The organism is Stenotrophomonas sp. STEN033, from assembly GCF_056856655.1.
Window position 1 is genome coordinate 1 of record NZ_JBXFWM010000038.1, and the last position, 40,578, is coordinate 40,578.

Below are 40,578 nucleotides of genomic sequence, written 5' to 3' on the forward strand. Positions count from 1 at the left end.
CACCGATCTCTCCCACTTCCCGTAGCCACGCCGCCGCTCCTCCCCCAGCCCTCCCCGCGGCACCCCCGGGCCCCCCCCCGCCCCCCCACTACGCATCAGCAGCTTCGCGGCTTGCGCCGCTCCTGCAAAACCCGGCAACACCGCTCAATGCTCGATGTGCTCCGGCAGCACATGCCCGCAGCGGTTGCAGTAGTGCGCCTTGAACTCGTGGCCCTCATGCCCGCAGACCGTGCAGCCGCGGTTGTCGCGACGGTTCTCGCGCAGCATGTTGCCGGCCAGTTCGGCGGTGTAGATGCCGGTGGGCACGGCCAGGATGCTGTAGCCGATGAGGATCAGCACCGAGGTGATGAAACGCCCCAGGGTGGTGTGCGGCACGATGTCGCCAAAACCCACCGTGGCCATGGTCACCACCGCCCAGTACATGCTGGCGGGGATGTTGCTGAAGCCGTATTGCGGGCCTTCGATCACATACATCAGCGCGCCGGCGATGATGGCGATGGTGACCACCATCGACAGGAACAGCAGGATCTTGCGACGGCTGCGCCAGAGGGCCGCCATCAGCACGCCGCTTTCCTCGATGTAGCGGGTCAGCTTCAGGATGCGGAACACCCGCAGCAGGCGCAGCACGCGCACCACCAGCAGGCTCTGTGCGCCGGGCACGAAGAAGGAAATGTACGAGGGCAGGATCGCCAGCAGGTCGATGATGCCCCAGATGCTGAACGCATAGCGCAGCGGTCGTCGTACCACCAGCAGGCGCAGCACGTATTCGGCGGTGAACAGCAGGGTGAAGCCCCACTCGACCACGTAGAACCAGCTGGCCCAGGCAATGTGGATGCGCTGGACGCTGTCCACCATCACCACCAGCACGCTGGCGAGGATGGCCCAGACCAGCAGCAGGTCGAAGCGACGCGAGGGTGGGGTATCGGTGCGGTGGATGATGTCGAACCAACGGCGGCGCCAGCCGCTGTCGCTGGCCGGGTTCAATTGGGGGGCAGAGAACAGTCGCATGCGCCCATTGTGCCGCAGGCCCGTGGAATGGAGGACAATGGAACATTCACACCCACTGATCTGGAACGCCATGACCGCTGTCGTCGAGCCGCTGTTGTCCCTGTCCAATTACTACCTGCCGGTCTACCGCCCGCGCCAGCTGGTGCTGGAGCGAGGCCAGGGCGCGCGACTGTGGGATACGCAGGGTCGCGAGTTCATCGACCTGGCCGCCGGCATCGCGGTGTGCAGCCTGGGCCACAACAACCCGGACCTGAAGGCTGCCCTGTTCGAGCAGGCCGACAAGCTTTGGCACACCAGCAACATGTTCTACAGCGAACCGCCGCTGCATCTGGCACAGGAGCTGGTGGACGCCTCGCGCTTCGCCAAACGCGTGTTCCTGTGCAATTCCGGCGCCGAAGCCAATGAAGTGGCCATCAAGCTGGTGCGCAAGTGGGCCAGCGCGCAGGGCCGTGGCCCGGAGAAACGTTTCATTGTCACCTTCCGCGGCAGCTTCCATGGCCGCACCCTGGCCACGGTCACCGCGACCGCCCAGCCGAAGTACCAGGAAGGCTACGAGCCGCTGCCCGGTGGCTTCCGCTATGTCGATTTCAACGATGTCGCCCAGCTTGAACAAGCGATGGCCGGTGGCGATGTGGCCGCGGTGATGTTCGAGCCGGTGCAGGGCGAGGGCGGGGTGATGCCGGCCAGTGCCGAGTTCATGCGCCGCGCCCGCGAGCTGTGCGACCAGCACGATGCGTTGATGGTACTGGATGAAATCCAGGTCGGCATGGGCCGTACCGGCGAGCTGTTCGCGCACTGGAACTGGGGTGTGACCCCGGACATCGTCACCCTGGCCAAGGCGCTGGGCGGCGGGTTCCCGATCGGCGCAATGCTGGCCGGCCCCAAGGTCGCCGACATCATGGGCGTTGGCGCGCACGGCAGCACCTTCGGCGGCAACCCGCTGGCGGCGGCGGTTGCTCGCGTGGCGTTGCGCAAGCTGTCGTCCGACGAGATCAAGGCCAACGTCGTGCGCCAGTCGGCCGCACTGAAAGCCGGTCTGGAAGCCATCGGCGAAGAGTTCGGGGTGTTCGAGCAGGTGCGTGGCATGGGCCTGATGCTGGGTGCGGTGCTCAAGCCCGACTACGTCGCCGACATCGGCATGCTGCTGGATCTGGCGGCGGAAAAGCAGGTGCTGATCCTGCAGGCCGGCACCAGCGTGCTGCGTTTCGTGCCGGCGCTGAACATCACCGACGAAGAAGTGGCCGAAGGCCTGAAGCGCGTGCGCGAGGCGATTGCGGCGTATATGGCATCGCGCGGGTAAGTTGGGTTTTTCGGCGAGCGAAGCGCTTCCCCTCATCCGCCCCCCGCCTTCGCGGGGACAGGCTCTACGGGCACCTTCTGCCTCGCGCGGGAGAAGGGAATGCTCGTTGTTGCGGGGGGCGAGCACAGCACCAGTTAGCCGTAAGCCATGACCCTTCCCTTCTCCCGCCTGCGGGAGAAGGTGCCCGTAGGGCGGATGAGGGTATGGCGTGCGCAGCGCGCGGCCTTTCACCCCAGGCAGTGATTACGTTTCAACAGGCGCCGCAGCGACTGGGCGTGAAACGCAGTATCGGCATGCAGCCCGGCTTCGCGCGCACCCTGCACATTGCGGAACAGGTGGTCGACGAACAGGCTTCGCTCAGGCGCACAGCCAAGCGAAGCACAGGCTGCCAGGTACGCTTTCGGATCAGGCTTGCGCGCGCCGAGCGCAGCGCTGCACAGCACGCGGCGACCCGGTAGCAATTGCTCGATGACCGGCCGCGTCAGCAGGCCATTGTTGGTCAGCACTGCAACCTGCACATCCGCATGCACGCGCTCCAGCACCGCGATGCAATCGCTGCGCAGCTTGGTCGCAGCGAGGCGTGCAGCGTGCCAGTGCGTCGCGCCCAGCGTGCTGTCCAGGCGTTGATTCAAGGCCTGCAGCAACTGCTCACCATCCAGCTCGCCGCGGGCATGGGCGAATTCAAGCCCGTCCGTACGCAATGCCGCATCCACCTGCTCGGGCGCGCAGCCGGCAGCATCGGCAAGCTGGCGCAAGTGGATACGGTGATCGTAGTCGGCCAGCAGGCCGTCGAAATCCAGTAGTAGTGCGTGTGGTCGTTGCATCGATGGCGAGGCAAGGGTGGGGCTGCAGTATCGCTGGCGCGGCGTCTGCGTGCAGCCTGCGACATCGCGTCACAGGTGAAATCTGCGCGCTTTGCCTAGAATCAGGACACCGTAGTTGTCATTGTTTGGAGTTCACCGTGAAGCGTTCCAGCCTGCTGTTATTGGCCCTTGCCGGCCTGTTGCCTGCCGCGCCTGCGCTGGCCCGCACCTGCGTGGTCACCATCGAAAGCAATGACCGCATGCAGTTCTCGCTGCCGCAGATCCGCGTTGCTGCCGATTGCACGCAGGTGGACCTGACCCTCAAGCACACCGGCCGGATGCCGGCTACCGCGATGGGGCATAACTGGGTGCTGACGCGCACCCCGGATTTCCAACCAGTGGCCACGGCTGGCATGCGTTCGACGCTGGCTGACAGTTACCTGCCGAAGAATGATGCGCGGGTGATCGCGTTCACGCCGGTGATCGGTGGCGGGCAGACCACGCAGGTGCGCTTTGCGACCAGCAAGTTGACGCGTGGTGGTGATTACACCTTCTTCTGCTCGTTCCCGGGGCACTGGGGAATGATGAAGGGCAAGCTGGTATTTGGGTGATCTATCTGTTCTGAAGCTACGGGTGCGCTGCGCTTTCCTGGCTACCTTGGCGTCGCGCAGGCCGTCTTTTTTGCAGGAGCGGCGTAAGCCGCGAAGCATGCGACATCATCAGGTTGCGCAGAGGCTGGTGGCTGAAGCAAGGTCAGCTTCGCGGCTTACGCCGCTCCTACAAAAAGCTGCAGCAGCCGTTTCGGATAACGCTGTTTCGTCAGGACGAACAGCGTTATCCACTGCAGGGTCAACCCGCCGCAACCACCTTGAACGCCTCGCGTGCCGCAACCAGGGTGGCTTCGATCACCGCATCGTCATGCGCGCTGGACAGGAAGCCGGCCTCGTAGGCCGACGGTGCCAGGAACACGCCGCGCTCCAGCATGGCGTGGAAGAACACGTTGAAGGCCTTGATGTCACAGGCGGTGGCCTGCGCATAGGTCTCGACTTTCTCGCTGCTGAAGAACAGGCCGAACATGCCGCCGACGCGATTGGTGGTGACGGCCACGCCGGCCTCGCGCGCGGCCGCTTCCAGGCCATCGCAGAGCGTGTTGGTTGCCGCCGTCAGGCGCTCGTGGAAGCCCGGCGCCTGCACCAGTTGCAACATCGCCAGGCCGGCGGCCATGGCCACCGGGTTGCCGCTCAGCGTGCCAGCCTGGTAGATCGGGCCGGCCGGGGCGATCTGCGACATCAGCTCGCGGCGGCCGCCATAGGCGCCTACCGGCATGCCGCCGCCGATGACCTTGCCGAAGGTGCTCAGGTCCGGAGTGATGCCGTAGTACGCCTGCGCGCCGCCCAGGGCGACGCGGAAGCCGGTCATCACTTCGTCGAAGATCAGCAGCGCGCCGTACTGCGTGCACAGGGCACGCAGGTGCTGCAGGTAGCCTTCGCGCGGCGGGATGCAGTTGGCGTTGCCGACCACCGGTTCGATGATCAGGCCGGCGATATCCGCGCCCTGCTGCTCGAACAGCGCGGTAGCCGCTTCGAAATCGTTGTAGGGCAAGGTGAGGGTGAGTTCGCTCAACCCGGCCGGCACGCCCGGCGAGGTCGGCACGCCGAGGGTCAGCATGCCGCTGCCGGCCTTGACCAGGAAGGAGTCGCCGTGGCCGTGGTAGCAGCCTTCGAACTTGACGATCTTGTTGCGGCCGGTGGCGCCGCGCGCCAGGCGGATCGCCGACAGCGTCGCCTCGGTACCGGAGTTGACCATGCGCACCATCTCGCAGGACGGCACCAGCCGGGTGATGGTCTCGGCCATGGTCACTTCGGCCGCACACGGCGCGCCGAATGACAGACCGTTGCCGATCGCCTGCTGCACGGCCTCGCGTACGGCCGGATGGTTGTGGCCGACGATCATCGGGCCCCAGGAGCCGACGTAGTCGATATAGGCGTTGCCATCCACGTCATGCAGGTAGGCGCCATCGGCGCGCTGCACGAAGAACGGTTCGCCGCCGACCGACTTGAACGCACGCACCGGTGAATTGACGCCACCGGGCAGCAGGGTCTGCGCGCGGGTGAACAGGGCGTGGGATTGGGCGTGGTTCATGCGTGAGTCCTTTGAGGTATCAACAACAACGAAGAGCTGGGCTTTGCATTAGCCCCTCTCCCGCTTGCGGGAGAGGGGTTGGGGTGAGGGCAAGCTTCTAGCAAGCAAACGTCAAAAGCCCCCTCATCCGCCCCTTTCGGGGCACCTTCTCCCGCAGGTGGGAGAATGGAATGGCAGAGATCGTGCGGGCTTGGCTGGTCAGACAGACCCGAAGCAACTGCGATAAGCGTCCAACGCCGCCACCGGATCGGCCTCGCTGAACACGCCGCTGATCACCGCGATCAGGTCCGCACCAGCGTCCACCACAGCCCGGCTATTGTCCGGGGTCAACCCGCCAATCGCCACACGTGGCACCCCAAGTGCGGCGCTTTGTCGCAGCAGCTCCGGACTGGCGCGGCGCGGGGTGATCTTGCTGCGGCTGGGGAAGAACGCCCCGAAAGCCACATAGTCGGCGCCAGCAACAACCGCGCGCTGGGCACGCTCGAACTCGTCATAGCAGGAGGCGCCAATGATGGCCTGCGGGCCAAGCAGGGCACGGGCGGCGGCGATGTCGCCGTCGTCTTCACCCAGGTGCACGCCGGCGGCGCCGACCTGCAGGGCCAGCGCGGCATCATCATTGATGATCAGTGGCACGCCGGCTTCGGCACATAGCGCCTGCAGGGCAGTGGCCTGGGCCAGTCGGGTGGGCGCATCGACCGCCTTGTTGCGGTATTGCAGCCAGCTGGTGCCGGGCAGCAGCGGACGCACCCGCTCAAGCAGGCGTGCGCTGTCGGTTTCGTCAGGGGTGATCAGGTAGACGCCACGGGCGTCGGCAAGCTGGGTCATGTATGGCTACCGGTACGGCGTGGGGAGTGTGACAATCAACGCCGCTTCTTTGTCTGGTGATTATCCCCGATGTCCGACGCTACGGCCTCCACCCTGCGCAACTGGATGTGTGTCGTCTGTGGCTTCATCTACAGCGAGGCCGACGGCTTGCCGGAAGAAGGCATCGCCCCGGGCACGCGCTGGGAAGACGTGCCCGACACCTGGACCTGCCCCGACTGCGGGGTGACCAAGGACGACTTCGAGATGGTCGAGCTGGATTGAGAGCCGCAGCGCGCGGCTTGTGCGGTTTGTGGGAGCGGCGTCAGCCGCGAAGCCACTGCTGCACCCGCAGCCATTGATCAACGCGGTGTCAGGGCGAAAACGGGTTCGTGCACGGAATGCCGGCACATGTGTTCGGTCGGATCAGGATCTTCGCCGGTTTCGGATGCTGTAGTGGCTTCGTGGCTTCGCGGCTTACGCCGCTCCCACAAGGTTGGGTAGGGCAGCCAGGCTCAATGCAGTCTCGGCCTTTCGCCACCCAGTTCAACCAGGCGCTCACGGATGCTGATGGCATCTGCAGCATCGGGCTCCATCTTCAGGTAGCGCGCCAGGTCGGCGCGGGCACCGGCCAGGTGCTGCAGCTGCAGGTAGGCCAGGCCGCGGTCGCGCACGGCATCGGCCTGTTCGGGCGCCAGCTTGAGGATGCGGTCGGCGCTGCGCGCTGCCCGGTCCCACTCGCCACGCTCGGCGTAGACCCCATGCAGGTTGCGCAGCATGCGCATCAGGATGGCGCGGTGCGGGGCCGGGTCCAGAATCTGCGCCAGCACGTTGTCATCGGGCGTTTCACCGCCCAGGTTGCTGCGGGCGCGCTCGCGCAGTTCGTCCACGCCCAACGGACGACCGCCGTTGAACGGGTCCATGATCAGCACGCCGTCTTCCACCGGCAGCCGCACCAGGAAATGGCCGGGGAAGGAAATGCCTTCCAGCGGCAAGCCGAGCCGGCGCGAGACTTCGATCTGCACCAGGGCCAGCGAGATCGGGTTGCCCAGGCGGCGCTCGAACACCTCGTTGAGGTAGCTGTTGCGCGGGTCGTAGTACTCGTCGTTGTCGCCGCTGTAACCGACCTCGTTGAACAGGTGGTTGTTGATGGCGGCAACCTTGAGCGGCCATTCGCCGATGGCATCCACTTCCACCCGCAGGTGGTCCGCGTGGGCCTGCAGCACGCGGTCGTACTCGGCCGGGTCCAGCTGCGGGTATTCATCGCGGGCGATCAGCAGGGCAGTCGGCAGCAGCGGCAGCGCCTCGTCGGGCAGGCCGGCCAGTTCATCCCACTGCGGCAGGGTAATGCGCGTTTCAGACATGGCCCAAGACTGGCGGCAAAGCGGCGCCGGTTCAAGGGCGCCGCTGTTCAATCTGCTTGCATCAGTCAGTTGCCGGTGGCAATACCCGGGCCGAAGGTCAGCTCGGCGCCGTCTTCGAGCTTGAGTTTGGCGGCCTGGCCGGCGTTGAGTTCCAGCACGTACAGGGCCGGGTTGAAGCTGGGGTAGGGCGGGCACATGTCACCGGCCGAGCACGGCGGGACATCGCGCTGCTGGCCGACCAGGCGGCGCTGGCTGTCGAAGTACAGGATGTCCAACGGGATCTTGGTGTTTTTCATCCAGTACGCCTGCGGCTCCTCGCGGTCGTGGATGAACAGCATGCCGTGGTCGGTTTCCATCTGTTCGCGGAACATCAGGCCGCGGGCGCGGCTTTCGTCGTTCTGCGCCAGTTCCACCTGGTAGCGGGTACCGGCCAGTTCCACCCAATGCTTGCCGTCGGCGCTGGCGCAGCCGGCCAGGGCGAGCAGGGACAGTGTGAAGAGGGTACGCAGGGAGGCGTTGAACATGGTTGGGGACCTGGTTCCTGGGAGGTGTTCAGGCGGGAGGGGGGAAGTCAAAGGCTTCCCCTCATCCGCCCTTCGGGCACCTTCTCCCGTAAACGGGAGAAGGGACAAGCAACAGCGGAAGCCGAAGCAACGGCCAAAGCAACAGCAACGGCCAAAGCAACAGCCAGAGCCAAAGCAACAGCCAGAGCCAAAGCCAAAGCCAAAGCAACAGCCAGAGTTGCGCGGGCTCGGCTTACAGCACCTGCGGCGGCTCGCCGCCGACGATGACCACGTCGGCCGGGCGGCGCGCAAACAGGCCGACCGTCACCACGCCCGGAATCTGGTTGAGTTGCTGCTCCAGCTTGACCGGATCGGTGATGGACAGGTTGTGTACGTCCAGAATCAGATTGCCGTTGTCGGTGACCACGCCATCGCGCCACACCGGCTGGCCGCCGGTCAGGGCCAGGATCTCGCGGGCCACCAGGCTGCGTGCCATCGGGATTACTTCCACCGGCAGCGGGAACTTGCCCAGCACCTTGACCTGCTTGCTCGGGTCGACGATGCAGACGAACTGCTTGCTGGCCTCGGCGATGATCTTCTCGCGGGTCAGCGCGGCACCGCCGCCCTTGATCAGGTTCTTGTTGCCGTCGCACTCATCGGCGCCATCCACGTACAGCGACAGGCCGCCGGTGTGATTCAGGTCCAGCACCTCGATGCCGTGGCCCTTGAGCAGGGCGGTGCTCTGGTCGGAACTGGAGACCGCGCCTTCGATCTGGTCCTTGATGCGGGCCAGGGCTTCGATGAAGTAGGCAACGGTGGAGCCGGTGCCGACACCGACAATCATTCCCTTCTGGACGTACTCGATGGCTTTTTCGGCGGCCAGGCGCTTGGCTTCGGACATGGTGGGCTCGATCAGTTGGAAAACGGTTTTTTTGTAGGAGCGGCGTGAGCGGCGAAGCCGGGGGGCTGAAAGTTTGTCAGCTTCGCGGCTTACGCCGCTCCCACAACAAAAGAGGATTATTTGGCTTTCTTTTCCAGTGACAGCAGCAGCTTCCACTGTGCGGCGTTGACCGGGAACACCGACAGGCGGTTGCCCTTGGCGGTCAGCGGAAAGCCTTCGCCCAGTTCCTCGGCATGCAGCTTGATCTCGTCCAGCGCGATCACCTGCGCCAGCTTGCGCTCAAAACCCACGTCCACCAGCATCCAGCGCGGCTGTTCGCGCGTGCTCTTGGGGTCGTAGTAATCGGACTTGGGGTCGAACTGGGTGTCGTCCGGGTAGGCCTCGCTGGCCACCGTGGCGACGCCGACGATGCCCGGCACCTTGGTGTTGGAGTGGTAGAACAGGATGCCGTCGCCGACCTTCATGCCATCGCGCATGAAATTGCGCGCCTGGTAGTTGCGCACGCCATTCCACGGCTCGGTGCCCACGCGCTGCAGGTCGTCGATGGAAAAGGCGTCCGGTTCGGACTTCATCAGCCAGTAGCGCTTGCGGGCGGTCATGCGTTCAACGGTTCCGGGTAGAGAGTGGCCTGCTCGGTACAGATGGCATCCACCGCCACGTCCCAGTCCTCGACCGGTAGTGACGGCACCTGCTGGGCGGAGAAACCTACCCCCACCAGCCACGGCGGCGCGGCCTGGCGCTGCCGAAATGCGAAGCTGCGATCATACCAGCCGCCCCCCATGCCCAGCCGCCGGCCACCGTCATCAAAGCCCACCAGCGGGGCGACGACCAAGGCCATTTCCTCCGGCCGCAGCGCCTGTGCGGGGTCGACATCCGGCTCGGGAATGCCATAACGGTTGCTGACCAGGGACTGGCCCGGGCGCCACGGCGCGAAGCGCAGCAGCTTGCCGTGCAGCACCGGCAGGCAATAGGTCTGCTGCGGTGGCAGCTGCATCTGCCAGCGGTGCAGCGCGATCTCGCCGTCCATTGCCCAATAGCCGGCGACGTGCCCGCTGATCCCGGCGAAAGGCAGGGACAGGAGGTTTGTGGCGAGGATTTCGGCCGCAGCGATGCGCTCGGCAGCAGGGATGTCGCGGCGGCGCTGGCGCAGTTGTTGGCGGAGGAGTTGGCGGGGATCGGCAGTCATGGGGGAGAAGTCTGCGGGCAAGGAGCTTAAGCCCCTCTCCCATCGGGAGAGGGGTTGGGGAGAGGGTAAGTGCGAGGCACTGGCGTAGCCAAGCTTCGTGACGGTTTGCCCCTTACCCTCATCCGCCCTTCGGGCACCTTCTCCCGGAGGGAGAAGGACAAAAAAAGAAGCATTGCAGGCAGAACCAATGCCGACCATGGGTCGGCACTACAGGACGCGCCTTTCGGGGCACCTTCTCCCGTGGGGAGAAGGATAAAAAAGAACGGCGCCCGTTGGGCGCCGTTCTGGAATATTGCATTCTCCGCGGTGACGATGCGTGCGAAACGACCTTGAACCCGGGGTTCAAGTGGGAACGCTGGGGGGCCATCGGGCTTCCCGCTACAAGGCGGACTTGCACACCCGGCTCCGTCGCGCCCCCGTGGTCGTAATTAAGGGACAAGGCGAATGTTTGCACACGCCGTCGTTCACAGCAGAGAACGCGTCGCCAGTATAACGAGGTTGCGCGGCTAGGTGCAGCCGTATTTCACGAATTGCGGATTCATCTGTCTGAGCTGGTCAGCTGGATCAACGCGCGTTGTCGATGGCCAGGTCAAGGCGGCGGTTCAACTCGTTCATCGCCGATTGGAAACGCTGCTGATGGGCGAGTTGCTCGTCGCGCACCTGCTGCAACTCATGCGCAAGATTAAGCGCCGCCAACACCGCGATGCGGTCCACCGCGGCCATCCGGTTGCTGCCGCGGATCTCGCGCATCTTGCCGTCGAGCACACGTGCGGCGGCGGTGAGGCTTTCGCGCTCGGTGGGTTCCACGCCAACGGTGTACTCGCGGTCCAGGATATGGACGCTGACCGGTTCGTTGTTGCTCACGTGTGCTGCTCCAGCGACTTGAGGCGGGTGATCATGGCTTCCACCCGCGAGCGGGCCTGCTCGTTCTTGGTCAGCAATTGCGAGCGTTCGCTGATCAGCTGTTCCTGTTGCTGGCGCAGGCTGCGGTTTTCATCGCTCAGCCGCTGGTTGCGCTCAAGCAGCAGCTCAAGGCGGGAGGCTAGGGCCAGCAGTTGGCCAGCGGGGTCGAAGGAGTCCATGGACGGAACGATAGGCATGGCGATAAGGGCCGGTCAAGAAGGAGCATACAGCGCGGTTGCTACACTGTATGGCCGCCGCCATCTTGCCGGTGCCGGCCTTCCTTTCCGCTTTACAGATCAGTGACATGACCGACCTTCCCGCCGTCAACGACATCCTCCAGGCCAGCCAGTCGCTGGGCCTGGCCGCTTCCCCGGCTGAACTCCATGGTGGACTGTGCGGCTGGCTGGCCGCCGGTGGCGCCGATGTGCCCGCATGGCCGGCCAAGGTGCTGGCCGACGATGGTCTGCCGACGCCGGAACCCGGCAGCCCCCTGGACCTGCTGCGGCAGGCGTCGGTTGCGCAGCTGGAAGACCGTGACTTTGCGTTCGAGCTGGTGCTGGTGGATGCGGCCGAACCGCTGCAGGCACGTACCGACGCCTTGTTTGAATGGTGCCGTGCCTTCCTTGGCGGCTTCGGACTGGCCTCGGGCAAGCGCCCGGCGCTGAGCGAGGAGGGCGAAGAGGCGCTGCAGGACCTGGCGCGCCTGGCGCAGGCCTCCAGCGACGAGTTCGACAGTGCCGACGAGGATGAAGACGCGCTGTCGGAGATCGAGGAATTCGTGCGTGTGGCCGCGTTGCTGCTGCACGGCGACTGCGTGATGGGTTCGCGCCATCGGCAGAGCCTGAACTGAGGTCGATGATGAAGCGTCTGTCCGGGATTACACCCGCCGAGTACGCGCTCCGCCGCCGGCAGCTGATGGAAGCGGCCGGTGATGACGCAATTCTGGTCCTGCCGGCGGCACCGGAGCGGGTGCGCAGCAACGATACGTTCTACCCGTACCGCCAGGATTCGGACTTCTGGTACCTGAGCGGCTTCCAGGAGCCGGAGGCGGTGCTGGTGCTGATCCCGGGGCGCAAGCATGGGGAGGTGATCCTGTTCTGCCGCGAGCGCGACCCGGACCGGGAAGCCTGGGACGGACCGCGCGAAGGCCAGGATGGTGCGGTCTCGCGCTACGGCATGGACGATGCCTATCCGATCGAGGATCTGGATGAAATCCTGCCCGGCCTGCTGGAAGGTCGGTCGCGGGTGTACTACCACTTTGGTCGTGATGCGGATTTCGACCTGAAGTTGATCGGGTGGGTGAACCGGGTCCGCTCGCAGGTGCGCAATGGTGCGCAGCCGCCGCATGAGTTCCTGGAACTGGGACATCTGCTGCACGAGCAGCGCCTGTACAAGAGCGCCGACGAGATCACCTTGATGCAGGCTGCAGCGGATATCAGCGTGCGTGCGCATCGCGCGGCAATGCGTGCGGCACGTGCAGGCATCCATGAGTACGAACTGCAGGCGGAGCTGGAACGCGAGTTCCGTGCGGCCGATGCGTGTCCTGCATACAACAGCATTGTCGGTGCAGGTGCCAACGCCTGTGTGCTGCATTACCGCGACAACAACAGCGGCAGCTGCGATGGCGATCTGGTGTTGATCGATGCGGGTGCGGAGTATCGCGGCTATGCCAGCGACATCACCCGGACCTTTCCGGTGAATGGCCGTTTCAGCGAGGAGCAGCGCGCGCTGCACGATCTGGTGCTGGCGGCACAGGCAGCGGCCCTGGAGCAGGCGCAGCCGGGCATTGCCTACGAGGAAGGGCATCTTGCGGCGGTGGAGGTATTGACCGAAGGCCTGTTGCGCCTGGGGCTGCTGAAGGGCGATCTGGAAGAGAACATCATCGAGCGTCATTACCAGCGTTTCTACCGGCACAAGACCGGGCATTGGCTGGGCATGGATGTGCACGATGTGGGTGATTACCGGGTTGCTGGTGAGTCGCGACTGCTGGAACCCGGCATGGTGTTCACGATCGAGCCGGGGCTATACATCTCGCCGGACGATCGCAGTGTGGAGGCGCGCTGGCGTGGGATTGGGATCCGCATCGAGGACGATGTGTTGATCACCGAGGACGGGCACCGTGTGTTGACCGGTTCGCTTGAACGCAGTGCCGACGAGATCGAAACCTTCATGGCCAAGCGCTGAGCCGCAAGGCATTCGGCTGTAGCAGTTGCAGTTGCAGTTGCAGTTGCCCTCCCTTACGCAAAGCGTAGGGGAGGGTATGGGAGGGGTGCAGTTGCTGTTGCCGTTGCTCTAGCCGTTGCTCCAGCCGTTGCTTCTGCAGTTGCCGTTGTTCCAAAGCTCTTGATCTACCGGGCCCCTTCCGCAGCGACGCAGCCGACGGACAAGACCCCGTATGGGGCGACGTGCAGGACGCACGTCGTTTTTCGACGATACAGGGATGTATCGTCGAAAAATCCCGGCGGCGGAGTGGACCCGCGTCGCGCAGCGGCGTGGGCGCGGAGGCAGGGTGTGCTTTCTTTTGGTTACTTCTTCTTTGCACAAGCAAAGAAAAGTGACTCGCTCCCCGAAGGGGAGTGAAAGCTCTTGCTCTTGCTCTTGCTTCAACCGCAACCGCAACCGCAACCGCAACCAAGATCAAGATCAAGATCAAGATCAAGGGCTTTCGCCCGCCTTCGGCGCGCGAGCACACCTTTCTTTGCTTGTGCAAAGAAAGGTGGCCCAAAGAAAGCACACCCTGCCTACGCGCCTTCCGCGCTGCGCGCTCCAGGTCCACTCCGCTGGCAGGATTTTTCGACGATACATCCTTGTATCGTCGAAAAACGACGTGCGTCCTGCACGTCGCCCCGTGCGGGGTCTTGTCTGCCAGCTCCGTCGCTGCGGAAGGGGCCCGGTAGATCAAGAGCTTTTGGAGCAAGGGCAACTGCAATTGCCAAAGCCAGAGCCGAATGCAGAGGCAAAGCCAAAGGCAAAGGCACCCCTCCCATACCCTCCCCTGCGCTGCGCGCAAGGGAGGGCAAGTGCCAATGCACAGGCAGAAGCGGAGCGGAAGCGCCCTTGCTGGGTCGTGGGTCGGGCAGTGGGAATGGAGGGATGGTGCGATCACGTAGCCCGGGTAAGCGTCAGCGCACCCGGGAAGCCGACCTCGATCGCCACCGAATGAGACGCAAACGAATACGGCCCAGCTTTCGCCAGGCCGCACTCACCTACATCAACGGTGTATTCCAATAACCAGGGCAGCAGCTACACGCCGTCCCGGCAAACCATCACGCTTGCGCGGCAAATTCCGGACGGGTCAGGTTATCCGCTTCGCCGTCAGTGCACAGCACTTCGTCCTCGATGCGCACGCCACCATAAGGACGGAAGAAATCCACGCGGTCCCAGTTGATGCTGGCAGCATTGCCGGCCTTCTTCACTTCGTCCAGCAACATGTCGATGAAGTACAGGCCCGGCTCGATGGTTACGACCATGCCCGGTTCCAGTACGCGGGTCATACGCAGGTAGGGGTGGCCGGCCGGGCGCTCGACGCGGCCGCCGTCCTCGCTGGCGGCAAAGCCGGCTACATCGTGCACTTGCGCACCGATCAGATGGCCGATGCCATGCGGGAAGAAGGCCGCGCTCACGCCGGTGGCCAGCGCGGTCTCCGGCGCGACATTGATCACGCCGAAATCCTTGAGGATGCCCATCAACGACAGGTGCGCATCAATATGCAGCTGCTTGTAGTCGAAACCGGAACGCACCGCTGCGCACATCTTCAGCTGGGCGGCGTCGACCGCATCGATGAAGGCCTGGAACTCATCGTGGCCCGCCGCGGCATAGGTGCGGGTGATGTCGCTGGCATAGCCATGGGCCGAGGCACCGGCATCGATCAGGAAGCTGCGCAGCGGCTGCGGGGCCTGCTTGCCCAGGTCGGTGTAATGCAGCACGGCGGCGTGTTCGTTGAGGCCGATGATGTTGCCGTAGGGCAGCTCGTTGGCGTCCTGGCCGACGGCGCTGCAATACGCCATGTGGATCTCGAACTCGCTGGCACCGGTGCGGAACGCGGCTTCGGCGGCACGGTGGCCGCGCACGCCCAGTACCTGTGCCTGGCGCATCAGCGCGATCTCATACGGCGTCTTGTAGCCGCGATGCCATTCCAGGTAATTGATCACCGCCGCCGGGTTGTTCGGGGCAAAGCCGCCCAGCGCGCTCTGCGGCTCACCGAGGATGGCGCAGCGGCTGGGGTCGGCCGGCAGCAGTGCCAGGGCATCTTCCGGCTTGCGGATGATGTGGATGTCGAAATGCTCCACCCACCAGCCGCTGGGGGCGTCCGGGACCACGTGCCAGTAATCGAAGGGCTGGTAGAACACCAGGGTCGGGCGCTTGCCCGGGGTATGGATCAGCCAGCTGTACGGCAGCTTGGTCAGCGGCAGCCAGGTCTTGAACTGCGGGTTGACCGCGTACGGGTAGTCGCGGTCGTCGAACACCTGGTAATGCTGGGTGCCGCTGGGAACCACCAGGTGATCGAAACCACCGCGCGCAAGCGCCGCGTCGGCGCGGCGGATCATCTGGGCAAGGTGTTGGGCGTAGAGGCTGCCTGGATCGTGCTGGTTCATCGCGGTGGCTCGCTGGGACGTGCGGAATGCAGGTCCCAATTCTGCCGCAATCGGCCTGCCGCTGCTGTGCCGTTTTCGGCACTCAGGCCGCAGGGATGCTGCCTTCGATCCACTGCACAAGGCGCTCGCGATGGCTCTTGTCCAGGGTCAGGAAGCGGAAGCCGGCCCATGACTGCTCGGGTGCATGGGTAGGTTCGGACCACAAGAGATGTGCACCCACGTCGATCTGCAGGTGACCGCCGCGGCCGTCGGGGATGGGAAACTGCAGCTGGTACAGCGCGTCGTCCTGCAGTGGCACCGAGGTGATCAGCAACATGCCGGTTTCGGATATGTTGCCGAGCCTGCCGATATGGGTGCCGGTCATCTGGTCGCGCACCTGCACCAGCTCGGGAACCTGCAGACGCGGCGCGCGACGGGTATTGGTGATCATGCGGATTCCCCGCTGTTGGAGGTGTGGCCGGCAATCGAGCGCAGTGCGCGCACGGTGGCCTGCCAGGCGCGGTCGATCAGGCGGCCCTTGTCCTCGGTGATGATACGCAGCTGGCCCTTGGCCATCAGCCGCGCCATCGCGTCGAGCGACTGCTCGGAAACCTTCTGCCCGCGCTGGTTGACGAACAAGGCGTTGCCAGTGATCAGGCTGTACCAGGACAGGCGCTGGCGCCGGTTGTCGCCCTGCTGGTTGACGGTGAATTCGAACCAGGTGCCGAAGGGCAGGGTACGCAGCTGGCGGTAATAGCCCTCTTCCTCTTCGGTGCGGGCCGGTTCGACTTTCCGGCGACGCTCTTCTTCGTCCGGGTCACCGGCTTCACCCAGCCGGGTCCGTGTCTTGAGCTTGGCGGCCAGTTCCGTGCGCGAGGTGATGGCGTCCTCACCGCCCGGTGTGGACAGGCGGCGGGAGATTGCTGCGGCCTCGTCCTGGTGGTAACCCACCTGCAGCAGTGATTGCTCGATTTCCTCGCCGAAACCCGTATCGGCGGCACCCCCGGGTGCCAGGCCGGTGATCTCGGCGATGCGACGGGTGGCCTGCTCGCGCTGCCGCCATTCCTCCGAACCTTCGCCATGGCGCAGCAAGGTGAGGGTAAGTACATCGGCCCATGCCTTGCGCAGCAGGGTCTGCACGAACTTCGGGGGTTCAGTGCTCTGGCAGAGCGCATCGATGCTGCTGCTGGCCAGTTGCTTGGCAGCCTCCAGGCGTTCCTTGCCGCGCGCGGCATCCACCTGCCGCCGTTCGGCCATCTCCGCGCGCCGGGCCGCCGCACGCAGGTGTCCCTGGATGATGTCGTTGGCCTCAACGAAGACAGCTTCATCACCCTGGTAGTCGCTGACGACCTTGGTGACCGCGTCCTTGAGCTTCAGCAGCAAGAGGGGGTCGCTGTCCTCATCGCTGAGCCATACCGCACCGGATTCGGCGACGGCATTGAGCAGTTCGCGTGCCGGGTGCTGGTCACGCAGGAAGAACTCCTGGTCGCTGATCGCGGCGCGGGCCAAGGGCACCTGCAGGCGACGCAGCAGGTCGGCGGCGGGGCCCTCGCTGCGCACTTCGCGCTGCAGCTCGGAATAAAGCATGCCGAGCAGGTCCATGGTGTCGCCATCCTGCACCGACAATGTCGCCGCAGGGCCGTGCTCGGCCTTGACCTGTGCGATCAGCGCGTTGCGGATGTCGGCCATGCTGTGGCGGCTGCCCGATGAGGATGCGGCCGCTTGCAGTTTGCCCAGCATGTCCAGCGCAATCTGGGTGGACACCGGCTCCGCCGGAATGTTCGGCGGGCTGCCAGCGGCAGCCGGAGCCGCCGCGCCCTGCTCGGCCTGTGCCTGCAGCGCGGCAAAGTCGGGCATGCCGCGACCGCCGGCAGGCGCGGCGCTGGCCTGGCCGGCGGGCGTGCCGCCACTCCCCGTCGATGCGCCCGCATTGTTTGCGCCCGACGCAAGAGCGTGGCGTGCGGCATCAAGCAGGGTGTGCAGGCTTTCCATCGGCGCGCTGGGGGCGCCGATGGCCGTCTGCTGGGGCGGTGTGGCGTTGGCCGGGCCGGCGGCGGGGGGCGCACCCGCCTGCAACTCATTGGAGATGCTGGCCCATGACGCCGGCGGGGCCTGGCCTTGCCAGCTGGTCAGGGGCGCCGAACCTGCAGTGCGACGTCCAGCGGTGCCTGCATCGGCGTTGCCGCCGGCAGCACCTGCGCCGCGGGGCGCGGAAGGACGGGAAAGGTGGGGGCGATACACCAGCCCCGGGAGCACGCCCTCGCGCTCCAGCAGGATGTTCAGGCGATCCACCAGCTCCGCATGACGCGACATGGTCATGCGCTCGAATACCTGGAACAGCAGCAGCTGGGTATCGAGGTTGAGTTGCATCTGTTCGCCGCTGTCGCGCAACGCCCGGCACTGGGCGTAGGGGCCTACGGGCAGGTGCTCGGGATCAAACGCCGGCTGCGCAGCCAGGACTGCGAAACGCTGGCCCAGCAACAGCAGGGGACTGGGGGCGCGGAAGGCTTCGCGGCGCGCCATTTCGTGCAGCACGATGTCGCGGTCGATGTCGGTGTCTTCAACCAGCGTCATCGACTTGAAGGTCGACGCGTGCGCTTCCTGCACGGGCTTGGGCGGGTCCTTGAAACTGGCCAGCTGCGCTGCCAACGCGTCCAGGAACAGATCGGGGAACTGTTCGGCGTGGTCGCGCAGCACCCGCAGCTGGGCGTAGATGTCAGATTGGATCTGGCTGTTGTGGGCCATCTCCGCGTTCTTGAACAGCGCCCGTTCCAGCTCCATGGCGGTCAGCTGCAGCGGTGTGCGCAGGACTTCATCGGTGGCGAGGAAAATGCTTTCCAATAGCTGTCGTACGCGCGCAGGTGCCGGCGTGGCGGCGATCCGTGCCATGGATTTGCTGGATGAGCGTGGTGCTGTGCCTGACATCCCGTATTCCTTGCCCCTGAATGGGCGTTTTCTATCATTTATGTGATGCAACGGCCACTTTTTGCAGGTCTTACGGTAGGAACAACTCCACCACATCGTTGGTGAAGCGGCGGCCAAGCTCGGTGGGCGTCCAGTAATCACCGTTACCTATGAGCCAGCCGCGCTCCAGCGCCGTTGCCAGTGAAGGTGCAAGCACGCTTCGTGCCAAACCAGTACGCGACTCGAAATCGCGCAGGCTGAAACCTTCGTGCAGGCGCAGCAGGTTGAGCATGTACTCGAACGGCAGGCGCTCGGCGCTGATTACGTCATCGCCGCCGATGCTGGCCGGGGTACCGGCGGTGTCCATGAAGGTCTGCGGGTGCCTGTGTTTCCAGCGGCGCAGCACGTGCTGCTCGGCGCCGGAGCTGATCTTGCCGTGGGCACCGGCGCCAATGCCAAGGTAGTCGCCAAAGCGCCAGTAGTTGAGGTTGTGCTGGCACTGCCAACCGTCGCGGGCATAGGCGCTGACCTCGTACTGGCCGTAGCCACGCTCGGCGAGCAGGGCCTGGCAATGCTCCTGGATGTCCCAGGCGCTGTCTTCGTCCGGAATGCCCTGCGGCGGCCGGGCGAAGAACACCGTATTCGGCTCCAGCGTCAGCTGGTAGTGCGAGATATGGGTGGGGTCGAGGGCGAAGGCGCGCTCGAGGTCGTACTCGGCCTGGGCCAGGGTCTGCTGCAGCAGCGCGTACATCAGGTCGATGTTGAAGTTCTTGTAACCGGCGTCCTGCGCCAGCTTGACCGCGCGCTCGGCCTCGTTGCTGTCGTGGATGCGCCCCAGTCGCTTGAGTGCCTCATCATTGAACGTCTGGATGCCGAAGCTGATGCGGTTTACCCCGGCCGCGCGGTAGCGGTCGAAGCGGCCGTGTTCGGCCGTGCCCGGGTTGGTCTCCAGCGTCACTTCCAGGTTCGGCGCGAAGCGCAGTCGTGCACTGGCTGCCTGCAGGAAACGGTCAATCGCCTCTGGCGGGAACAGGCTGGGGGTGCCGCCGCCAAAGAATACGCTGTTGACTACCCGTCCCCAGACCAGTGGCAGGTCCTGGTCCAGGTCGCGGATCAGCGCATCGATATAGGCGTCGAAGGGCAGGTCGCCCTTGCCGGCATGCGAGTTGAAGTCGCAGTACGGGCATTTGCGCACGCACCACGGCAGGTGCACGTACAGCGCCAGTGGTGGCGGTACCAGCTGCACGCCGGCAGCGTGACCGTGATCGATCGCGCAGGATTCGCCGGGAAGGTGGTTGCAGTGGTCGTGGGAGTGCGGCATGGACGGCTGTTGGAAAGAGTGGGAGTACAGGGTTGCGGGCGCTATTGCCCGGCCAGCAGGATTGGATCGACCAGCGAACGTGGTTGTGCACGTAGCACCGCTGCGCTGACATCGCGGAACATCGGTGACGGCCCCTGATAGCTGCCGACCTCGTTGTCCATGAGACGGTGGCGCGCCGGTCGGCTGCCATTGCGCATGTGCAGATACAGGCCGGAAACCATGGCTTTGCGCTTGTCGGCGAAGTTGTCGTAGCGGACCTCAAGCACGTCCACCAGGTCCACCTTGCGCCAGCGGTGCGCGGTGGCGATGTTGTGGTAGCGGAGCTGGCCAGCCCGCTCATCCAGCACCACGCGTTGCCACAGGATGGGAGCAGCGATCAGTGAAATGACCAGGGCGCAGCCAAGCGCCCAAAGCGGCAGTGCGAGCCAGGATTGCTCCCCGTCATACGCCAGCATGGCGCCCACTATCGCGCCGCTTACAGCGCCCAGGATGGCGACAAGCTGCACAAGCCCCATCCGGGTCCGATAGCGGCGTGGCGTCATTGCCTGATCTCCGTGGTCAATCGAACGCAAGTTGCGAGATGCGCTGCAACAACAGCTGCAGCGCCTTGGCGCGGTGGCTGCGGCCGTTCTTCTGCGCCGGTTCCATCTGCGCCGCGGTCAGGCCGAGTTCTTCATCCAGGAACACCGGGTTGTAGCCGAAGCCATTGCTGCCGCGCAGTTCGTCGATGATGCGGCCTTCCCAGCTGCCTTCGCAGATCAGCGGTTGCGGATCGTTGGCATGGCGCAGCAGCACGATCACCGCGTAGAAGCGCGCCGTGCGGCGTTCGGCCGGGACATCGTGCAGCGCATCAAGCAGCTTGGCGTTGTTGGCGGCATCATCGGTGGGGCTGCCGGCGTAGCGCGCGCTGTACAGGCCGGGCGCGCCGTCCAGTGCATCGACGATCAGGCCGGAGTCGTCGGCCAGCGCTGGTAGGCCGGTCACCGCGCAGGCATGGCGGGCCTTGATCAACGCGTTCTCGACGAAGGTCAGGCCGGTTTCCGGCACATCGTCCACGCCCAGTTCGCGCTGCGGCACGATCTGTAGCGGCAGATCGGCCAACATGGCCTGCAGTTCTTTCAGCTTGCCGGCGTTGCCGCTGGCCAGTACCAGTTTCATTGCTTGGGCTCCAACAAGTCCCAGGTGTTGCCGTACAGGTCGCGGAACACCGCGACCGTCGCATAGGGTTCATCGCGTGGGGCTTCGAGGAATTCCACGCCCTGCGCGAGCATTGCCGCGTGGTCGCGATGGAAGTCATCGGTGTGCAGGAAGAAGCCAACGCGGCCACCGGTCTGGTTGCCGATGCGGCTGCGCTGCTCTTCGTCGCTGGCACGCGCCAACAGCAGCGCGGCGGCGCTGCCATCGGTCGGGCCGACCACCACCCAGCGCTTGCGGCCCTGGTCCAGGTCCTCCAGCAGCTGGAAGCCGAGCTTGCCGGTGTACCAGGCGATGGCTTCGTCGTAATCGGCGACGACGAGGGTGACCAGGGCGAGGCGCCGGTTCATGCCGACGCCAATGCCGCCTGTTGGGCGTCGAACAGCTCGCGGATGCCCTTTTCGGCCAGCACCAGCAGCGCGTCCAGCTCCTCGCGGCGGAAGGCATGGCCTTCGGCCGTGCCCTGCAGCTCGATGAAGCCACCGCCGTCATTCATGACGATGTTCATGTCGGTATCGCAGTCGCTGTCCTCGGGGTAATCCAGGTCCAGCACCGGCTGGCCCTTGTAGACGCCGACCGACACGGCGGCGACGGCGCCGAACAACGGGTTGCGCTTGATCTCGCCGCGCTTCATCAGCAGGTTCACCGCGTCCACCAGGGCCACATAGGCGCCGGTGATGGCGGCGGTGCGGGTGCCGCCGTCGGCCTGCAGCACGTCGCAGTCCAGGGTGATGGTGCGTTCGCCCAGTGCGTTGCGGTCGATGCAGGCGCGCAGGGTGCGGCCGATCAGGCGCTGGATTTCCAGGGTGCGGCCGCCCTGCTTGCCGCGCGCGGCTTCACGGTCGGAGCGGGTGTGGGTGGAGCGGGGCAGCATGCCGTATTCGGCGGTGACCCAGCCTTCGCCCTTGCCACGCAGGAAGCCCGGTACCCGGTTCTCGACGCTGGCGGTGCACAGCACGCGGGTGTCTCCAAAGCTCACCAGCACCGAGCCTTCGGCATGGCGGGTGAAGGAACGCTCGATGGTGACGGTGCGCATCTGATCGGCCTGGCGGCCGCTGGGACGGGAGAAGGTCATGGGGAATCCGGTTAGTACGAGTTGATCTGGCGGGCGTCTGGGTGGTGGATGCACCAGCGTCCAGAGGTGGCTAGGTTACCATTCGCCCTTTGAAACACATCGGAAAGCACATGATTCGGAGCATGACCGCCTATGCCGGCGGCGAACGCATCACCGCGTGGGGCACCCTGGGCTGCGAACTGCGCTCGGTGAACCACCGGTTCCTTGAAGTGGGCGTGCGTCTGCCCGAGGACCTGCGTGCGCTGGAGCCGCAGCTGCGCGAGCGCGTTGCAGCCCGGGTCAGTCGCGGCAAGCTCGACCTGGTGATGCGCCTGCGTGCACCGGAAGCCGCCACCTCGCTGGCCGTCAACGAAGTGCTGGTGGATCAGCTGTCTGAATTGGCGCAGCGCCTGCACAGCCGCTTCCCCGGGATGCAGGTGGGCTTCACCGACCTGCTGCAATACCCCGGCGTGCTGCGCGCCGAGGCGACCGACAGTGCCGCCCTGCATGCCGAAGCACTGGCCTTGCTGGAAGAAACCGTCACCAGCTTCGTGCAGGCACGTGAGCGGGAAGGCGACAAGCTGGCCACGGCGATCAGCGAGCGCGTCGATTCGGTCGAACGCATTGCCGGTGAAGTCCGCGAGCTTATCCCGGCCATCCGTGAGGGGCAGCGGGTCAAGCTGGCCGCACGCCTGGCCGACCTGCCGCACCCGGTTGATCCGGGCCGGGCGGAGCAGGAGCTGGTGATGTGGCTGCAGAAGCTCGACGTGGATGAGGAGCTGGACCGTCTGGACAGCCATATCGCGGAAATCCGCCGCGTGCTGCGTCAGCGCGAGCCGGTCGGCCGCCGCCTGGACTTCCTGCTGCAGGAGTTCAACCGCGAAGCCAATACCCTGGGCTCCAAATCGGTGGATGCACGTACCTCCAACGCCGCCGTCGAGCTGAAAGTGCTGATCGACCAGATCCGCGAGCAGGTCCAGAACATCGAGTAAGGGTAGTGCCGCCCCCGCGGTAACTGGGGGCCTTCACCCCTCGATCCTGCACAGAGCCGCCCGCGCCGGTACAATGCCGGGCCATTCCGACGTTGGCCCACCGCATGCGTGGCACCCTTTATATCGTCGCTGCCCCGTCCGGGGCCGGCAAAAGCAGCATCGTCAACGCCACTTTGGCGCGTGACCCGCACATTTCGCTGTCGATTTCCTTCACCTCGCGCGCCATGCGCCCGGGCGAGGTCAACGGCAAGCATTACCACTTCGTCTCCGCCGCCGAGTTCGAGCAGATGATCGCCGCCGGCGATTTCTTCGAGCACGCGCTGGTGCATGGCGACTGGAAGGGTACGGCCCGGCAGTCGGTGGAACCGCAGCTGGCGGCCGGCAAGGACGTGCTGCTGGAAATCGACTGGCAGGGAGCGCGCCAGGTGCGTGAGAAGGTGCCGGGCGCGGTCAGCGTGTTCATCCTGCCGCCGTCGCGGCAGGCGCTGGATGAGCGCATGCGCAAGCGTGGCCAGGACAGCGAGGCGGTCATGGCCCAGCGCTTGGCCGCCGCGCGCGAGGAAATGCTGCATTACGACGAGTTCGACTACGTCATCATCAATGAGGATTTCGACACCGCGGTGGGTGAAATGTGCTCGATCTTTGCCGCCAGCCGGCTGCGCTGTGAGCCCCAGCAGCAACGCCACGGCGAGCTGATCGCCTCGCTGCTGGCCCCTGAAAACTGAGCAAGTGATTGATCCGCAAGGGGCTGTTCAGGCCTTGGCTTGATTCCGGAACCGGTCTGCCCTTACAATCCGTCCCCTTTCCCTCATTCGATCGAGCGGCCGTTGCAGGTCGCCGGGAGCCCGCATGGCCCGCATTACCGTAGAAGATTGCCTGGAAGTCGTTAACAACCGTTTTGAGCTGGTCATGATGGCGTCCAAGCGCGCCCGTCAGCTGGCCAATGGTGTCCAGGCGACGATCGACAACAGCGAGAGCGAGGACAAGCCGACCGTGCTGGCGCTGCGCGAGATCGCCGCCCGTCGCATCGACAACGAGCTGATCGAGGAAGTCGAGAAGGCCGAGCGCGAGCGTGCCGAGCGTGAAGCACTGGAGTGGGCCGCAGCCGAAGTTGTCGCCGACGAAGACATGTCCAAGAACGACGATTGATTGTTTCTTTCGCGTTGATTGATGGTGTCTGCAAACAGCCCGCCGCAAGCGGGCTGTTTGCGTTATGGGAATTGCCGTGGAACGCCTGCTGGCATAGTCTTCTGACATGAACCCAGGCCCTTCCGCCCAGGTAGCCACGCCCGCGGGCGGGGTGATACCTGACTATGTACTGCAACTCGAGCGCGCAGCCAGCTATCTCCCCACCGAGCAGCTGCCGCTGCTGCGTCGTGCCTGGGAAGTGGGCGCCGCCGCGCACGCCGGCCAGACCCGCAAATCCGGCGAGCCCTACATCACCCATCCGGTGGCCGTGGCGCGCATCCTGGCCGAGCTCGGCCTGGATGTTGAAACCCTGATCGCAGCCATCCTGCACGACACCATCGAAGACACCCCGCTCACCGGCGAAGAGCTGGCCGCCGAGTTCGGCCAGGCTGTGGCCGACCTGGTCGAGGGCGTCACCAAGCTGGACAAGCTCAAGTTCCGCGACCGCCAGGAAGCGGCAGCGGAGAGCTTCCGCAAGATGCTGCTGGCGATGTCGCGCGACCTGCGCGTGATCATGATCAAGCTGGCCGACCGCCTGCACAACATGCGTACCCTGGGTGCGCAGAGTGCCGAGGCGCGGCGCCGCATCGCCACGGAAACGCTGGATATCTACGCGCCCATCGCCCAGCGCCTGGGCATGAACCTGATCAAGTCCGAGCTGCAGAACCTGGGCTTCCGCGCGCTGTACCCGTGGCGCCACGCCATCATCGAAAAACATATCCGCAGCCAGCCGGTGGTGCGCCGTGAGTCGATGGCGCAGGTGGAAGTGCAGCTGTCGCAGCGCCTGGCGCGCGAAGGACTGGAACACCGCCTGATCAGCCGCATCAAGACCCCCTGGAGCATCTACACCAAGATGCGCGAGGAGAACAAAAGCTTCGACCAGGTGATGGATGTGTTCGGCTTCCGCCTGGTGATGCGCAACGTGCCCAACTGCTACCACGCACTGGGCGGCGTGCATGCCGCGTTCAAGCCGCTGGATGGTCGCTTCCGTGACTTCATCGCCATTCCCAAGGCCAACGGTTACCAGTCGCTGCACACGGTGCTGTTCGGGCCGTATGGTTCGCCGATCGAGGTGCAGATCCGCACCGAGGAAATGGACCTGATCGCCGAGCGCGGTGTGGCCGCGCACTGGACCTACAAGTTCGGCGGCGACGGCCCGAACAGCGCGCAGAGCCGCGCGCATGCCTGGATCGTCGAGCTGATCGATTCGCAGCGCACGGCCGGTTCGTCGCTGGAGTTCCTGGACAACGTCAAGGTCGACCTGTTCCCGGACGAGGTCTATCTGTTCACGCCCAAGGGCAAGATCCTGGCGCTGCCGCGCAACTCCACCGCGCTGGACTTCGCCTATGCGGTGCATACCGACGTGGGCAACCGTGCGGTGGCCTCGCGGGTGGACAAGAAGCTGGTGCCGCTGCGCACGCGTCTGGTCAGTGGGCAGACGGTGGAGATCATCACCGCGCGCTCGGCCTCGCCCAAGCCGCAGTGGCTGGAATTCGTGGTCAGCAGCAAGGCGCGCACGGCGATCCGTCACCAGCTCAAGCAGCTGGAGCACGAGGACGCGGTGCAGTTGGGCCACAGCATGCTGGACCGCGCGCTGGAGGCGATGGACAGCTCGATCGAGCGCTTGCCGAAGGGACGGCTCGATGCCTTCCTCACCGAACACCGCTACCCGCGCCTGGAAGCCTTCCTGGCCGATGTGGCGTTGGGCAACTGGATGCCGACCCAGGCCGCACAGGCGCTGATGTCCTATGCCGAGCTGCGCGCCAGTGGCGTCGCCCATCGCGCCCAGGAGAAGATCCTGATCAATGGCAGCGAACGTGGCGTGGTCAGCTTCGCCAACTGTTGCCAGCCGATTCCGGGCGACGACATCATGGGCTACCACACCGCCGGCAAGGGCATCGTCGTACATCGACTGGATTGCCCGAACCTGGCCGAGCTGCGCAAGACCCCGGATCGCTGGGTGCCGATTGGCTGGGATACCAATGTGGTCGGCGATTACGACACCGCGCTGGTGGTCGAGGTGGAGAACGGCACCGGCGTGCTGGCGCAGCTGGCTGCCGCCATTGCCCATAGCCATTCCAACATCGAGCGGGTGGATTACCTGGACCGGGATTTCAACGCAGCGGTGCTGTGCTTCAACATCCAGGTCCGCGACCGTAATCACCTGGCCGAAGTCATGCGCCGCCTGCGCCGGCTGCAGGTAGTCCAGTCCGTTCGCCGCCAATAACGGTAGTGCCGAGCCATGCTCGGCAGAGACCCCCAATGTAGTGCCGAGCCATGCTCGGCAGAGACCCCCCAATGTAGTGCCGAGCCATGCTCGGCAGGGGCGTCATCGGCAATTTGTAGCAGCGGCGTAAGCTGTGAAGCTGGCGCAGCAGAAATCGCCGGACTGCCTGCAATCTGGTGAGCCACCTGCATCGCGGCTGACGCCGCTCCCACGAATCCACAGCTTGCTGTTCGGTAGAGCCCCAGCCGAGCATGGCTCGGCGCTACCTGTATTCCGCTATCCACACAGACTGTGTCCTGCTGCCTACACAAGCTGTGGATAAGGCCGCGCAGCCCTTGCGCTGCAAGCTTCTGCAAAACATGGTGATTTTTTGTCCACGACCTGTGGATGGATCAACTGTAGTGCCGAGCCATGCTCGGCAGGGGCCTTGCCGATATAGCAGCGGCAACTGTGGGAGCTGCGTCAGCCGCGAAGCTGGCAGCGCTGGAACAACCGGGCTGCCTGCAATCGGATGGACCACTTGCTTCGCGGCTTACGCCACTCCCACAAAACCCACAGCTGGTTGTTCGGTAACGCCCCAGCCGAGCATGGCTCGGCGCTACCTGTATTCGACTATCCACACAGCTTGTGTCCTGCTAGCTACACAAGTTGTGGATAACAGCGCGCAGCCCTTGTACTACGGGCCTCTGCAAAACATGGTGATATTTTGTCCATCACTTGTGGACAGGTGGAGGTGAGCCCGCGGCGTGTTCTGCGTACCATTGCCGGGATCCTCACCAGGCTGTACCTCATGACGACGTTCCCGGAAGACATCTATACCGAACCCACTGCCGATACCAATACGCTGGCCAACCTCGGGCCACTGGCGCCGATGGCCGGTGTCTGGATCGGCGAGCGCGGCATGGACGTCAATCCCAAGGCCGATGGCCCCGAGCGGCAGGCCTTTATCGAACATGTCGAACTGCAGCCGATCGACGCACAGCCCAATGGCCCGCAGTTGTTCTATGGCCTGCGTTACCACACCCGCATCCACAAACCGGGCGAAGTGGAGACTTTCCATGACCAGGTCGGTTATTGGTTGTGGGAGCCGGCGACCGGCACGGTGATCCAGACGCTGACCATCCCGCGCGGGCAGACCGCGATGGCGGTGGGCAGGGCCGCACCCGATGCGAAATGCTTCCGCCTGCGTGCCGAGCGTGGCTCGACGGTCAATGGCATCAGCTCCAATCCGTTCCTGGAACATGCGTTCCGGACCGAGAGCTACGAGATCGAAGTCACCATCAATGACGATGGCACCTGGTCGTATGAACAGGAAACGATGCTGGTCATTCCCGATCGCAGCGAGCCGTTCGCGCATACCGACCGCAATACGCTGCGCCGGATCGGCGAGCCAACGCCCAACCCGACCGCGCAGGCAGTGTAGTGCCGAGCCATGCTCGGCAGGGGCTCTACCGATAGGGTATGAGGCACTCGTGGGAGCGGCGTCAGCCGCGAAACTGGTGTCAATAAGTCGAGCAGGCATGCTGGCTAGCCGGATGGATCATCTGCTTCGCGGCTGACGCCGCTCCTACAGAGCCGCGTTGGATTGCCAGCCGCGCTATCCACACAGACTGTGTCCTGCTGCCTACACAAGCTGTGGATAAGGCCGCGCAGCCCTTGCGCGGTGGGCCTCTGCAAAACGTGGTGATATTTTGTCCACGACCTGTGGATGACTCAACCGTAGTGCCGAGCCATGCTCGGCAGGGGCCCTACCGACATAGCTGGGGGGCTTGTGGGGGCGGCTTCAGCCGCGAAACTGGCAGCAATGAATCGATGCTCATGTCTGCCAGTCGGATGGATCGGTAGCTTCGCGGCTGACGCCGCTCCCACAAGATCACATCGGGTTTGCGTGGAAAGCCGCAGCCGAGCATGGCTCGGCTCTACCTGCATGCGGCTATCCACACAGCTTGTGTCCTGTGATGCCTACAAGTTGTGGATAAGCCTCCATGGGCCTTGTGCGGCAAAGCTTTCGGATCGCTGATGATTTTTTGATCAATGCCAGCCTGGTCAGCCGCCCGCCAAGGTGGCAACGTTACAATGACCGACCTTTTTCCAGACTGGAGCTGTCCATGTCCCGCCAGATCATCAACACCGCCAACGCCCCGGCCGCCATCGGCCCGTACTCGCAGGCCGTGCGCGCCGGCAACACCGTGTACTTCTCCGGCCAGATCCCGCTGGACCCGGCCACCGGTGAGATCGTCGCCGGCGACGTCACCGCACAGGCCCGCCGCGCTTTCGACAACCTCAAGGCCGTGGCCGAGGAAGCCGGTGGCTCGCTGGACAAGATGGTGCGCCTGGGTCTGTACCTGACCGACCTGGGCGAGTTCGCCAAGGTCAATGCGGTCATGCAGGAATACTTCCAGGCCCCGTTCCCGGCCCGTTCGACCATCGAAGTGTCGGGCCTGCCGAAGGGCGCCGCGTTTGAAGTCGACGCGATCATGATCATCGACTGATCGATCATTGCCGTTGCGAGTGACCCCAGATGCCCGGCCAGTGCCGGGCATCTGCGTGTCAGCCCTGGTACTGGCGGGTCTCGCTGGGGGTGTGGCCAGTCCAACGCTTGAACGCGCGGCGGAACTCGCGCGCATCGTTGAAACCCAGCTGGTTGCCGACCGCTGCAATGCTCAGCTCCAGGTCCTGCAGCAGTTCCAGGGCCAGTTCGACGCGCAGGCGATCGTGCACCTCGCTGAAGCTGGTTTCCTCATCGGCGAGCTGCCGGCGCAGGGTACGCTCGCTCAGGTGCAGCGCCTGGGCGACATCACTCATCTGCGGATTGTCGCGCAGTCGTGTGCGCAACAAACGTTCCAGCACGGCCGTGGTTTCACCCCGCATCGACTGGGTTGCCAGCTGCGCACGGCATAGCGACAAGGCCTGCTGCGACGTCACCGGGTTGTAGCTGGCAAAAGGGAGCTGCATCCAGTGCCGCTCCACCACGATGGCATTGCGCGGCTGGTCGAAGCTGGGTTCGCAGCGGAACATGGTGCGATAGGTATCCAGCTTGGCCGGGGCGGAATAGCCCAGCTCCAGTCGCACCGGACTGAAGGCATCACCGGCCAGCTCGCGCCCGAGCATGAGGATGCTGGAGAACATCTCCTCACACAGGAAGGGCAGCAGGTCATGCGCCTGCTCCGGCGCCGTGGCGACGATGGACAGGGTTTCGGCGGCGCTTTCATCCAGTGTCAGGTCCATCAGGGGACCAAGGTTGCGCTGGTAGTCCAGACCGATTTTTACCGCATCGCCAAAGGTGCGTGCGGTCTTCATCGCCAGTCCCAGCAGGCCGAAGTTGCCTCCGTTCTGCGCGCCTCCCATGGCCAGCCCAGCGGCCTCGATAGGCAGGGTGGGCAGGGCACGGCGGATGACCTCATAGGCCTGTCGATAGGAAATGCGGGTGCGTGGGTCATTGAGCTGGTCGCTGCTCAGGTGCAGGCCAGACAGCCAATTTTCGGTATCCACGCCCAGTTGGCTGCCCAATAACAACAGGCCGCTGAGCATGTTGGTTGGCACGTTGGCCACGGCCAGTCGGTCGCTGCCTGGATTCCTGCGTTGCATTCAAGCCCCTCCAGCTTGTCCGCTTTGCCCCCCCAAGTATGCCGTTCTTGCCCTTCGCGTGAACACTGCCTGAAGGCCAGACTGCGCCCAACATCTGCCAGCGTATGGGAGCAAGTCATGCAGCGCAGCATTACCTGGGCGGTTTCCGCCAGCTTGGCCGTCATGGTCGTCGGCTGCCAGAAGCAGGCCGAACAGGCACCAAGCGTGGCTGCGGCCGACGGGGCATTCGCGGCCACGCTGCAGGAACGCCTGCTCGACGCCAAGCCTGGCGACGTGATCGACATCCCGGCCGGTCGGCACCAGTTCGAGCGCAGCCTGAGCCTGCGCGCCGACGGCGTCACCATCCGAGGTGCCGGCATGGACCAGACCGTGCTCAGCTTCAAGGGACAGAAGGCAGGCGCCGAAGGGCTGCTGGTCAATGGCGACAACTTCACCATCGAGAACCTCACCATCGAGGACTCCAAGGGCGACGGGCTGAAGATCAGCGAGTCGGAGAACATCACCATCCGTGGGGTAAAGGTGCAGTGGACCGGCGGCCCCAGTACCAAGAACGGCGCCTATGGCATCTACCCGGTGCTGACCAAGAACGTGTTGATCGAGAACACCATTTCCATCGGCGCCTCCGATGCCGGCATCTATGTTGGCCAGTCCGACGGAGTGATCGTGCGCAACAGCCGCGCCGAGCAGAACGTTGCCGGCATAGAGGTCGAGAACACCCGCAACGCTGATGTGTATGACAACGTCGCCACTGGCAACACCGGCGGCATCCTGGTGTTCAACATGCCGGGCCTGTCGCAGCAGGGCGCCAACATCCGCGTGTTCAACAACAAGGTCATCGCCAACAACCACGAGAACTTCGGTGCCAAGGGTACGCCAGTGGCCAGCGTGCCGGCCGGCTCGGGCATCGTCATCAATTCCAACGATGACATCGAGGTGTTTGACAACGAAGTGCGCGACAACGCCACCACCAACATCATCGTCTCCAGCGTGTATTCCACCGGTTACAAGGACAGCAGCGCCTCGCCCAATTTCGATCCGTACCCGGAACGCATCTACATCCACAACAACACCTTGTCCGGCGGCGGTGACTCACCCGACGGGCTGGACCTGAAGGCCTTTAAGGTGGCGATGTATGGCTTGACCGGCAACTTCCCGGACGTGCTTTGGGATGGTTATTACAACAAGGAGCGGGTGGTGGACGGGGTCAAGATGGGCCCGCAGATCTGCCTGCGCAACGTCAGTGGCGTGATCAACGCCGATGGTCCTGGCGGTTACAAGAACCCAAGCAAGGATGCCAAGCCATTTGAGTGCGACCTGCCGCGCTTGCCGGCCATCGATCTGAAGCGTGGTTGAGGCTTGGGCATGCGCAATCTGATGGTGCGGGTGATCGCGCTGGTCGGCGCCTTGCTGGTGCTTGTTGGCTGCGGCAAACCGGCTGCGGTGCATTTCTTCGAGCAGGGCCAGCCGGCGACGTTGGATGAATGGCATGTGCTGCGCATCCGCGATGGCAGGCTTTCGCTTAATGACGGCGTGGTGCCGTATGACCTGAACACACCGCTGTTCAGTGATTACGCGCACAAGCTGCGCACGGTCTGGATGCCGAAGGGTCAGGCCGCCGGCTACCAGCCCGAACACGCCTTCGATTTTCCGGTGGGCACCATTCTCAGCAAGACCTTCTACTACCCGCTGCCGGCGAGCGGTGCAGCTGATGGGAGGTCGGTGGCACGCACGCCACCGTCGCAATCGTCATTGCACGAAGAGAGCCTGGACCTGTCCAAGGTGCGGCTGATCGAAACCCGGCTGCTGGTCCACCGCAAGGAAGGCTGGGTGGCCTTGCCTTATGTCTGGAATCAAGAGCAGACCGCAGCGACCTTGCAGCGCACCGGCGCCAGTGTTGACCTGGAACTGGTGGCTGCCGACGGCTCACGCGAAGCCCTTGCCTACCAGGTGCCGGACCAGAACCAGTGCGGCGGTTGCCATATCACCGACAACCGTTCGCGCAAGCTGTTGCCGATCGGCCCCAAGGCGCGCAACCTCAATCGTGATTTCGACTACCTCGGCGGCCGCGACAACCAGCTCGCGCATCTGCTCAAACTCGGCTATCTGAAAGACCTGCCTGCACCGGCGCAGCTGCCGCGCGCGGCCGATGCCACGGATGCCTCAGCACCGTTGGATGCGCGCGCACGCGCCTATCTGGACGTGAACTGTGGCCATTGCCATAGCCGCACCGGCCCGGCCATCACCTCCGGCCTGTGGCTGGATGCGCCTACCCAGGATCACCTGAAGCTGGGCATGTGCAAGCAACCCATCGCCGCGGGCAAGGGCACTGGCAATCGTCGCTATGACATCCAGCCCGGTGATGCCGATGCCTCGATCATCGCCTACCGCATGGACAGCGATGATCCGGCGGTGATGATGCCCGAGGTTGGACGGGCGGTGGTGCACAGCGAAGGCGTGACCCTGATCCGGGAATGGATCAACGCGCTGGAAACAAACTGCGACACGGCTGGCGAAGGCCAGCCCGGCAACACGGGCCCGCCGGCGGTCTGACGCCGGCATACACCTCACTGCGTGGGAGAGAACGCGATGCGAGTGAAGCAACGGAATCTGGTAGTCGGACTGCAGCGGGCCATGGCCGGGCTGATGGTGGTGGGGGCAGTTGCCCCGGCAATGGCACAGTCGGCGACGGAGGATGCTGCCACCACGCTTGATCGCATCACCGTCACCGCGCAGAGCCGCCAGCAGGAAATACAGGATGTTCCAATCGCACTGCAGGTAGTCGATCAGAACCTGCTCAACGACGTGGCCGCCGAGAATCTTGGTGACATCGATTCGCTGGTGCCGGGACTGGTGATCAGCGCGGTGCAGCCGACCCAGCCATCGTTCCGGCTGCGCGGCGTGGAGACCGACGATTTTGGTATCGGTACCGATCCGGCGGTAGGCATCTTCGTTGACGGCGTCTACGGCGGACGAGGCGGCGGCGTGCTGCTGCCCTTCGTCGATGTGGAGCGCATCGAAGTGCTGAAGGGCCCGCAGGGCACCTTGTTCGGACGCAATACCGCTGCCGGCGCGATCTCGCTGGTGACCCGGCGCCCGCAGGCTGAGACCGAGGCGCGCGCCACCGTGCGCGTGGGCAACTACGGCAAGAAGTACGCCGATGCGATGTGGAACATTCCGACCGGTGACAACTCGGCGCTGCGTTTCAATGCATTGATCAACACCAGCGATGGCTGGTTCCAGGACGGCGCCACGGGCAAGGACCTGGGCGGCGAGAACGTCTGGGCCACCCGCGCAGCCTGGCAGAGCCGCTTCGGCGACAACACCACCGCCTACATCACCTGGGACCACGAGAGCCTGGACCAGAACGGCCGTGTCACCACCGGCATCGTGCCGTTGCCGGCCTATCCGGCACGACCACCTGTACCGGTGGACCCGGATGACTATCTGGACCCGCGCAAGATCAAGACCTATAGCGATGCCGACAATGCCGAATGGCGCACCTTCGATGGCGTCAGCCTGATCGTTGACCACGCGCTGTCCTGGGGCAATTTCACTTCCACCAGCTCGTGGCGCAAATACGACTCCACCAACCACACCGAGGAGGACGGCACCAACCGTTTCGACCTTTACGTGGATTCGGTCAATACCGAGAACAACGAGACGTTCTACCAGGAGTTCAAGTTCTCCGGCAGCAATGAACGCTTCGACTGGGTGGCCGGTGTCAGCTATTTCGACGAGGACGCGCGCCAGACCAGTGAGGTCAACACCAATACCGAGGCGGTGGACAACATAATCCGCAACATGGGGGTGGCCTATCAGCTGGGCATTCCCGATGGCAGCCTGTTCAACTTCACCTCGATGCTGGCGCAGATGAACGGCATTCCGATTTCGCTGGTTGGCGAGAAGTGGAACGAGCGCTTCAACAACACGCTGGGTACCACGTCCTATGCTGCTTTCGGTGACGTGATCTGGAAGGCCACCGATCGCCTCAACCTGACCTTCGGCCTGCGTTACACCCGCGACGAGAAGGACTTCACCTGGCTCAATACGCCGCGCAATGCGCCCGGCCTGGAGGCCAAGCTCGGCACCCTGGAGGCGCTGGGCTTCTTCCAGGCGCTGGCGGGCATGGGCATTCCGATCACCCGCGAGCTGCTGACCTTCGACATGGCCTTCATCGACCCGCCGGCCATGGTCAACAAGGGCAAGCAGGTGCGCGACAAGAAGAGCTGGAGTGACTGGAGCCCGCGCTTCGTCGTCGACTACCACCTCAACGACGACACCATGGTGTTCGGCTCGCTGGCCAAGGGTTACAAGGCCGGTGGCTTCAATGCGCTGCAGATCGGTCCGGCGTTCGAGAACGAGGATGTGTGGAACCTGGAAGTCGGCCTGAAGCAGAGCTTCGACCGCTTCTCCTACAACGTATCCGTCTTCCACTACCAGTACGACAACCGCCAGGCGATCCGCCTGATCGATCCGGATCCGAACAACCCGGTCGACATCCCGGTCTACGTGTTCGACACCAGCGATCTGGAAGCGACCGGCGTTGACTTCGATATGCGCTGGAAGGTTACCGACGGACTGACCCTGGATGCAGCCGCCGAGTGGATAGATTCCAAATACAAGAACTACGTGACACCGGAAGGTGTGGATCTGGACGGGGCACCGACCGGCGAGCCGCGCTTCACCGCCTCGGCCGGTGCGGTCTACGTCGCTGATCTTGGTGGCAATGGCCAGCTGCGCTTCTCGCTGCGCCACGCTTACCGCGGCGCCCAGCGCTGCAACGCAGGTTCCGACTTGCAGGGTGACTGCGGCATCAGCAAGGTGCTCAACATTGGCGAATCACAGCAGCGCACGGATGTCCGGGTCGGTTGGACCTCACCGCTGAAGCACTGGAACTGGGCGGTGTATGCCAACAACGTGTTCGACAAGCAGTACGTCCGTGGCCTCAACACCTATGGGCACGATCCCCTGGGCGTAGTCGGCGCAACCATCACCGACCCACGCACGTACGGCCTGGAAATGACCGTGAAGTTCTAACGCTTGAAGCCCCTCTCCCTGCAGGAGAGGGGCTGGGGTAAGGGGAGTTCCGCGGAGCTGAGCCACGCTCGGCTGAGGCGCTACCGGGAAAGCCCCTGCCGAACATGGCTCGGCACTACGGATTGCTTGAAGGCGCCAATCGACAAAGCAGCAGTAAAGCAACACTTGGGGAGTAGGAAACCCCGGCGTCCAAGCTCGCCGGGGTTTCTGTTTGCGTCACATGACGGCATCCTTATGCCATGTCTGCACGCCGTGACCTCGCCACCCTCGATCTTTCCACCGAACCACTGAGCCGCCTGGCCGGGGTCGGGCCACGGGTGGCAGCCAAGCTGGAAGCACGCGGCCTGAGCACCTTGCAGGACCTCTGGCTGCACCTGCCGTTGCGCTACGAGGACCGCACCACGCTGCTGCCCATCCGCGCCCTGAAGGCCGGTATGGCCGCGCAGGTGGAGGGCAGGGTGGAGGCCGTGGAACGTGGATTCCGCTACCGGCCGGTGCTGCGGGTGGCAATCAGCGACGAGTCCGGTGCCACCCTGGTACTGCGCTTCTTCCATTTCCGCGCCGCGCAGGTGTCGCAGTTCGCGGTAGGCCGGCGTCTGCGCGCCTATGGCACGCCGCGCGCGGGTCAGAATGGGCTGGAGATCGTGCATCCCAGTTATCACCTGCTTGGCGACGGCGAAGATGCCGCGCTGGGCGCGGTGCTGGACCCGGTGTACCCGGCAGTGGAGGGCATTGGCCCGGCCAGCCTGCGCAAATTGATCGGCCAGGCACTGGATCGCCTGCCTGATGCCGCGGCATTGGAATTGCTGCCGCCGGCCATGCTTGCCGGCATGGGTCTGCCGTCGTTGCGCGAGGCGATGCTGACCATGCACCGGCCACCCGCCGACGCCGATATAGGTGCCCTGGGTGCGGGCACGCATCCGGCGCAGCGGCGCTTGGCGATGGAAGAGCTGCTGGCCCACCACCTCAGCCTGCGCCGCCAGCGCATCGCCCTGCAGCAGCACCGTGCGCCGTCATTGCGCGGCCAGGATGGCTTGGTCAAAGCGCTGCGCGAGGCCTTGCCGTTCAGACTGACCGGCGCACAGCAGCGCGTGTTCGACGAAATCCGCAAGGATCTGGCCCGCGCCCATCCGATGCTGCGGCTGGTGCAGGGCGACGTGGGTTCCGGCAAGACCGTGGTCGCCGCCCTGGCCGCGATGCTGGCAGTGGAACGCGGCAAGCAGGTGGCGTTGGCTGCGCCCACCGAACTGCTGGCCGAGCAGCATCTGACCAACCTGCGCGCATGGCTCGAGCCCCTGGGTGTCCGCGTTGCCTGGCTGGCCGGCAAGGTCACCGGCAAGGCCCGCGCCAAGGTGCTGGAAGATGTAGCCAGCGGCCATGCGCAGGTAGTGGTCGGTACCCACGCACTGATGCAGGACAACGTGGTGTTCAACGATCTGGCGCTGGCCATCGTCGACGAGCAGCACCGCTTCGGCGTGCACCAGCGGCTTGCGCTGCGTGACAAGGGCGCCACGGCCGGGGTGGTGCCGCACCAGCTGGTGATGACCGCCACGCCAATCCCGCGCACGCTGGCGATGGCGGCGTATTCGGATCTGGATGTGTCCGCCATCGACGAACTGCCGCCCGGTCGCACGCCGGTGCAGACCATCGCCATCAGCGCCGAGCGGCGCCCGGAACTGGTCGAGCGCATCCGCATCGCCTGTCAACAGGGTCGGCAGGTGTACTGGGTGTGCACACTGATCGAGGAAAGCGAGGAAGGCGCGGGCCCGGGCAACGCCCGCATGGATGCGCAGGCCGCGCAGACCACCTACGAAGCCTTGTCGGCCCAGTTGCCGGAACTGCGCATCGGGCTGGTGCACGGGCGCATGAAGGCGGCCGAGAAGCAGGCGGCAATGCGTGCCTTCAAGCAGGCGGAGACGGATCTGCTGGTCGCCACCACCGTGATCGAAGTCGGTGTCGACGTGCCCAATGCCTCGCTGATGATCATCGAGAATGCCGAACGCCTGGGCCTGGCGCAGCTGCACCAGTTGCGCGGACGCGTAGGGCGCGGAGCCACCGCATCGAGCTGCGTGCTGATGTACCAGGCGCCACTGTCGGCAATGGCGCGGGAGCGCCTGGAAACCATGCGGCTCACCTCAGATGGCTTTCTGATCGCGGAAAAGGACCTGGAACTGCGTGGTCCCGGCGAACTGCTGGGTACGCGGCAGACCGGTTTGGCTACTTTCCGCGTGGCCGATCTGGCCCGCGATGCCGGCCTGCTGCCGACCGTGCACGATCTTGCCGAACGCCTGCTCAATGACGCGCCGGCGCTGGCCGACCGCATCGTCAACCGTTGGATTGGCGGTGCGGTGCGCTACGCAGCGGCCTGATTGCGTGCTTCCACTGTCATGGAGGCCGTGACAGACTCCATGGCCAACCAGAAGTGAAGCAGAAGATGAGCAAGAAGATACCGTTGCTGATTGATACTGATCCGGGCGTGGACGATGCGCTGGCACTGCTGATGGCCTTTGCCGACGAGCGCCACGAGGTGGTCGCGTTGACGGTGGCGGCGGGCAATGTCGGCCTTGAATACACCGTGCGCAACGCGCTGAAACTGTGCGAGGTCGCCGGCCGCGAAGACGTGCCGGTATTCGCCGGCACCGCCGACCCGTTGGTGTATCCGGCCGAGGATGCCGCGCACGTGCATGGCCGCGACGGCTTTGGTGATGTGGATCTGCCGTTGGCCGCGCGCAAGGTGGAAGCCGAGCACGCCGCGTTGGCGATCCTGCGCCTGTCGCACCAATATGCAGGCGAATTGCTGCTGGTCGCGCTGGGCCCACTGACCAATATCGCGCTGGCGCTGAAGCTGGACCCCAGTCTGCCGCAGCGCGTGAAGCGCTTCGTGGTGATGGGCGGCGCGATCACCGGCCACGGCAACATCACCCCGGCCGCCGAGTTCAATATCGCCTTCGATCCGGAAGCGGCGCATATCGTTTTCACCGCGTTCCCGTTCATCGAAGTCGCCGATTGGGAGGCCACCATCGCCCATGGCTTGATGCATCGCGATGTCGAGCAATGGTTGGCCGCCGATACCGAGAAGGCACGCTTCTACGAGCTGATTTCACGCCAGACCCGGTTGTGGTCGGAAGACAGCCGCGGCGAGCGCTGGTACGCCGCCGATGCGCTGGCGATGGCCTGGGCATTGCAGCCGGAGGGGGGCACCGTGGTTGAACAGCGGCCGCTGTCGATCGAGTTGACCGGCGCCCGCACCCGTGGCGCCACCATCGTCGACTGGAACCGCCAGACCGGCGTGACGGACAATACGGCCTTGTTGATCGGTTACGATCAGGCCCGTTTCGAGGCCCAGGTCCGGCGGGCGCTGGGCCAATAAGCGCCGGCCCAGCGGTTCAGTGAGCGCGACTTGCCTATCGTGGCGGGTCGTGCTTATAATGGCCGTCTTGACCACCAGCCCACACGGTGCGAGCCCATGAAGGCCGATATCCATCCCGATTACCACAACGTCGTTTTCCACGACGTGACCTCCGACTTCAAGTTCCTGACCCGTTCGACCATGTCCTCCAAGGAAACGGTCAAGTGGGAAGACGGCGAAGAATACCCGCTGATCAAGGTTGAAATTTCCTCGGCTTCGCACCCGTTCTACACGGGCAAGCACAAGGTTATCGACACCAGCGGCCGCATCGACAAGTTCCAGAAGCGCTACGCGCGCTAATCGAACTGTTGTTGCTGGACAAACAACGGCCGCGCTTTGCGCGGCCGTTGTTTTGTCTTGTCTGTCGTACGGCTGAACCCTTGCAGAATCGGGCGGTTGTGCGCATGCGACGCTGTGTCGCGGCGAAACTGCGCCTATAAGACTTTTGTCTTCGCAATCTGCAAATGCTGCTGTGCGATAATCGTCGGAACCGCAGTGGAAAACTGCGGAATTCCTTCACGCGCCTGCCCGTACCCCATTCGTCAGGACAGGCGCCTTCCACTTGAGGAGCGCACACTGTGTCCGATCTTGATCAGGTCACGCTCAACGCCGGCGACAAGTCGGTCGTTCTGCCTGTCGTCAAACCCGTACTGGGCAATAACTGTGTCGATATCTCGAAGCTGACCAAGGAAACCGGTCTCTTCACCTACGACTCGGGCTACACCGCCACCGCCAGCTGCAAGTCGGCCATCACCTACATCGACGGTGACAAGGGCGTGCTGCTGTACCGCGGCTATCCGATCGAGCAGCTGGCCGAGAAGTCCAGCTTCGTCGAAGTGGCCTACCTGCTGATCAATGGCGAGCGTCCGGACGCCGGCCAGCTCAAGGCCTTCGAAGCCGAACTGAGCGCCGAAGCCGGCGTCGACGATTCGATCAACACGCTGATCGGCAGCTTCGCCAAGGACGCCCACCCGATGGCGATCCTGGCTGCCTCGATCGCGCAGCTGTCGGCCAAGTACCACGCCTCGCTGGACCTGGACGACGCCGAGCAGCGCCGCCAGGCTGCCGTGCGCCTGATCGCCAAGGTGCCGACCCTGTCGGCGCTGATCTACCGCCATGGCAAGGGCCTGCCGGCCAACAAGCCGGACACCTCGCTGGATTACGTCAGCCGCTTCCTGAAGCAGACCTTCGAGTCGGCCGACGGCAAGTACGATCTGAACAAGGACGTGGTCAAGGCGCTGGATCTGCTGTTCATCCTGCACGCCGACCATGAGCAGAACGCCTCGACCTCGACCGTGCGTCTGGTCGGTTCCACCGGCGCCAACCCGTATGCATCGGTCGCCGCTGGCGTCACCGCGCTGTGGGGCCCGGCACACGGCGGCGCCAACGAAGCCGTGCTGAAGATGCTGGAAGAGATCGGTTCGGCCGACAACGTCGAATCGGCCGTGGTCAAGGCCAAGGACAAGACCTCGGGCTTCCGCCTGATGGGCTTCGGCCACCGCGTGTACAAGAACTTCGACCCGCGCGCCAAGGTGATCGGCGAGATGACCAAGCAGGTGCTGGGTCAGCTGGGCGTGCAGGATCCGCTGCTGGACGTGGCCATCAAGCTGGAACAGGCCGCGCTGCAGGACGAGTACTTCGTTGCCCGCAAGCTGTACCCGAACGTCGACTTCTACAGCGGCATCATCTACAAGGCGCTGAACATCCCGACCGAGATGTTCACGGTCATGTTCGCGCTGGGCCGCACGGCTGGCTGGGTGTCGCATTGGCTGGAACAGCAGGTCGACCCGGAAATGAAGATCGGCCGTCCGCGCCAGGTCTACACCGGCCACGACGTGCGCGACTACAAGTAATGGCCGTGGCGCAGCGATGCGCCGCTTCCATTACGGCAAAAACCCCGCCTTGGCGGGGTTTTTTTGTGCGCCACTCCCACAGGCGCGGAGATGCCCGGTAGTGCCGAGCCACGCTTGGCGGGAGCTTCGCAGGTAAAGCCTCTGCCGAGCATGGCTCGGCACTACGCTCCCTCCCTTTGCCGCAGGCGAGGGGAGGGCTGGGGAGGGGTAGCTTTCGCTGCTTTTCGCGCATTGCCAGCGTCGCGGCTTACGCCGCTCCCACAAACGCAGAGAGATGTCCGGTAGTGCCGAGCCATGCTCGGCAGGGAGGCTATGCCGGGAAAGCC

General features: G+C 64.5%; 38 protein-coding genes and 1 other RNA gene. 18 read left to right on the forward strand and 21 right to left on the reverse strand.

The genetic code is table 11. From position 1 onward, the window contains the following. Positions 1-144 precede the first annotated feature (144 nt). Positions 145-1,008 carry an ion transporter gene (locus tag AC1VXC_RS13225; protein WP_313173504.1) on the reverse strand — a complete coding sequence of 288 codons (864 nt, stop codon included), beginning with the start codon at positions 1,006-1,008 and terminating at the stop codon, positions 145-147. A 70-nt stretch (positions 1,009-1,078) separates the two neighbouring features. On the opposite strand from AC1VXC_RS13225, the gene AC1VXC_RS13230 reads away from it, so the two are divergent. Further along, positions 1,079-2,308 carry an acetylornithine transaminase gene (locus tag AC1VXC_RS13230; RefSeq protein WP_481539922.1) on the forward strand — a complete coding sequence of 410 codons (1,230 nt, stop codon included), beginning with the start codon at positions 1,079-1,081 and terminating at the stop codon, positions 2,306-2,308. 227 nt (positions 2,309-2,535) lie between these two features. Here the strand turns inward: AC1VXC_RS13230 and AC1VXC_RS13235 are convergent, their stop codons facing one another. Beyond that, positions 2,536-3,132, reverse strand: a complete 597-nt coding sequence (locus AC1VXC_RS13235; RefSeq protein WP_313173503.1) for an HAD-IA family hydrolase — start codon at positions 3,130-3,132, stop codon at positions 2,536-2,538. 137 nt (positions 3,133-3,269) lie between these two features. On the opposite strand from AC1VXC_RS13235, the gene azu reads away from it, so the two are divergent. Beyond that, positions 3,270-3,722 (forward strand): azurin, encoded by a 453-nt coding sequence (azu, locus tag AC1VXC_RS13240; protein ID WP_481539921.1) that lies wholly within the window; start codon positions 3,270-3,272, stop codon positions 3,720-3,722. A gap of 238 nt (positions 3,723-3,960) precedes the next feature. Here azu and hemL read toward each other — a convergent pair whose 3' ends face one another. Further along, positions 3,961-5,253 carry a glutamate-1-semialdehyde 2,1-aminomutase gene (gene hemL / locus AC1VXC_RS13245; RefSeq protein WP_312914188.1) on the reverse strand — a complete coding sequence of 431 codons (1,293 nt, stop codon included), beginning with the start codon at positions 5,251-5,253 and terminating at the stop codon, positions 3,961-3,963. Between the two features lie 198 nt (positions 5,254-5,451). Next, positions 5,452-6,078 (reverse strand): thiamine phosphate synthase, encoded by a 627-nt coding sequence (gene thiE, locus AC1VXC_RS13250; RefSeq protein WP_313173500.1) that lies wholly within the window; start codon positions 6,076-6,078, stop codon positions 5,452-5,454. Positions 6,079-6,147: 69 nt separating this feature from the next. Here thiE and AC1VXC_RS13255 point away from each other — a divergent pair, with 69 nt between their 5' ends. Continuing rightward, complete coding sequence (locus AC1VXC_RS13255) at positions 6,148-6,339, forward strand: rubredoxin (RefSeq protein ID WP_303747299.1); 192 nt, start codon at positions 6,148-6,150, stop codon at positions 6,337-6,339. A 230-nt stretch (positions 6,340-6,569) separates the two neighbouring features. Here the strand turns inward: AC1VXC_RS13255 and AC1VXC_RS13260 are convergent, their stop codons facing one another. The 8 genes from AC1VXC_RS13260 to AC1VXC_RS13295 form a co-directional block, all read right to left on the reverse strand. Further along, complete coding sequence (locus AC1VXC_RS13260) at positions 6,570-7,418, reverse strand: SirB1 family protein (RefSeq protein ID WP_313173499.1); 849 nt, start codon at positions 7,416-7,418, stop codon at positions 6,570-6,572. Positions 7,419-7,483: 65 nt separating this feature from the next. Next, positions 7,484-7,942 (reverse strand): DUF192 domain-containing protein, encoded by a 459-nt coding sequence (locus AC1VXC_RS13265; protein ID WP_313173498.1) that lies wholly within the window; start codon positions 7,940-7,942, stop codon positions 7,484-7,486. A gap of 232 nt (positions 7,943-8,174) precedes the next feature. After that, on the reverse strand, positions 8,175-8,822 hold the full coding sequence (rpiA, locus tag AC1VXC_RS13270) for a ribose-5-phosphate isomerase RpiA (RefSeq protein WP_293706389.1): 648 nt from the start codon (positions 8,820-8,822) through the stop codon (positions 8,175-8,177). Positions 8,823-8,938: 116 nt separating this feature from the next. Beyond that, positions 8,939-9,421, reverse strand: a complete 483-nt coding sequence (locus AC1VXC_RS13275; protein WP_313173497.1) for an EVE domain-containing protein — start codon at positions 9,419-9,421, stop codon at positions 8,939-8,941. After that, positions 9,418-10,008 (reverse strand): 5-formyltetrahydrofolate cyclo-ligase, encoded by a 591-nt coding sequence (locus AC1VXC_RS13280; protein WP_313173496.1) that lies wholly within the window; start codon positions 10,006-10,008, stop codon positions 9,418-9,420. Before AC1VXC_RS13280 ends, AC1VXC_RS13275 begins: the two co-directional genes overlap by 4 nt. A 294-nt stretch (positions 10,009-10,302) precedes the next feature. Further along, positions 10,303-10,487: non-coding RNA, 6S RNA (ssrS, locus tag AC1VXC_RS13285), on the reverse strand. Between the two features lie 85 nt (positions 10,488-10,572). Further along, the gene (locus AC1VXC_RS13290; protein WP_481539357.1) at positions 10,573-10,872 is read right to left on the reverse strand and encodes a cell division protein ZapA; all 300 of its coding nucleotides are present in this window, start codon (positions 10,870-10,872) and stop codon (positions 10,573-10,575) included. Continuing rightward, on the reverse strand, positions 10,869-11,090 hold the full coding sequence (locus AC1VXC_RS13295) for a TIGR02449 family protein (protein ID WP_282273125.1): 222 nt from the start codon (positions 11,088-11,090) through the stop codon (positions 10,869-10,871). Before AC1VXC_RS13295 ends, AC1VXC_RS13290 begins: the two co-directional genes overlap by 4 nt. A 125-nt stretch (positions 11,091-11,215) precedes the next feature. On the opposite strand from AC1VXC_RS13295, the gene AC1VXC_RS13300 reads away from it, so the two are divergent. Both AC1VXC_RS13300 and pepP read left to right on the forward strand, forming a co-directional pair. Beyond that, positions 11,216-11,761, forward strand: a complete 546-nt coding sequence (locus AC1VXC_RS13300; protein ID WP_313173495.1) for a YecA/YgfB family protein — start codon at positions 11,216-11,218, stop codon at positions 11,759-11,761. An 8-nt stretch (positions 11,762-11,769) separates the two neighbouring features. After that, positions 11,770-13,095 carry a Xaa-Pro aminopeptidase gene (gene pepP / locus AC1VXC_RS13305; RefSeq protein ID WP_481539356.1) on the forward strand — a complete coding sequence of 442 codons (1,326 nt, stop codon included), beginning with the start codon at positions 11,770-11,772 and terminating at the stop codon, positions 13,093-13,095. A 1,082-nt stretch (positions 13,096-14,177) separates the two neighbouring features. Here pepP and pepQ read toward each other — a convergent pair. The 8 genes from pepQ to rph all read right to left on the reverse strand — a co-directional run bounded on the left by pepQ (position 14,178) and on the right by rph (position 21,979). Continuing rightward, positions 14,178-15,506, reverse strand: coding sequence for a Xaa-Pro dipeptidase (pepQ, locus tag AC1VXC_RS13310; RefSeq protein WP_481539355.1), 1,329 nt, complete (start codon positions 15,504-15,506; stop codon positions 14,178-14,180). A gap of 82 nt (positions 15,507-15,588) precedes the next feature. After that, a complete protein-coding gene (locus AC1VXC_RS13315; RefSeq protein WP_313495866.1) occupies positions 15,589-15,936 on the reverse strand; it encodes a PilZ domain-containing protein in 348 nt (115 codons plus the stop codon). Further along, positions 15,933-18,374: a DUF1631 family protein gene (locus tag AC1VXC_RS13320; RefSeq protein ID WP_481539354.1), complete on the reverse strand. Its 2,442-nt coding sequence runs from the start codon at positions 18,372-18,374 to the stop codon at positions 15,933-15,935. Before AC1VXC_RS13320 ends, AC1VXC_RS13315 begins: the two co-directional genes overlap by 4 nt. A 106-nt stretch (positions 18,375-18,480) precedes the next feature. After that, a complete protein-coding gene (gene hemW, locus AC1VXC_RS13325) occupies positions 18,481-19,710 on the reverse strand; it encodes a radical SAM family heme chaperone HemW (protein WP_481539353.1) in 1,230 nt (409 codons plus the stop codon). Positions 19,711-19,751: 41 nt separating this feature from the next. Next, positions 19,752-20,252 (reverse strand): hypothetical protein, encoded by a 501-nt coding sequence (locus tag AC1VXC_RS13330; protein WP_313495822.1) that lies wholly within the window; start codon positions 20,250-20,252, stop codon positions 19,752-19,754. 16 nt (positions 20,253-20,268) lie between these two features. After that, positions 20,269-20,868: an RdgB/HAM1 family non-canonical purine NTP pyrophosphatase gene (gene rdgB / locus AC1VXC_RS13335; protein ID WP_313173488.1), complete on the reverse strand. Its 600-nt coding sequence runs from the start codon at positions 20,866-20,868 to the stop codon at positions 20,269-20,271. Further along, a complete protein-coding gene (locus AC1VXC_RS13340; protein ID WP_313173487.1) occupies positions 20,865-21,254 on the reverse strand; it encodes a VOC family protein in 390 nt (129 codons plus the stop codon). The genes rdgB and AC1VXC_RS13340 overlap by 4 nt, the downstream gene beginning before the upstream one ends. Further along, complete coding sequence (gene rph / locus AC1VXC_RS13345) at positions 21,251-21,979, reverse strand: ribonuclease PH (protein ID WP_296250270.1); 729 nt, start codon at positions 21,977-21,979, stop codon at positions 21,251-21,253. Before rph ends, AC1VXC_RS13340 begins: the two co-directional genes overlap by 4 nt. A 110-nt stretch (positions 21,980-22,089) precedes the next feature. On the opposite strand from rph, the gene AC1VXC_RS13350 reads away from it, so the two are divergent. The 6 genes from AC1VXC_RS13350 (at position 22,090) to AC1VXC_RS13375 (ending at position 28,857) form a co-directional block, all read left to right on the forward strand. After that, the gene (locus tag AC1VXC_RS13350) at positions 22,090-22,950 is read left to right on the forward strand and encodes a YicC/YloC family endoribonuclease (RefSeq protein WP_282271467.1); all 861 of its coding nucleotides are present in this window, start codon (positions 22,090-22,092) and stop codon (positions 22,948-22,950) included. Positions 22,951-23,054: 104 nt separating this feature from the next. Continuing rightward, positions 23,055-23,675: a guanylate kinase gene (gene gmk, locus AC1VXC_RS13355; protein WP_313173486.1), complete on the forward strand. Its 621-nt coding sequence runs from the start codon at positions 23,055-23,057 to the stop codon at positions 23,673-23,675. A gap of 124 nt (positions 23,676-23,799) precedes the next feature. Next, positions 23,800-24,099: a DNA-directed RNA polymerase subunit omega gene (rpoZ, locus tag AC1VXC_RS13360; protein WP_313173485.1), complete on the forward strand. Its 300-nt coding sequence runs from the start codon at positions 23,800-23,802 to the stop codon at positions 24,097-24,099. Between the two features lie 106 nt (positions 24,100-24,205). Beyond that, positions 24,206-26,365 (forward strand): RelA/SpoT family protein, encoded by a 2,160-nt coding sequence (locus tag AC1VXC_RS13365; protein ID WP_313173484.1) that lies wholly within the window; start codon positions 24,206-24,208, stop codon positions 26,363-26,365. A gap of 790 nt (positions 26,366-27,155) precedes the next feature. Next, positions 27,156-27,788, forward strand: coding sequence for an FABP family protein (locus AC1VXC_RS13370; protein WP_313173483.1), 633 nt, complete (start codon positions 27,156-27,158; stop codon positions 27,786-27,788). Between the two features lie 685 nt (positions 27,789-28,473). Further along, positions 28,474-28,857, forward strand: coding sequence for a RidA family protein (locus tag AC1VXC_RS13375; RefSeq protein WP_057629049.1), 384 nt, complete (start codon positions 28,474-28,476; stop codon positions 28,855-28,857). 58 nt (positions 28,858-28,915) lie between these two features. Here AC1VXC_RS13375 and AC1VXC_RS13380 read toward each other — a convergent pair whose 3' ends face one another. Continuing rightward, a complete protein-coding gene (locus tag AC1VXC_RS13380) occupies positions 28,916-29,953 on the reverse strand; it encodes an AraC family transcriptional regulator (RefSeq protein WP_313495625.1) in 1,038 nt (345 codons plus the stop codon). Positions 29,954-30,070: 117 nt separating this feature from the next. Between AC1VXC_RS13380 and AC1VXC_RS13385 the strand changes: the two genes are divergently transcribed. The 7 genes from AC1VXC_RS13385 to AC1VXC_RS13415 all read left to right on the forward strand — a co-directional run bounded on the left by AC1VXC_RS13385 (position 30,071) and on the right by AC1VXC_RS13415 (position 40,252). Further along, positions 30,071-31,306 carry a parallel beta-helix domain-containing protein gene (locus AC1VXC_RS13385; RefSeq protein WP_481539728.1) on the forward strand — a complete coding sequence of 412 codons (1,236 nt, stop codon included), beginning with the start codon at positions 30,071-30,073 and terminating at the stop codon, positions 31,304-31,306. Between the two features lie 9 nt (positions 31,307-31,315). After that, complete coding sequence (locus AC1VXC_RS13390) at positions 31,316-32,503, forward strand: SO2930 family diheme c-type cytochrome (protein WP_481539727.1); 1,188 nt, start codon at positions 31,316-31,318, stop codon at positions 32,501-32,503. 36 nt (positions 32,504-32,539) lie between these two features. Beyond that, positions 32,540-34,990 carry a TonB-dependent receptor gene (locus tag AC1VXC_RS13395; protein WP_481539726.1) on the forward strand — a complete coding sequence of 817 codons (2,451 nt, stop codon included), beginning with the start codon at positions 32,540-32,542 and terminating at the stop codon, positions 34,988-34,990. 239 nt (positions 34,991-35,229) lie between these two features. Further along, the gene (recG, locus tag AC1VXC_RS13400) at positions 35,230-37,359 is read left to right on the forward strand and encodes an ATP-dependent DNA helicase RecG (protein ID WP_481539725.1); all 2,130 of its coding nucleotides are present in this window, start codon (positions 35,230-35,232) and stop codon (positions 37,357-37,359) included. 65 nt (positions 37,360-37,424) lie between these two features. After that, positions 37,425-38,360, forward strand: coding sequence for a nucleoside hydrolase (locus tag AC1VXC_RS13405; RefSeq protein WP_481539724.1), 936 nt, complete (start codon positions 37,425-37,427; stop codon positions 38,358-38,360). A 96-nt stretch (positions 38,361-38,456) separates the two neighbouring features. After that, entirely contained in the window at positions 38,457-38,699 is a 243-nt protein-coding gene (locus AC1VXC_RS13410) for a type B 50S ribosomal protein L31 (protein WP_056931181.1), read from the forward strand. Positions 38,700-38,977: 278 nt separating this feature from the next. Next, on the forward strand, positions 38,978-40,252 hold the full coding sequence (locus AC1VXC_RS13415; RefSeq protein WP_293706415.1) for a citrate synthase: 1,275 nt from the start codon (positions 38,978-38,980) through the stop codon (positions 40,250-40,252). Positions 40,253-40,578 lie beyond the last annotated feature (326 nt).

Bases quoted from the DNA above. Each gene is read 5' to 3' on its own strand.
- AC1VXC_RS13225 (WP_313173504.1), bottom strand. From the start codon at position 1,008: ATGCGACTGTTCTCTGCCCCCCAATTGAACCCGGCCAGCGACAGCGGC.
- rdgB (WP_313173488.1), bottom strand. From the start codon at position 20,868: ATGAAACTGGTACTGGCCAGCGGCAACGCCGGCAAGCTGAAAGAACTG.
- AC1VXC_RS13390 (WP_481539727.1), top strand. From the start codon at position 31,316: ATGCGCAATCTGATGGTGCGGGTGATCGCGCTGGTCGGCGCCTTGCTG.
- AC1VXC_RS13320 (WP_481539354.1), bottom strand. From the start codon at position 18,374: ATGGCACGGATCGCCGCCACGCCGGCACCTGCGCGCGTACGACAGCTA.
- AC1VXC_RS13365 (WP_313173484.1), top strand. From the start codon at position 24,206: ATGAACCCAGGCCCTTCCGCCCAGGTAGCCACGCCCGCGGGCGGGGTG.
- pepQ (WP_481539355.1), bottom strand. From the start codon at position 15,506: ATGAACCAGCACGATCCAGGCAGCCTCTACGCCCAACACCTTGCCCAG.
- AC1VXC_RS13405 (WP_481539724.1), top strand. From the start codon at position 37,425: ATGAGCAAGAAGATACCGTTGCTGATTGATACTGATCCGGGCGTGGAC.
- AC1VXC_RS13380 (WP_313495625.1), bottom strand. From the start codon at position 29,953: ATGCAACGCAGGAATCCAGGCAGCGACCGACTGGCCGTGGCCAACGTG.
- AC1VXC_RS13230 (WP_481539922.1), top strand. From the start codon at position 1,079: ATGACCGCTGTCGTCGAGCCGCTGTTGTCCCTGTCCAATTACTACCTG.
- pepP (WP_481539356.1), top strand. From the start codon at position 11,770: ATGAAGCGTCTGTCCGGGATTACACCCGCCGAGTACGCGCTCCGCCGC.
- hemL (WP_312914188.1), bottom strand. From the start codon at position 5,253: ATGAACCACGCCCAATCCCACGCCCTGTTCACCCGCGCGCAGACCCTG.
- AC1VXC_RS13280 (WP_313173496.1), bottom strand. From the start codon at position 10,008: ATGACTGCCGATCCCCGCCAACTCCTCCGCCAACAACTGCGCCAGCGC.
- AC1VXC_RS13275 (WP_313173497.1), bottom strand. From the start codon at position 9,421: ATGACCGCCCGCAAGCGCTACTGGCTGATGAAGTCCGAACCGGACGCC.
- recG (WP_481539725.1), top strand. From the start codon at position 35,230: ATGTCTGCACGCCGTGACCTCGCCACCCTCGATCTTTCCACCGAACCA.
- AC1VXC_RS13315 (WP_313495866.1), bottom strand. From the start codon at position 15,936: ATGATCACCAATACCCGTCGCGCGCCGCGTCTGCAGGTTCCCGAGCTG.
- AC1VXC_RS13255 (WP_303747299.1), top strand. From the start codon at position 6,148: ATGTCCGACGCTACGGCCTCCACCCTGCGCAACTGGATGTGTGTCGTC.
- AC1VXC_RS13370 (WP_313173483.1), top strand. From the start codon at position 27,156: ATGACGACGTTCCCGGAAGACATCTATACCGAACCCACTGCCGATACC.
- AC1VXC_RS13235 (WP_313173503.1), bottom strand. From the start codon at position 3,132: ATGCAACGACCACACGCACTACTACTGGATTTCGACGGCCTGCTGGCC.
- AC1VXC_RS13295 (WP_282273125.1), bottom strand. From the start codon at position 11,090: ATGGACTCCTTCGACCCCGCTGGCCAACTGCTGGCCCTAGCCTCCCGC.
- hemW (WP_481539353.1), bottom strand. From the start codon at position 19,710: ATGCCGCACTCCCACGACCACTGCAACCACCTTCCCGGCGAATCCTGC.
- AC1VXC_RS13265 (WP_313173498.1), bottom strand. From the start codon at position 7,942: ATGTTCAACGCCTCCCTGCGTACCCTCTTCACACTGTCCCTGCTCGCC.
- AC1VXC_RS13395 (WP_481539726.1), top strand. From the start codon at position 32,540: ATGCGAGTGAAGCAACGGAATCTGGTAGTCGGACTGCAGCGGGCCATG.
- gmk (WP_313173486.1), top strand. From the start codon at position 23,055: ATGCGTGGCACCCTTTATATCGTCGCTGCCCCGTCCGGGGCCGGCAAA.
- AC1VXC_RS13300 (WP_313173495.1), top strand. From the start codon at position 11,216: ATGACCGACCTTCCCGCCGTCAACGACATCCTCCAGGCCAGCCAGTCG.
- AC1VXC_RS13330 (WP_313495822.1), bottom strand. From the start codon at position 20,252: ATGACGCCACGCCGCTATCGGACCCGGATGGGGCTTGTGCAGCTTGTC.
- AC1VXC_RS13260 (WP_313173499.1), bottom strand. From the start codon at position 7,418: ATGTCTGAAACGCGCATTACCCTGCCGCAGTGGGATGAACTGGCCGGC.
- AC1VXC_RS13375 (WP_057629049.1), top strand. From the start codon at position 28,474: ATGTCCCGCCAGATCATCAACACCGCCAACGCCCCGGCCGCCATCGGC.
- AC1VXC_RS13340 (WP_313173487.1), bottom strand. From the start codon at position 21,254: ATGAACCGGCGCCTCGCCCTGGTCACCCTCGTCGTCGCCGATTACGAC.
- AC1VXC_RS13350 (WP_282271467.1), top strand. From the start codon at position 22,090: ATGATTCGGAGCATGACCGCCTATGCCGGCGGCGAACGCATCACCGCG.
- rpiA (WP_293706389.1), bottom strand. From the start codon at position 8,822: ATGTCCGAAGCCAAGCGCCTGGCCGCCGAAAAAGCCATCGAGTACGTC.
- rph (WP_296250270.1), bottom strand. From the start codon at position 21,979: ATGACCTTCTCCCGTCCCAGCGGCCGCCAGGCCGATCAGATGCGCACC.
- AC1VXC_RS13410 (WP_056931181.1), top strand. From the start codon at position 38,457: ATGAAGGCCGATATCCATCCCGATTACCACAACGTCGTTTTCCACGAC.
- AC1VXC_RS13385 (WP_481539728.1), top strand. From the start codon at position 30,071: ATGCAGCGCAGCATTACCTGGGCGGTTTCCGCCAGCTTGGCCGTCATG.
- thiE (WP_313173500.1), bottom strand. From the start codon at position 6,078: ATGACCCAGCTTGCCGACGCCCGTGGCGTCTACCTGATCACCCCTGAC.
- rpoZ (WP_313173485.1), top strand. From the start codon at position 23,800: ATGGCCCGCATTACCGTAGAAGATTGCCTGGAAGTCGTTAACAACCGT.